This is a genomic window from Flavobacterium sp. ENC, from assembly GCF_020991415.1.
Taxonomy (GTDB): Bacteria; Bacteroidota; Bacteroidia; order Flavobacteriales; family Flavobacteriaceae; genus Flavobacterium.
This window is the reverse complement of the sequence record NZ_JAJMOY010000005.1, coordinates 115145-172815: the sequence shown is the minus strand read 5'-3', so window position 1 is coordinate 172815 and position 57671 is coordinate 115145. Positions and strand designations below refer to the sequence as shown.

Sequence of the window (57671 nt, the reverse complement as noted above, 5' to 3'; positions counted from 1 at the left end):
GGAATTATCTTTTTGATAAAGGAATTTTGAAATCAACTTTGTTTGATTTGCCTGTTATTGCGGTCGGAAATTTAAGTGTAGGCGGAACCGGGAAAACACCTCAAATTGAATATCTCATTCGGTTATTGTCAGATAAATATAAAGTAGCAACGCTGAGTCGCGGCTATAAACGAAAATCAGAAGGTTTCATTTTGGCTGACGCCGGTTCTAATGCTGAAATTTTAGGAGATGAACCCTTTCAGTTTTATCAGAAATTCCCAAATATTCAGGTGGCTGTAGATGCAGACCGAACAAATGGAATCACACAATTGCTTTCGCAAAATGAAAAACCACAAGTTGTCTTATTGGATGATGCTTATCAGCACCGGAAAGTAAAAGCAGGTTTTTATATTCTTCTCACGTCTTTTGGCGATTTGTATGCCGATGACTTTATGCTGCCTACCGGAAATTTAAGAGAAAGCAGGAGCGGAGCCAATCGTGCTCAAATTGTAATAGTCACAAAATGCCCGAAGGATTTGTCTGTTAAACAGCAGGATGAAATCCGTACGAAACTAAACGTAAGCTGCTCCCGGAAAATCTTTTTTACTTTTATCGATTATGATGATTATATCTATAACAAAGAAGAAAAAATAGCTGTAAGTGAGGTTAAAAACGAATCAAAACTGCTTTTGGCCGGAATTGCAAAACCAGTACCGTTTTTCAATTATTTAAAATATGAAAATAACGAATGCCTGACTTTTCCAGATCACCATCATTTCTCTGATTCTGATTTAGAGATGATTCACAACAAAGCACAAAACAGAAAAATTATTACAACAGAGAAAGATTTTGTGCGTTTAAAAGATTCTGAATTGGCTTCACAGTTGTATTATCTTCCTATAAAAAGTACGTTCATCAGTAATCATCAGAATTTTGACGCAACAATTCTGGAATATGTTAAATCAAACTTGGAAAATTAGCAACTAGTTCCTCAGAAGCTTCGTTTTTATTCAAGAAATGTCGCAATAATACTGTAAAATTCGTCAGGAACAAATGGTTTTGTAATCACATCATTCATTCCGAAAGATAATAGCATGTCTCTGTTTTCGTCCAGCGAAATAGCTGTTAAGGCAATGATAGGAGTGATTTTGTCAAATTCCCGAATTTGTTTTGTAGCGGTCGTTCCGTTGATTCCCGGTAAATGAACATCCATTAGAATCATATCGAATTTTCTTATTTTCAATAGCTCAACAGCATCTTCTCCATTATCAATTATTTCGCAGCTAATTGCTTTGTTTTCGAGCATTTTTCGGGTAATCATCTGATTGATTTTGTTGTCTTCAATCAATAAAATAGATTTGTTTTTTAATTGTTCGTCACTGTATGACTTTGCCTCTTCCTTTATTTCAAGAGGTTCTTTATTGATTCTGAAGTCTAATCTGAAGGTGAAAGTAGAGCCTTTGTCCACTTCGCTTTTCAGTTTGATTTCACCACCCAGGAGTTCAATTAATTTTTTGACAATTGTAAGTCCAAGACCGGTTCCGCCGTATTTTCGATTCACCTCTATGGATCCCTGAGAAAAACTTTCGAAAACAGTTTGCAGTTTATCTTCGGGAATTCCAATTCCGGTATCCACAATTTCAAAATAAACCGTTGCGTTATCATTTTCGATAGCATACAATTTGGCAATTACGCTTACATGCCCGTTTTGTGTGAATTTTAAAGCATTGTTAATTAAGTTGAGTATAATCTGGGATAGTTTTGTGGGATCCCCAATTAAGTTGTCCGGAATGCTCTTGTCTATTTCAAGATTAAAATAATTTTTATTGGCAGTAGCTAATTCTTTTAAGGAACTTTGAATATTGAATAATAACTCTTTCAGATTAAAGGAGATGTTTTCAATTTCTACTTTTGTAGAATCAATTTTATTGATCTCGAGAATTTCATTGATGAAAGTGGTCAGGTAATTTCCGGAGAATTTTAAAGATTCAAGGTATTTTAACTGTGTTTTTTTAGGATTGTCTTCCAGAAGTAAATGTGTGATTCCGTTTATCGCATTTAGCGGGGTGCGAAGTTCATGACTTACGGTTGATAAGAATTCGGATCTGGCTTGTGATGCTTTTTCAGCTTTGTTTTTGGCCAGGATAAGTTCCTTGTTTTTCTCCCTCAGAAGTAAATTGTTCTGATTTCGAATAATATTGTTTTTGTACAAAGCCAGACTCAAAAGGGACAAAATCGAAATTAAGGCAATCGCTAAAATGCTGACCAGCTTAGAGTAGCGATAGGTTTTTAACTGAATTTTTTCTTCGTTTTCGCGTTTCAGCGTTTTGTTGATCGATTGATTTTTTTTAAATTTTTCAAACTCGTTTACATCTAATTTAGCATTTTTTATTTTTAAGATATAGTTTTCAATCTGATAATGTTCATCCAGATAAGAATAAGCGAGATCAAAATTCCTTTGTTTTTTGTAATATTGGCTAATGGCCAGAATGATTTTTGATTTTTGGGCTAAATCATTGCTTTTAGCGTTAATTTCTAAAGCATTGTCAAAATAAATGATGGCAGAATCATTTTGTTTCAGCTGGTTTTTAAGCAGGCCCAGTTGATAGTATGAATCTGCTTTTGCTTTTAGAATGGAGTTGTTGTCCTGTTTTTTAATGATTCTCTGAAAAGTTTTTACAGCTAGAGGGAAGTTGTTGTTAGCCTTGAATGCCATTGCTTTCTGATAGCTTAAAATTTCGGCACTATCAGCAATATTTAATTCCTTTAGAAGATTGTCCGCTTTTTTGTAATACAGCTCAGCAATTTGGTAATTTCCCTGTGTAGTATTTGTTATGCCGATGTAATGCAGGGCAAGGGCCTTGGTACAGGTGGGTTTTACCCTGTTGAATAAAGAAACACTTTTATGAAAGTTTTTAAGGGCATCTTCATAATTCCCGAGGTTGTAATAAATTTTCCCAAGTTTAAAAGTCTGATTGGCTAAATTTTCCGGTTTATTATTTAAAGCACAATAGGCAATGGATTTTTGTGTAAAAAAAAGAGCCTGAGTGTATTCTTTATCCTGAAGATTATTGTTTGCCAGCTTGTTATAATAGACAATGCTGTCTGTACTCTGTTTGCCCTGAGAATACAAAAACGGATTGAAAAAACTAATAAGAATTAAAAGGTAGTGTTTCATGTATCGCAATGCTTCTTACAATGAATCTTATGCTTTTTTCATCAGCAGAATCAAATCAATCAATCTTGATGAATAGCCAATTTCATTATCGTACCAGCCTACAACTTTTACCATTTTATCAATAACGGAGGTGAGTTGTGCGTCAAACAGACACGAATTTGTATTGCCAATTACATCAACCGATACGATCGGATCTTCTGTGTAATCTAATATTCCTTTTAAATTTGTATTTGAGGCGTTTTCAAAAGCGGTGTTGATTTCTTCGATAGTGACAGCACGTTTTACATTAAACGTAATATCGGTCAATGAACCGTCCGGAACAGGAACCCGAATTCCGCAACCCCCTATTTTTTCATGCAATTTAGGGAAAATTTTTGTTAAAGCCTTAGCTGCACCTGTAGTTGTCGGAACAATCGACTGACTGGCACCTCTGGCACGGCGTAAATCCTTATGTGGCTGGTCGTGAAGGCTTTGGTCGGTAGTGTAGGAATGTATTGTTGTAATGTACGCCTGCTCAATTCCGCATAATTCGTCGATGATTTTGATCATCGGAGCGGCATTATTTGTGGTACAGCTTGCATTCGAAACTATCGTTTCAGTCCCATCCAAAATGCTGTCATTAACTCCAAGAACAACTGTTTTTATAGTGTCAACTTCAGAAGGGGCGGAAAGGATTACTTTTTTGGCTCCAGCTTCAATATGTGCGTTTAGTTCTTCATGTGTCTTGTACTTTCCGGTACATTCTATCACAAAATCAATTGAATGGCTTTTCCAGTCTAAATTCGGAATACTTTTTTCATGAAAAAATAAAAAATGCTTTCCATCGATACTAATACTGTTTTCATCATGGCCTACTTTAAAAGGTAAAACACCATGAATACTGTCGTATTTTATCAAATGCGACATGGTTTTGTTATCTGCAATATCATTAATAGCAACAACTTCAATTTCAGGATGGTTTAAAAGCAGACGGAATAAATTTCTTCCAATTCTTCCAAAACCGTTTATAGCAATTCTTGTTTTCAATCTTTATGTTTATTTGTTTAATCGTTAATCGGCTAATCGCTTAATTGCAATACGATTAAACAATTAACCGGTTAAACGAATAACCTTATTCTATAAAATATGTTTTTGTGCTTTATAAGAAGAACGAACCAATGGTCCGCTTTCTACATGGCGGAAACCCAGCTCAAGACCAAATTTTTCGTATTTGGCAAACTGATCCGGGGTAATAAATTCTTTTACCGGTAAATGTTTTTTACTAGGCTGAAGGTACTGTCCAATGGTCACCACATCTACATTTGCATTTCTTAAATCGGTCATCGTCTGGAAAACTTCTTCTTCCGTTTCGCCAAGTCCGAGCATAATTCCGGATTTGGTTCTGTTGATTCCTTTTTCTTTTAAGTAACGTAAAACTTCAAGACTACGATCGTATTTGGCCTGAATACGCACTTCACGTGTTAAACGGCGAACCGTTTCGACGTTGTGGGACACTACTTCGGGATTCGCTTCTACGATTCTGTCAATGTTTCTTTCAATGCCCTGAAAGTCCGGAATTAAAGTCTCAAGAGTTGTAGTAGGATTCATTCTGCGAATTGCTTTTACAGTTTCAATCCAGATGATAGAACCACCGTCTTTCAGGTCATCCCTGTCAACACTTGTAATTACAGCGTGTTTAATGTTCATGATTTTGATCGAACGGGCTACTTTTTCCGGTTCGTCCCAATCTACCGTTTCAGGTCTTCCGGTTTTTACACCGCAAAATCCGCAGGAACGGGTACAAACGTTTCCAAGAATCATAAAAGTGGCCGTACCTTCTCCCCAGCATTCTCCCATATTTGGGCAGCTTCCTGAGGTACAAATCGTATTTAAGCTGTATTTGTCCACCAAACCACGAAGTTCAGTATATTTTTGTCCAATTGGAAGTTTTACTTTTAACCATTTAGGTTTTCCGGCTGGTATATTTTCAATGACTGTTTCCATATATCAAAATTCAAAGCACAAAGATACGGAATGTAGTTTATTTGGAGATTTGTTTACAGGTTAATTTGCGAATAGCGCATTTTGATTGTGAGAACGTCCTCGTTGAAGATAATTTATTCTTATTGTTAAAAATTTAATTTAAAAAAGGAAGGTACGCTGATCTGTTTAGGTTTTTATTTATGTATTGATTTAGAAGCGATAATATTGATATGTATTTGAATTTTACTTGTTTAAAATTTATATCTTTATTTGTTATAAAATTAGTCGGAAAGAGATAAAATAGTATTTTGTTAATAGTACATTTGTTGTTAAATAGTAATAAAATAAAAACATGAAAAAGAAATTTATTATATCAGGTGCTTTGTTTGCAGCCTTTAGTTTTACGAGTATAAATGCGCAGATTAATTTTGGCGAAAAAGCCCTCGGTGCTGTTCAGAAAGGGGTTGCAGGTTTTACCCTTAGCAATGCTGATGCTGCGGCATTATCCAAAGAAGCAGTGGTTAAATTAGACGCAGAACATCAGGTTGCACCGGCAACAGATGGATATGCAATGCGATTAAACAGGGTTTTTGGCAAACATAGTGCCGGTGAAGGATATACTTTAAACTACAAAGTGTATAAAGTAAAAGAAGTGAATGCATTTGCTACAGCAGACGGAAGTGTTCGTGTGTATTCAGGCTTGATGGATATTATGGATGATAATGAATTGCTGGCTGTAATCGGACATGAGATTGGTCACGTTGCCAATAATGATTCGAGAGATGCAATGCGTGCAGCTTACCAGAAAGAAGCCTTAATTGATGGCGTTTCTTCACAATCGGCAACGATTACATCAGTAACAGATAGCCAGTTAGGTAAAATAGGAAGTGCTTTAATCGACAGTAAACACAGTAGAAAACAGGAAACCGAGGCCGATTTGTTTGCGTATAATTTCTTAAAGAAAAATGGGTATAACATCAACGCCGAAGAATCTGCTTTCAGGATTTTAGCCAAAATGAGCGAAGGAACTGAAGCTTCCTTTATTGATCAGATGATGAGTTCTCATCCGGATTCAAAAAAGAGGGCTGACGATGCTAAGGCAAGAGCGGAAAAAGATGGTTTATACAAGCCTTATGTGCAGCAAAAAATTGTGAACACCGTTCCTGTACCGGCTAAAAAAGCGAAAGCAACAAAGAAAACTACTAAGAAGAAATAAGGATTCCGGATTATAAAAAGAAAACCCGACAAATAACTTGTCGGGTTTTTAGTTTTTATACTATCCTAAAACATGATATGCTAAAACTTTTTGTACATCGTACACATTCACTGATTTGTTAAATTGTTTTACGATGCTGGGCTGTAATTCACTGGATACCCATATTTTCAATTCAGCGTCAAGTTCAAAAGTACCTGCAGTTTCTACGCTGAAGCGCGTGATACTTTTGTATGCAATTGATTTGTATTCTGTTTTGCTTCCTGTAATTCCTTGTACGTCAATCAGAATTAATCTTTTGTTGGTGAAGATAAAAGTATCGCGGATGAGTTTGAAGCCCATTTCAATTTCTTCACTATCCGTTAAAAGCTGTCCGTATTTTTTAATCAAATCTTCCTGACTTACTGAACCAGCATTACCAAGAATAGCCGAAAATATTCCCATGTTTATTGTTTTTAATTTTTAATACAATTCTTTTTAAGTACTGTAAATGTAATTGATTTTACTGATTTTATGAATTGGTTTTTAATTTTATAATGAAAGGAGTTAAGATGAAAGAAAGTAAAAAAGATGATATTGTTGAATCGAAGTTAAACTTAATGATCTTCATTTTTTAATTGAGGTATTAAAAAACCATAAAAAAAGCAGAACCTAAATTCTGCTTCTTTGTTTTGTTATTCCAGTTCCGTTTTTATTGTAATTGGAAGATTGTATGCGGTGCGAACCGGTTTTCCGTCTAGGATACCAGGGCTCCATTTTGTTTTTAATGATTTCAGAACGCGAATAGCTTCTTTTCCCATTCCGTAACCCGGATCTTTTTTTACAAGGATGTCTGTTAAGGAACCGTCTTTTTCAACTACAAAAGAAACATACACTTGTAAGGTTCTTTCAGCATCCAGTTCTGGTCTTTGGAAATTATTTCCAACGAAAGTGTAAAATTTAGCCATTCCTCCCGGAAATTCAGGTTGTTTGTCTAATGTTGCAGCAAGCAAAGGTTCATTAGTGGACGGAGCTGCTGAAGCAACCTGTCCGCCAGTACCATTTGATGGTAAAACATTAGTAGTAGCAACTCCTGTTCCGCTGGTATTTTCGACTACGGGTGCATTTACTTTATTAGTGGCAATTTCCTGTACAGCCTCTTCAGTTCTGGCAACAACAGGATTTGTAAGCTGAACGACTTCAGTTACCGGTGTCGAAGCGCTTTGCGGTGGTGCAGGAGGAGCGGGCGGTATGTCCTGCTTTAGATCTACTTGTGTAACAACAACAGGATCCGTCATGGGAATATCCGTAGGTATTGGATCAATGACTGCACTTGGTTTAAGTTTGTTTACCAAAACAGAAGCACTGCCTATAGTTGCTATGACTAGCAATCCTGCAAATAAAGCTGTTATTGAATTTTTAGAACTTTCCTGGCGTAATTGGTACGCGCCGTATTCTTTGTTTTTGTTTTCGAAAACAAGATTGGTCCACTTGGTTTCATAGATGCTTAGTTTAGACATAATTAGATTGGATTTTAAGGTTAAGTAAACATTAAATCATAAGCAACAAAATTTTTAAATTTTGATTGGACAATAAAAACAAAAGAACATGTTAAGGGTTTGTGGAAATTTTAATTTTTTAAGAAAAAATACGTGGCTATTTTAATCTTTAACTAAAGATAATAAATTATCTGTTACGTTCGATAATTTCAGCTAACAATTTTTTAGCGCGAAGTAGTTTTACTTTTACGTTGCTCAAAGGCTCATCAATCTTGAGTGCAATTTCCTGATAAGTCATTTCCTGAAAATAACGCAGGTGAATTACTTCCTGATAATGTGGTTTCAATTCTTTGATGCATTGCAGTAAACGGGAAAGGTTTTGCTCTTTGATTAAGGCATCTTCTGCAGAGGGAGTAGTGTCGGCGATATTATAGGCCTGTTGGTCTTCGGTATCGGTGATTTCTATAAAAAGATTGGTTTTCTTTTTACGTAATAAATCAATGTAAACATTTTTCGCGATCGCAATTAACCAGGTGTTGAATTGAAATTCAGGGTTATAAGAGGCGATTTTGTCAAAAGCTTTTGAGAAAGTTTCAATGGTAATATCTTCGGCAGTAGTTTCGTTTTCAGTACGTTTGAGCATAAAACCGTACACTTCATTCCAATAGAAATCCAACAAAAAAGTAAAGGCGACCTGATCGCCTTTTTTTGCTTTTTCTATTTTAGAATTTATTTCCAATGTACAGGTTTTGAAAAGATATTAGTTATAAAGATATTAATTTGCGTGAATATAAGCATGATTTCTACAACAGGAAACCATACTTTTAAATCTTTCTCTTTCAGTTTTCCTGCTGAAAATCCCATTACAATCCAGGCAATGGTGTAGCGTGTGGCTAATAAAGCCAATACAGCAATCCACTGAAATTGAAAAGACAGCAGAAGTATAACTAATAAAAAGAAAAATAATTGTGAGGTATAAAAAAGACCTAACTGAATTTTATCAAAAACTTTGTAATAATTTGCTGTAGAAACATGTCTTCTCTTTTGGGAAAACCATTCTCCGTAGCTTTCTTTTGGTTTCGAATAGGTGAAACTTTCAGGAGTGAAGGAAATGGTAGTGTTGCTTTTATTGGCAGCCTGATTGACGAACAGGTCATCATCACCCGAACGAACCTGAATGTGTTCAATAAAACCATTCACATTAAAAAATTCTTCCTTTTTGTATGCTAAATTTCGCCCAACACCCATGTAGGGAAGTCCTACTTTTGCCCAGGAGAAATATTGTACCGCAGTAAGAACGGTTTCAAATCGAATTAGTTTATTCAATAAAGAACGCTCTCTTTTTTCATAACCTCCATACCCTAACACTATGGTTTTGTTCATGGTAAACTGCGAAGTCATTGCGGTAATCCAGTCTTTTGATGTCGGATAACAATCGGCATCCGTAAACAAAAGGTACTCTTTTTTGGAGGCTTTAATCCCTAGTGTCAACGCATATTTTTTGTTACCCCAAAAGGCTTCATTATTTTCTACTTTTACCAAACGGATATTATCGTATAGTTTTTCAAATTCTTCAAAAACTTCCAGCGTTTCATCACTTGAAGCATCATCAATTAAAACAATTTCAAAATCAGGATAGTTTTGTTCCGCTAGTAAGGGAATGTATTTTTTTACGTTTTCTTCTTCATTTTTAGCACAGACAATCACAGAAACAGGAATGTTTTTTGGCGTAATGCTTTGTGGTTTGCCAAAAGCAAATTTTCCGAAAATACCCAGATAGTAAGAAAGTTGTAGAACAACAATAGCAATAAAAAAGTAAAAAATGAATGTAAGCATCTGATTTTAATGTCTTTTAATTTCTGAATCTTGCGCGTGCAAATGTACTTATGAATTCCTAATTTTCAATGATTAATACCAATTTACTTTCGGCATTTTGACATTTCTTTCGCAACAGCAATAGCCTGAGGGTTTTCAGTCTTTTCCAACTCCGAAATTATGTTTTTATAATTGTGATCGTCCCTGTTTTGTGATAGTTTTTTTGTGGCCTGAATTTCATCGATTTCGATTTCAAAACCAAAAATTCCCCTGGCCTCACGCATGGTTTTGGCTGACAGGTTTTCGAGGCGAACCGGATTCTCTGAACCCGCTTCGTATTTGTCAACCAGTTTCCTGAGGGATTCGATGGTTGCGGTTTCATCCGTTATTTTGATACGGCCGTAAACATGTACGGCTATATAGTTCCATGTCGGGACATTCTCATGATCGTACCACGAAGAAGAAATGTAACTGTGAGCGCCTGAAAATACAGCAAGAACCTGATCGTTTTCTGCAAAACCTTCTGCCTGCGGATTTAATTTTGAAATATGTCCCTGTAAAACTTCTTTTCCGTCAGCATTCGTTTCGAGTTCTATCGGAATGTGGGTAGCGCATAATTTTCCGTGCGTCTGATTGATAAGGATGCCAAAACTGTTCTCTTTTATAAAAGTTCTGATCGATTCCGGATCTTCGTTTTTGTATATCTCAGGTGTGTACATTTTTGGGTCTTGTTTTTTTGCCACGAATTGCACGAATTTCCACTAATTTAGGGGGGTAATTCGTGGCAATATATTTAAATCACATTTACTTCAGCTTCGATATGAATGCCAAACGTTTTAAAAACAGTATTCTGAACTTCTTTTGAAACGGCTAAAATTTCCTGTCCGGTGGCATTTCCGTAATTCACCAAAACCAAAGCCTGGTTTTTATGAACTCCGGCATCTCCAAAACGTTTACCTTTAAAACCGGCTTGTTCAATCAGCCAGCCCGCAGGCACTTTTACCTCGGTTTCTGAAACCTCGTAGTATTTCATTTCCGGAAACTTTTGGTGGATTTTTTCAAAATCAGATTTCAGTAGAATCGGATTTTTAAAGAAGCTTCCGCTGTTTCCTAATTCCTTCGGATCCGGTAATTTGCTTTGTCTGATAGTGATTACGGCATTGCTTACATCTTTCAGAGTAGGCGTTGTAATATTGTTTTTAGCCAGTTCAGCCAGAATATCTCCGTACGAAGTGTTGATTTTATGATTGCGTTTCGTCAGTTTGTAAATCACCGACGTGATGATATATTGGTCTTTAATTTCATTTTTAAAAATGCTCTCTCTGTAACCGAAATTACATTCAGCATTCGTGAACGTTCGCATTTCCTGGGATTCAATATTCATCGCTTCACAGGAAACAAAAGTATCTTTGATCTCAGTTCCGTAGGCACCGATATTCTGAACCGGAGTAGTACCAACATTTCCGGGAATTAAGGACATGTTTTCTAAACCGCCAAAATTGTTCTCAATGGTGTACAGAACGAAATCATGCCAGGTTTCTCCCGCCTGACTTTCGACCCAGACAAAATCATCGTCTTCCTTAATGATTTTTTTGCCTTTTAAATCGATATGAATGACTAAAGCATCAATATCTTTTGTTAAAAGCATGTTGCTGCCGCCGCCCAAAACAAATTTTTTCTGGTTTTTATTTTCCTCTAAAATGGTTTTCAATTCGGCTATTGAATGAATGGCTACAAATTGTTTCGCTTTGGCTTCGATACCAAAAGTGTTGTGTTTTTTTAAAGAAAAATTGGATTGGATTTCCATAAATAAAAGGCTTTAAATCTGAGTTCAAAAGTAAGGATTATAATTTATTTGAGCTGAGTTTTGATAAAATGTATTTTAACTGCAAAGAGCGCAATCCCGAAAGGTGTCTGGATACGCGAAGTTCGCAAAGCTTAACGTTCATCGCGTAAAACTTCGTGAACCTTGCGGTTAAATATTTCGCAAATCCAATAAATCATGATAGTTATCCGCAATAATCTTCATATTGATGTCATAATTCGCATTTTCCTCTACAAACTTTCGATTCTGTAAAACAGCATTGGTCCGGGATTCCATATTTTCAAAAGACCAGATTAACTCTTCTGCCAGCATTTCGACATTATCAATTTCAATCAATTGCCCGTTCTCGCGATGTTTGATCCAGCTTTGATTTCCGGGAATATCAGAAACTACGGGGTAGCAATTGCAGGCCATCGCTTCAAATAAGGAAGCCGAAACACCTTCGGTTATGGGCATGCTGATGTAGATATTTGATTTTTGCAATAATCTCGGAAGGTCGGTATTCGGAATTCTTCCTGTAAAAATGACTTTGTTTTCGATCTGTAAATCTTTGGCTAAATCCTTCAAAAAAGACAAACGGGTTCCGTCGCCGACAATAGTAAGTGAAAAATCAATTCCTTTTTGATTTAAAATCGAGAAAGCTTTTAAAATCGAATCATGACGGTATTCCGGCTGTAAAGAACGTGTTACTATAGCTTCAATTCTGGTAGCATTGGAAAGGGACGGGGTGAAAATTGAAAAGTCAATTCCCTTTGGCAGCACCAGCACCTTACTCATGTCAACGCCTCTTTCTTTCATCGAAATGGTCATTACAGGTCCCCAGGCATGAATCAGGTGTGCTTTTTTGAAAGCATATTTCTGAATGAATTTTTTGAAAGGCAACAGAATGGAACCTTCCGGCCATAAATCTGTTCTTCCCTGCTGCGCAATGGCAATGGTTCTGGCACCGGATAAAGCAGCGAGAAAGCCATAACTGGTCGTTCTTTCGGCAATCACCATATCGGGTTTTTTCTTTCGAATGATTTTTCGGATAGCAAGAGGCGAGAAGAAATATTCTGCAATACGTCTGAATCGGTTTAATTTTGAATTGTTTGGTGTTTGAAGTTCCCAGGTTATAATTTCAAAATCGCCAAATTCTTTCAGGCCTTTCATCCAGGTGATCGCATCAGCGCGATAAGATTCGCCAAGAAAAAGTATTTTTCTTTTCATTCCGTTATATGGTTTTTCCTGCCACGAATTTCACGAATTTCCACTAATTAATTCGTGCTAATTCGTGAAATTCGTGGCTAAAATTTATCTGAATTTAAAATTCATCGGTTTCCAGAGCACGATTAATGAATTCGTTTAACGGTTTTAAAGCAATCAGTTTCTGACTCATCTTTGCCACAAAATCTTTTTGGGTCACCTCTTTGATGTCGTATTTCTGAGTAGCGGTAAAACTTTTCAGTTTTAAAAATTCAATGGCAGGGTGATCCTTTTCATAACCACGCGGCGGGTTTTTAAGTGAATTGTTTTCGTCGAAATCCAGATTTCCAAACTCTTTCTTGAAGTTTTTGTCGGCTATAGCAGCTTCTAAATCCTCATGAAAAAAGGCAATTTCTTTTCGGACCTTTTTTAATTGTTCAGGATCCGGTGAATAAAATCCTCCTGCGATAAAACTGGCGCCTTTTTCAATATGTACATAATATCCCGAACGATTCTGTCCTTTTGCACCGGAAGACATCCAGACGCCTAAATGTGCTTTGTAAGGCGATTTGTCTTTAGAAAACCGAATGTCGCGATTGATTCTGAACGTACAATTTTTAATTTCCAGTAATTCCAGCGAAGGATCCAGTGGCTTCATCGCATTAAGAAAATCACCCACTAACTGATGGTAATCTTTTTTGAAAATCTCGTATCGTTTTTTATTATCCTGAAACCAGTCCCTGTTGTTGTTGGCTTTTAAGTCGTCTAAAAATTGCAATGATTCTTTCGTAAGCATATTGTATAGTTATGACAGTTATTTGTTTTGGCTAATTTAATACTTCTGCATAATAGTGGTTGTAAAGTTCGCCACGAATTTCACGAATTAGCACGAATTTTAAAAGTTTTTTTAGTTGTCAAGCTTTTACAAAGTCTTCAAACCTGTGGCTAATAATTATTGCATATTAGGACAATTAGTGAAAATTTGTGGAATTCGTGGCAAAAAAGCTTCTTACAGATTAAAGATCTTATAACTCTGGTGTGTTGATTTTACAATCGCTTCGGTACGATCCGGATGGGTGTCTGAAATAAAAAGCTGCCCAAACGTATCACTGTTTACCATTTCAATAATTTTTGCCACCCGGCTTTCGTCTAATTTGTCAAAAATATCATCAAAAAGCAGCAGCGGTTTTACGCCGCTTTGTTTTTTCAGAAATTCAAACTGAGCCAGTTTCAGGGCAATCAGAAATGACTTTTGCTGACCCTGCGAACCGAATTTCTTTATCGGATAACCGTCAATTTCAAAAGATAAATCATCCTTGTGAATTCCTGAACTGGTATAATGTAAGGCGCGATCCTTGTTAATCGTTTCCTGTAAAAGCATCAGCAGGTTTTTTTCGAACAGATGACTTTCATAAACCAGCTGCACCGATTCTTCAGAGCCGGTTATAGCCTGATGGTGCTTCTTAAATATAGGGATAAACTGTTCGAGGAAATCTTTTCGTTTTTCAAAAATAGATTTTCCAAAAGCATCCAGCTGTTCATTATATATAGATAAGGTATCGTTGTCAAAAACATGATTCAGGGCAAAATATTTCAGAAGGGCATTTCGCTGTACAATGATTTTCTGATATTGAATGAGCTGATGCAAATACGTATGGTCTAATTGCGAAATCACACTGTCCATAAATTTACGTCTTGTCTCGCTTCCTTCCACAATCAGATCGCGGTCGGCAGGGGAAATAATCACTAATGGAATAAATCCAATGTGATCGGAGAATTTATCGTAAGCTTTGCCGTTTCTTTTTAAGATTTTTTTCTGCCCTTTTTTTAAACTGCAGACAATTTGCTCGGTTCTGTCATTTTTTTCCAGCTCGGCATCAATTACAAAAAACTCTTCGCCATGTTTGATGTTCTGAACGGCCAGCGGATTGAAATAACTTTTTCCATAAGCCAAATGATAAATAGCATCCAGCACGTTAGTTTTTCCTATTCCGTTTTTCCCGACAAAACAATTGATCTTGTGGTCGAAATCAAAACTGGCTTCGGAGAAATTTTTATAATTGAATAAAGAAATTTTGTTTAAATGCATTTTTAAGGATAAAATCTGCTGTTTTGAGCAGGAGTTTTCCCGGAGATTCAATTTTTACGCTACAGATTGAAGAATTTTCAAAGGATTTCTTTAAAAATAGTGCTCTAATCTGTGAGAATCTTTAAAATCTGTGGCTAAAATGATACCCGCAGCTCAGGAAAAGTCATGTTTTGAACAACAAAAATTTGAGGGTGCAAATTATCGAAAATTATCGATATAAAAGGCTTTTGAAGCTTTTCAGGATGAATTATTTTGCCATTGAAAGGAAAGGAGTTAGGATTGTTGAAATTATTTTTTTTAAAATAGTGATAAAATTGATTTTTTTTACCTCAGTTTCAATAAAAATTTTATTTTTGCCGTTCACTAAATTAATTTTAAATGGCTACTTACAATAAAAGAGGATATAAAGCACCAAAAGAAAAGGAAGTTAAAGAAGTAAATGAAGAACAACAGGTAATCATTGACGAAAAAGACAGCACTACAGCTGGTGTTTTTTCAAAATTAGATGAGACTGCTTCTAAAACAGAGGATTGGGTTGCTAAAAATCAAAAAATCATTATTGGTTTAGTTGCTGGTATTGCGGTTGCCACTATTGGATATTTGGCTTACCAAAAATTTATCGAAGCTCCGAAACAAGACGAAGCTGCAAACGAAATGTTTGTTGCACAACAAAATTTCCAAAAGGCGACTGATGGTGTAGCAAGCGATTCTTTATACAAATTAGCTTTGAATGGTTCTGAAGGTAAATTCGGATTCCTTAAAATTGCTGACGAATATTCCGGAACTGATGCCGGAAACCTGGCAAATTACTATGCGGGTATGGCGTATCTGAATACAGGTAAATTTGATGAGGCTATCAAATACCTAGGGGAATTCAAATCTGAAGATTTAATCTTAAGTGCTTTGGCAAAAGGTGCAATCGGAGATGCTTACTCTCAGAAAAACCAACAGAAAGAAGCTTTAGACTATTATGTAAAAGCAGCTGAATCTAACAAAAACGATTTTACAACACCTCGTTTTCTGCTTAAAGCAGGTAAAACAGCTTTGGCTTTAGGTCAGAAAGAGGATGCTTTAAAATACTTTACAGATATTAAAGAAAACTTCGATGCAACTCCGGAAGCTGCTTCTGTTGATGTATTGATTGGATTAGCGCAATAATTTATTGCAGAATTTAGATTTAAGATTGTAGATTTGTATTTCAGAATCTGAAATCTTAAGTCTAAAATTTAAAATCTAAAATATAAAGATGGCTACCGAAAATAAAAATTTATCAGAATACGATAAAAACACGATCCCAAATGCGAAAAACTTTCGATTTGGGATTGTTGTTTCTGAGTGGAATGAAACTATAACTGAGGGACTTTACAATGGTGCATTTGAGGCATTAATTGACAATGAAGTTCCTGCTCAGCAAATTATCCGTTGGAATGTACCGGGAAGCTTTGAGCTTATTTATGGTGCAAAAAAAATGCTGCAGACCCAAAATGTGGATGCCGTTATCGTAATTGGATGTGTCATTCAGGGACAAACGAAACATTTTGATTTTGTATGCGAAGGTGTTACGCAGGGAATTAAGGATTTGAATGTTCAAACGGATATTCCGGTTATTTTTTGTGTTTTAACAGACAATAACATGCAGCAGTCTATTGACAGAAGCGGTGGGATTCACGGAAACAAAGGAACCGAAGCGGCAATTGCAGCTATAAAAATGGCTTACATCCGTCAACAGGCTTCTATGTCACATCCTTTTCACCAGCCTTTATTGGCTTCAGGAGCTATTCAAATCGAAGAGACGCCGATAAAAATCGAGAAAGAATAAAACACAATCGTTTTAAAAATACTAAAACCTGTACTGTGTAAAAATAGTATAGGTTTTTTGTTTTTTTTATGATACCACTTATTTAAAAAGCCAACGGAAATTCATTAAATTTGTACACCTTGGTTTAGATTTTAAATCAAAAATCTTAAATCGTTAATCCACAATCCAAAATTTTAAATGTCAAGTATTATTCAATTACTTCCTGATCACGTTGCTAATCAGATTGCCGCCGGAGAGGTAGTTCAAAGACCTGCTTCGGTTGTAAAAGAGTTATTAGAAAACGCTGTTGACGCCAAAGCAACCGACATTAAATTGATTATTAAAGATGCCGGAAAATCGTTGGTTCAGGTGATTGATAATGGGGCAGGAATGAGTGTGACCGATGCGCGTTTGTGCTTTGCACGTCATGCTACCTCAAAAATACGTCAGGCAGAAGATTTGTTCTCGCTTCATACCAAAGGCTTTCGTGGCGAAGCACTGGCTTCTATCGCTGCAATTGCCCACATGGAAATGAAAACGAAACAGGACCAGGAAGAACTGGGAACGCATATCGTCATTGAAGGCAGTAAATTTATCTCTCAGGAAGTGGCCGTTTTGCCTAAAGGAACTTCATTTGCGGTTAAAAATCTGTTTTTTAATATTCCGGCACGCCGTAACTTCTTAAAATCCGATACGGTGGAATTTCGCCACGTCATGGATGAATTCCAGCGTGTAGCGTTGGCACATCCCAATATTCATTTTACTTTTTATCACAATGGAAGCGAAATGTACAATTTGCCTGCTGCGGGGTACCGTCAGCGAATTGTTGGGATTATGTCCGGAAAAACCAATGAAAAATTAGTTCCCGTAAACGAAGAAACCGAGATCATAAACGTACAGGGATTTGTATGTAAACCTGAATTCGCCAAGAAAAACAGGGGAGAGCAGTTTTTTTTTGTAAACGACCGGTTTATTAAAAGCGGTTATTTGCACCACGCCGTAATGGCGGCTTATGACGGACTTTTAAAAGATGGTTCACAGCCGAGTTATTTTCTTTACCTGCAAGTACCGCCAAATACCATTGATATCAATATTCATCCGACTAAGACGGAAATCAAGTTTGACGACGAACAGGCTTTGTATGCCATTTTAAGAGCTTCGATCAAACATAGTTTAGGACAGTTTAATGTAGCTCCCGTACTTGATTTTGATCGTGATGCCAATTTAGACACACCGTATCATTATAAAGATTTAGAAGGCGAAACGCCAACGATTCAGGTAGATGGAACTTTTAATCCCTTTACGGACGACAAAACCAATCAGCATTATTCTAAATCAGGATCCGGAAGCAGCTCTGGTTCCTATTCAGGCTATTCGAAGAGAGTGGAACCAACAGCCAGTTGGGAAAGTCTGTATGTGGGTTTGGAAACAGAAACAGAAAGTATTGAAAGTTCTCCTTTTACATTCGAAAATGAAGAAGTAACGTCCTCTTTATTTAACGATGAGGATGTAGAGCAGGTCATTCAGAAAACCTATCAGATCCATAAAAAATATATTGTTTCGCCAATAAAATCCGGAATGGTGATTGTGGACCAGCAGCGGGCACATCAGCGTATTTTATACGAGCAGTTTCTGTTGAATATGACTGTCAATCAGGCTTCAAGTCAGCAATTGCTGTTTCCTTTGAATTTGTTCTATTCTTCAGATGAAATGACATTAATTGAAGAACTAAAGCCCTCATTAGAAACAACGGGTTTTGTGTTTGATGAAGCCCAAACCGATCATATTGTGATTTCAGGAATTCCTGTCAATATTACAGAAAGCGAAGTTTCAATGGTAATCGAACAATTAGTAAGTGATCTGCAGGACGGAATTCCGGCGAGCAGTTACAGTCAAAACGATACCATAGCCAAATCGATGGCCAAAAGTTTAGCGGTTAAAACCGGATCTTATTTAACCGAAAAAGAACAGGATAATTTAGTAAACGGATTATTTGCCTGTAAAGATCCTAATATTTCACCTTTTCAAAAACCTACTTTCATCACAATGCGTGTGGAAGATATAGATAAAAAGTTTGCCTTATGATGAACATGACTCCTGTAGTAAAACAATTGCTGATAATCAATATTATCTTTTTTATTGGTTCGCAATTAGTGCCTGTTTCCTATGAATATTTTGCGATGTTTTTTCCGGAAAACCCAAGTTTTAAAGCCTGGCAGCCTATCACACATATGTTTATGCATGGCGGAATCCTGCACATCGCATTTAATATGTTTGCAATGGTATCTTTCGGATCGGCATTAGAGCATTTTTGGGGCGGTAAAAAATTCCTTTTCTTTTATATCTCTTGCGGACTGGGAGCTGCACTACTGCATACTGGTGTAAATTATTATTTTTTTCAGGACAGTATCAATACGCTGACAGCTAATGGTTTCAATAAAACAGAGATTTTGCAACTTCTGAATGAAGGTAAAATCGATACCAGATGGCAGGAATTGCTGACAGTTTCGCAATTTGAAAGTTTTACCGGAGCTTATATGGGGACTGTTGTAGGTGCCTCAGGAGCAATATATGGTTTGTTAACGGCCTTTGCTTTTATGTTTCCTAATGCAGAACTGGCTTTAATGTTTATTCCGGTTCCAATCAAAGCAAAATATTTTGTTCCGGTAATTTTAGCAATTGATTTGTTTTTAGGTTTCAGAGGTAATTCATTATTTGGCAGCGGCGGTACGGGTGTTGCCCATTTTGCCCACTTAGGTGGGGCATTAACGGGTTTTTTAATGATGCTGTACTGGAAAAAGAATCAGTTTAATAGCAATCGTTGGAATTAATTTTTAATTTTAAGATCAATACTAGAAACTTAAAAAAGCTTTTATGAATATTCTCGATGATTTAAAATTACAGTATAAATTAGGAGGCATTGCCATGCGCGTTATTTACTGGAATATTGCCTGCTTTCTGATTTCGTTAGTGTTCTTTTATCAATATTCAATCGGACAGTTTGATTTTCCGGGCTGGCTGGCTTTATCATCAGATCCTGAAGTGTTTTTGTTTAAACCCTGGACATTTCTGACCTATGCCTTTTTTCACGATGGATTTTTGCATCTGTTGTTTAATATGATGGTTTTGAATTTTGCAAGTTCATTGTTTTTAACCTTCTTTACACAAAAACAATATCTGGGATTGTATATTTTAAGTGCTGTTTTTTCCGGAATCGTTTTTATTCTGACCTATTATTTTTTAAATTATTCGGCTTCTATTGTCGGGGCTTCAGCCGCTATTATGGCGATTTTAGTGGCAACAACAACTTATCAGCCGCTGATGAATGTTCGTTTGTTACTGATTGGAAACGTAAAATTATGGCATATTACTGCCGTGATTTTAATTTTAGATTTAATGCAGTTGCGCCTGGGTAATATGGGCGGACACATTTCGCACCTGGCGGGTGCTGTTTTTGGATTTATTTTTATTAAATTGCTTCAAAATGGGACTGACCTGAGCATAGTGATCTCCAGAACATTGGACTTTTTTACCAATTTGTTCAGAAAATCACCTGCAACCCCCTTCAGGACAGTCCATAAGAATTATAAAAAACCTACAGAAAAACCAATTTCAAGAATTGTTGCGAAAGATAAAACGCAACAGCAAATTGATGAAATTTTGGATAAAATCAGCCAGTCCGGCTATGATTGTCTGACCAAAGAAGAAAAAGAATTTTTATTTAAAGCAGGAAAATAATCCTTGTAATAAAGAAAGCATGCAAAACCTGTCTTGGTTTAATAAACTGATGTTCTTTTTGAATATAGTACTTACTGTAGTAACATTTAGTATCTATGTTTTGCCTTTTCTCGCACCCAAGAGCTTTCCGCTTTTGTCGGTGCTGACGCTGTTTATGCCGGCCTTTTTTGTCATGAATGGCCTGTTCTTCATCTATTGGGGGATCCAGTTCAAAAAACGCCTTATTTTGTCTGGTCTGGTCTTGCTGACCGGAATTACCTTTATTAATAAATTTTATAAATTTTCTGCCAAAGAATATGTAGAAGACGAAAAGGACTTTTCTGTAATGAGTTATAATGTCCGTCTTTTTAACGTGTTTAAATGGCTGGACCGCGATGATATCCCATCGAATATTAAGACGTTTATAGACGAAAAAGACCCGGATATCTTATGCATTCAGGAATACTCCAATTCTGCCCATATTGACTTAAAAGTGTATCCGCACCGCTATATTTTCATAGACGGGAATCAGATAAAAACAGGACAGGCTATTTTTTCAAAATTTCCAATCCTGTATCAGGGGAGTATTATTTTTCCTAAGTCGGACAATAATGTAATCTATGCCGATATAAAGCGTGGTAAGGATGTTATAAGGGTGTACAATATGCATTTGCAGTCGATTAAGATTTCCCCGGATGTCAATGATATTTCGGATAATATCGATAATGTAAACCAGCAGAAATCACAATTGATTTATGCCCGCATCAGTAAAGGATTCAGACAGCAGCAGGAGCAGGCAGAAATTTTTAAGGAGAATATCAAACAATGCAAAAGCCCGATTATTATTTGCGGAGACATGAATAACAGTCCTTTTTCCTATGTATACAGAAACATAAAAGGAAAGCTGAAGGATACTTTTGAAGAAGCCGGGGAAGGTTTCGGTGCCACGTATAAATTTCGCTATTATCCGGCCCGAATCGATTATATTTTTACGGACAGTAAGATGAAAGTAAAACAATTTCAGAGTTTTTCTGATTTCGAAAATTCCGATCATTATCCGATCATGGCAAGGCTTTCAATGGAATAAATTTCCAATTTTTTAATTTCCAAATTCCAAAAAAACTCCGTGGAATAGTTAGATTAGTTTTTGGGTTTTTAAATAATCCATGGCAAATTTACCTTCATTAAAAAGTAAATCCAGTACACTCAGATTGTTTATAAAGCCATGCTTGTCATCAAATACCTGGGTGTATTTTTCGAACGAATGAGCGTCTTTTTTTCCGTTTACCAAATACCTGTAATCGGTAATGTTTTCTGCTTCATGAAAGTATTCTATGGTTTTTCCAAACTCCAGTTTCATTCTCAGGCATTTGGTCATGATCTCTAAAACTTCCATATTGAGATCCATTAAAAAGGTATGTTCTTTTTCGAAAACAGGGCGAATGTCATCTTCAAAAAATTCAAAAAAAGGAGAGCTTCTGTAAGCGGCCTCTAAAGATTTGAAGTGTTGCTTTCGCCAGTCAAATTCATTTTCAATTCGTACCTCTTTTGTTTTTTGATGCAGTTCTTTCGAATGTTTAACGGGGATATTCAATAACTGAATTCCGTTTGGGCTATAGATATAAGTACGGTTTCTGTTCGTCTGTTTCTGAAAATTATCTTCCATTTCAAAAGTAATATTTTCAGATTGGGCCATCACTGCGAAGTGACTGATTGACGGAAAATAGGTAGGAAGTAACAAGGAGTTCATGTTTGATTCGTTTTGTGTTAAAAATTTCAGGTTTCAAGTTTCAGGTTCGCGCAGAACTTTAAACTTGAAACCTGAAACTAAAAATACTTTATTTTTATGCTTTATTTTCTTTTCTTTTTCTCCATAAGAATTCTCCAACGAAATAAAGGGCAAGAATAATTAGGAAGTACTTAAAGTAAGACTGAGGCTGTCCTTCACCGTCAACAGTAGTGAATACCCTGCTCCAGCGAATTTTATTCATTCCTTTTCCGTTGGTGTCCCAGCTTAGCCAGATAAAAACAGGTTTCCCTACAATATGGCTCTCCGGAACGTAACCCCAATAACGGCTATCTTCAGAGTTGTGACGGTTGTCTCCCATCATCCAGTAATAGTTTTGCTTAAAAGTATAAGTTGTTGCAGGTTTTCCGTTGATTAAATAATGGGAACCGTCTATTTGCAAAGTATTACCTTCGTAATTCGTGATGATTTCTTTATAAAAAGGTAAAGATACATTGTTTAAAGCAACCGTTTTACCGGCTTCAGGAATGTATATCGGACCAAAATTATCCTGATTCCATTTGTTGATGTGAGGGAAGATCGCATTGTCATTTCCTTTGTCGATTTCTCTTCTTACATCGGTAATTCCGGGAGTATTTTTAAGTCTTTCAGCACTGGCTTCTGTTAAAGCTGCGAAAAATATCGTATCTCTTTTCTCGCTTTTAAAACCGGCGCGATCCGTAATATCCAGCTCTCTTAATAATGTTTCAAAGTCAATAGGTGTTTTTCCGTCCAGTGCAACAGCATAAGAATACTGTGGTTTAGCTCTTTCCGGCAAAACTAATTTTTTTCCGTTGATGAAAACGAAACCATCTTTTATAGACAGGCTGTCTCCGGGAATACCAACACATCTTTTTACGTAATTCGATTTTTTGTCGATTGGTTTTATAACACCGGGTCTTCCTTTTGGCTCATAGAAATAGTGTACGGTATCAACAGGCCAGTTAAAAACCACAATATCCGTTCTTTTTATTTTTTCAAAAGCAGGCAGTCTGAAATAAGGCAATTGCGGCCATTTTAAATACGATTTTCGCTTTAAAAAAGGAATAGAATCATGAACCATTGGTAACGCTACCGTGGTCATCGGAACTCTTGGTCCGTAATTAACTTTACTCACAAACAAAAAGTCACCAATCAATAATGATTTTTCTAAGGAAGAAGTCGGAATTGTATACGGCTGTACGATATAAGTGTGTACTAATGTGGCTACGATGATAGCAAAAAGTAAGGAGCTTACGGTATCAGCAGTTTTGTTTTCAGGCGTTAATTTTCGGTTTGCATTGTATTCTAATTTCTGAGTATAGTTTACATAGTAAATGTAAAATCCGAAAGTAAAAATTCCTAAAAACGTATCCAAAGATGATTTCTTGCCGAACGTTCTTAAAGTTTCTACCCAGACCACCGGAAACATAATCAGGTTAATAATCGGAATGAAAAGCAACAACGTCCACCACGTTGGACGCCCGATGATTTTCATTAAAACAATTGAATTGTATACAGGAACTGCCGCTTCCCAACTTTTTCTTCCTGCTGCCTGATATAATTTCCATGTTCCTAAGAAATGAATAATTTGTACTGCCAGGAAAAAAACAAACCAAAGATATAGTGTCATAGTTTTTTAGTTTTATGTGTCAAGTTTCAGGTTGTTTAAATTTTGGACCTTAAACTTTAAATTAATCTTATTTAGATTCCAGATTCAAAACGTCTTTCATTGTATATATTCCCTTTTTGCCTGCCAGCCATTCTGCTGCTATAACGGCTCCGAGAGCAAAGCCTTCACGGTTGTGAGCGGTATGTTTTAGTTCGATACTGTCCACAATTGAATCGTAAGTCACGGTATGAGTTCCGGGAACATCTCCAATTCTTTTTGCTTCTATATGAATCTCATTCGTTTTTGCCTCTTCTAAAGTCCAGTTGGCATACTTGCTGTTTTCAATAACGCCTTTGGCTAATGAAATAGCGGTTCCGCTTGGTGCATCTAATTTCTGAGTATGGTGAATCTCTTCCATTGTAACTTTGTAGGAGTCGAACTGAGACATGATTTTGGCTAAATATTCATTGAGTTCAAAGAAAATATTTACCCCTAAGCTAAAGTTGGAGCTGGAAATAAATCCGCCCTGTTTTTCGTTGCAAAGGGCTGTCATTTCATCATAATGTTCCAGCCAGCCGGTGGTGCCTGATACTACAGGGACATTGGACTGAAAACAATTTGAAATATTAGCTACGGCAGCGGTCGGAACACTAAAGTCGATAGCAACATCAGCAGTCGAAAGCCCGTCGTAGGTGTTGGATTCATCTTTTTTTAAAACAATTTCATGGCCTCTTTCTAAAGCAATTCTTTCGATTACTTTGCCCATTTTTCCGTATCCTAAAAGCGCAATTTTCATTTGTGTATTTTTTGAATTTAAATAGAAAGCAGCTCTACTTAAAAGTGGTAATTAAAAGTTAGCCCAACATTGGGTCTGAATGTCATATCATCAGGGTAAATTTCCGGACGCAGTGATAGCCTTTCGTTTACGTTGAATTGAATTAAAGCCGCGTCAACATTGGCGTCAATGATATTTAAAACATAAAATCCTACCACAAATAAAGCCGATAAATCCCTGTTTCTCTGGTAGAATTTCTGACCTGCAACAAGTCTGCTGTCATCTAAAAACTGATAGTCGTCAGGAAGACCTTCAAGTCTTTTTTTGTAGGCATCGCGATAATTATTGTATTTTTTATTGTTGTCGAGGTAAAAGTATAAACTGGTTCCGATAGCTCCGTAGACTAATGGAATCTTCCAGTATTTTTTGTTGTAAGCCTGACCAAGACCCGGTAAAATGGCAGAGTAGAATGCTGCTTTTGCCGGTGTAAGCGGATCTATTTCCTCTAACTTAGTAGTGTCTTTAGCGACTAAAACCGTCTCTTCTTTTGCCTGGGCAAAAAGAGAAACGGTTCCTATGAGAAAGAACAATAGACTTATGGGGACAATTTTATTCACTACCCGTTTATTAATTTTATAATTCTGTTAAAGTCGGCTTCAGAATTAAAAGGAATTGTAATTTTTCCTTTACCGTTGCCAGCGACTTTTATATCAACTTTCGCACCAAAATATTCGTTGAAAGTGCTTTTTTTGATTTCTTCAATTTCAAAAGAAGATTCTGGTCTGGCTTTTCCTTCCGCTTTTGGTTTTTCGCCTTCATGATAGTTTTTGACCAAAGCTTCTGTTTCGCGAACTGATAAGTTCTGGCTTACTATTTTCTGGTAGATGTCTGTCTGGACATCCAAGTCTTCAATATTAATGATTGCCCTGCCGTGACCCATGCTGATAAAACCGTCACGAATACCCGTCTGGATAATCGGATCTAATTTTAAAAGACGCAGGTAATTGGCAATGGTAGAGCGTTTTTTACCCACACGCTCGCTCATTTGTTCCTGAGTTAATTGAATTTCATCAATCAGACGCTGGTACGAAAGCGCAATTTCAATTGGATCTAAGTCGTGACGCTGAATGTTTTCCACCAAAGCCATAACCAGTGATTCATTGTCATTGGCAATACGGATATAGGCAGGAACGGTAGTCAATCCTACCAGTGTTGAGGCACGTAAACGACGCTCTCCCGAAATTAACTGGTATTTGTTGAAGTCTAATTTTCGAACAGTAATAGGCTGAATCACGCCCAATTCTTTAATGGAAGTGGCTAATTCGCGTAATGATTCTTCATTAAAATTGCTTCGGGGCTGAAACGGATTTATTTCGATAGCACTTATTTCAAGCTCTATGATATTTCCAACAACCTTGTCAGCATTTTTGTCTTCTACTGAGGTAATGTCGTTTTCCGGATCTTTTAATAATGCTGATAATCCTCTTCCTAAGGCTTGTTTTTTAATTGCTTTTGTCATAAAAACTATTTACTGTTTTTCTTTATAATTTCCTGAGCTAAATTGATGTAATTAACTGCTCCTTTGCTGGTTGCGTCATAATTAATGATGCTTTCGCCAAAACTTGGTGCCTCACTTAATTTTACATTTCGCTGAATAACGGTATCAAAAACCATATCGTTAAAGTGTTTTTGAACCTCTTCCACAACCTGATTGGATAAACGCAATCTCGAATCGTACATGGTTAACAATAATCCTTCGATGTCCAGGTCCGGGTTGTGAATTTTCTGGATACTTTTTATGGTATTCAGTAATTTTCCTAATCCTTCAAGTGCGAAATACTCACACTGAATCGGAATAACTACAGAATCAGCCGCTGTTAAAGCATTCAACGTTAATAATCCCAGAGAAGGTGCACAGTCGATAATGATATAATCATATTCGTCTTTCACACTTTCCAATGCTTTTTTAAGCATATATTCCCTGTTTTCTTTATCAACCAATTCGATTTCGATGGCAACAAGGTCAATGTGAGCAGGTATCACATCAACATTTGGAGCTGAACATTGAACAATAGTTTCTTTTGGGGTGTGGCTATGTTCAAGTATCTGATAAGTACCAATTTCTACAGATTCTACATCAATCCCAAGGCCTGATGTAGCATTCGCCTGAGGATCAGCGTCTATCAGTAATACTTTTTTCTCTAAAACACCTAATGAGGCCGCAAGATTTACTGATGTAGTAGTCTTTCCAACGCCTCCTTTTTGATTAGCAATCGCAATGATTTTGCCCATTTATTTTCTGAATTTTGAACCGTAAAAATACAATTATTTATGGTTTTTGAAAATCTATTTTGTTAACATTTAAGAAACTTAGGTTAACCGTTGTTTGGTGGGTGTTTGATTGGATCTGTTTTTTGTTTTTCAAAGAAAACAGCTATAAAAAAGTCCTGTACATATTGGTTAATTTGACCTTAAAAAGTGTCATAAGTGAAATTTGATTTTAATAAAAACGAATTGGGAAGTTCTTTCGGTATTTTTCAAATTCAGGCTATGAAATTAAAAATAGTTCTTATTTCATAAATTGTTTTGGATAAGCAAAAAATAGTTATATATTTGCACCCGCTTACGGGGTGTAGCGTAGCCCGGTTATCGCGCCTGCTTTGGGAGCAGGAGGCCGCAGGTTCGAATCCTGCCACCCCGACAAAAAGCCGAACAGAAATGTTCGGCTTTTTTTGTGCTCTAAAGTTATCTTTTGAGAAATTCCAAATAAAAAATTCCAAATTCCAATAACGAACTGTACAGTATTGGAATTTGGAATTTTTTATTTGAATTTAAACCTGACGCTCTTTAGAACTATTATATTCTTAAGTAGTAATTATTTTTCTTTTGGTAATTTTTCTAAATATTCGACCTTATCTTTCTCGGCCTGAACCAGGCGTTCGTAAAGTTTTCGGTTTTCATCAACCATTTCCATCATTTTGTCTAACGGGTTAAATATACAGTTGTTATTGTTGTCACGAGTACCAACAACAGTACCTTCGTTATTGCTGAAATCATTATCGGTAAAAGTATTAAAGTAAGTTGTCATATTTTCTTCCGAGAAATTCTTAATCGCCTCTGCGGTAACCCTAATGCTTTTGCAACCTCTGCAAGTTTTTCTTCATCAATTGTTTCACTGTTTTCCATAATAGAAATCGCTTGTTGATTGGTTCTTAAAGCTTGTGCCAAAGCACACTTATTGCCCCAATCCCCCAGTTATTAAATGAATCGTTCTAATTATTACACGAGGGTATCGTTTTGTTTTTTTTAGAAGTAATTTGCTTACAAAATCATAGCAATTGTGTTAGGGTTATAGGGCTTCATTCTTATCAAAAGTGTAAAAAGAATAGCACTGAAAAGAAGGGTGGGCCGAATATTATTAGTTTAAAAAATAGTGTGTTATGAATCGTACTTTTACTTTCTTATTTTCGAAAAAGCCTTTTTGGGTAGTTGTGATCGCTTTTTTGTCGGTTTTTCAAACGATGGCGGCACAGGAGACGCCTACTAGACAAGCTTCTAATCTTGTTTTTACAAATACAACAGCAACTACCACTACTATTAGTTGGCAATACGGGGGTGGAAATTATACTGCAGTTTTTATGCGTAAGGGAACAAATCCTAACCCTAATCCTGCGCCGGAAGATAACGTTAATTATAAACCTAATACTATTTTTGGTTTGGGAGATCAAGTTGGTACGGCAGGCTGGTATTGTGTGGCTGATACTTGGCGTAATATGGTGGTGGTAACCGGTTTGACACCAGGAACTACATATCAGGTACAGGCAATGACGAATAGTAGCAGCCACGGTAAAGGTACATTTTATTTAACGACAACAAGTACCGGTAATCCTGCGGCAGTGACTACGCTTAGTGATGTAGCGACTTTAAGTAATTTAAGTGTTAGCGACGGCACTCTGGACCCGGTTTTTAATTCAGCTACCACAAGTTATCAGATTACGGTGCCTAACGCAACCAGCAGTATTACAATATCTCCGGTGGCGAGTAGTGATAAGGCAACTATTAAAGTAAATAATATAACGGTTGCAAGCAGAAGCGCTTCGCAAGTGGTTGATCTAAAATTGGGGACTAATGTTATTACGACCACAGTTACTGCAGAAGATGGCACGGAAAAGACTTATACAGTAACCATAACCAGACTTGCTTTACCAGCCCCTGTTCTACAGGCAAGTGCTGTCTTTTTTACCAATACTACCGCAACATCAACTACCGTAAACTGGACGAATGGCAACGGAGGCGGAAGAATAGTATTTATGCGTGAAGGAACAAAAGAGGATAATCCTTTACCAGAGAATATTTATTTTAACGACGGTAAAGTTTTTGGTATGGGGGATCAGATTGGCAGTTCAGGCTGGTATGCTATTGTTAAGATTAATACCGATAATAAGGTAGAGGTAACCGGCCTGACCCCCGGAACCACTTATCAGGTAGCGGTCATGGAGTTTAACGGTTTGCCACATAATCCCTCTTATTTAACAACAGCAAGTACCGGAAATCCCGCAACTGTAACTACACTTAGTAATGTAGCGACTTTGAGTAATCTGACTTTAAGTGATGGAGTACTGGATACTGTTTTTTCACCAGAAACCACTGATTATGTTGCCAGAGTACCTAATGGAGTCAGTAGCATAAAGGTAACTCCGGTTACTACTGATAGCAATGCGGGGATAAAAGTAAACGGGGTAACAGTTGCTAGTGGAAATCCTTCGCAAGAGATTAGTAATTTGGTAGTGGGATACGTTCCTAATCTTATTACGATAGAAGTTACAGCTCAAAGCGGTGCGGTAAAAACATACAATATAAAAGTTTACAGACTTTTACCGTCACCGACGATTCAGGCTGCGAATCTTACTTTTATCAATACAACGGCCACCAGTACCACCGTAAACTGGACAAATGGGGATGGAAATGGAAGAATCGTATTTATGCGTAAAGGCACAACTGCTAATAGTCCTGTACCGGATAATATTTATTTTAAAGAAGATAAAAACTTTGGTATGGGCGATCAGATTGGCAGTTCAGGCTGGTATACGATTGTCAAGATTAATACCGATAATAAGATAGAGATAACCGGTTTGACCCCCGGAACGAGTTATCAGGTAATAGTGATGGAATTTGGAGGAGATCCTAATCTTCCCTCTTATTTAAGTACTACAAACACAGGTAATCCGGCAACAGTCACTACCCTTAGCAATTTAGCAACTTTGAGTAGCTTGACATTGAGTGCGGGAAAACTGGATCCGGTTTTCTCTTCAGAAACAACAGACTATGTTGCCAAAGTGCCTAATGCCGTAAGCATTATCGACATAACACCTATTGCGACGGATATCACTGCAGCTATAAAAGTAAACGGAGAAATAGTGTCAAGTGGGAAGGTTTGGCAGTGGGGTGATCTGGGAGATTCTGCGAGTAATAATGTTATTGTAACAGTAACAGCTCAGGATGGCACAGAAAAAACTTATACACTAACCATTGAAAGGGATAAGAGTCTGGCAGTAACCGAAAATAAGCTGGAAAGTTTTTCGGTTTATCCAAATCCTGTAAAAGAGGGGACAATATTTGTGCAAACCCAATCAGCCAGCAGTAAGGATATTAAAATATTTGATATTCTCGGAAAATGTGTTCTTTCTGTTCAAACTCAAAGTAAAGAGCTAAATGTAGAAGGCTTGCAAAAAGGAGTTTATATCCTGAAAGTAAATCAGGACGGGAAAAGCGCAACAAAAAAAATGATTATCGAGTAAATCTCTTTTGTGATTTTTTCAAATTCAAAATTCCAAGTCCCAATACTTTGCAGTTCGTTATTGGAATTTGGAATTTTTTTATTTGAAATTTACGTGGAAAGGATTTTTTATGACCGTTGTAATTTCTGTTTCTCTATCTCGGAATAGCAAAAACTGATGGACAGCACTCTGTTTTCCAACAATAAAAACTTACTTTTGCACCATCAATTATTAATTACAATCATATTATGTCAGATACAATCGAAAAAATTAAATGCCTAATTATAGGTTCTGGTCCTGCGGGCTATACCGCTGCAATTTATGCTGCCAGAGCTAACATGAATCCGGTTTTATATCAGGGAATGCAGCCAGGTGGTCAGTTGACTACCACAAATGAAGTAGAGAATTTTCCGGGTTATGTTGATGGAGTTACAGGACCTGAAATGATGGTTCAGCTGCAGGAACAAGCCAAACGTTTCGGCTCTGATATTCGTGATGGCTGGGCTACCAAAGTTGATTTTTCAGGAGATATTCATAAAGTATGGATTAACGATTCAATCGAATTACACTGTGAAACAGTAATTATTTCTACAGGTGCTTCGGCTAAATATTTAGGATTGCCTTCAGAACAACATTATTTGCAAATGGGCGGCGGAGTTTCTGCCTGTGCCGTTTGTGACGGATTTTTCTACCGCAATCAGGAAGTTGTAATTGTGGGAGCGGGTGATTCTGCCTGTGAAGAAGCTCATTACTTATCTAAACTTTGTAAAAAAGTAACCATGTTGGTGAGAAGCGAAAAATTCAGAGCTTCAAAAATTATGGAAGAAAGAGTTCGCAAAACCGAAAATATCGAAATTTTACTGAATCACGATACGGTTGAAGTAGTAGGGGATGGAAATGTAGTGCACGCCATTAAAGCTTTGAACAAAACTACTGCTGAAGTGGTTGAAATTCCTGCAACTGGGTTTTTCGTTGCCATTGGTCACAAACCAAATACTGATATTTTTAAAGATTACCTGAATTTAGACGAAACCGGATACATCATCAATACTCCGGGAACTTCAAATACCAATATTCCGGGTGTTTTTGTGGCAGGTGATGCTGCAGATCATGTATACCGTCAGGCGATCACGGCCGCAGGTACAGGCTGTATGGCAGCTCTGGATGCAGAAAGATATTTGGCAGCTAAAGAGTAAAAAAAGATTTCAGGTTTTCTTTGTTTCAGGTTTCAAGTTGTTGGAACTGAAATGCGGAGAATTTTCACATAAAAAAATCCCATTCGCAGCTGTGAATGGGATTTTTTATTTTAACGCTCCAATAATCTGAAACAAATAAAACTTGAAACATGAAACATGAAACATGAAACATGAAACTTTTTACTTAATCTTCTTAATCAGCTTCGCTTCTTCAGAAAAACGGGTAAGTTGTATCGTTGGACTTCCAAAAAGGGAAAGTTCTGCTTTGTCGCTAACCGCTATCGAAATGGTGGTTTCTGCCAAAATACTGGCTGTCGCATAATTTTCAACCGTAACATTGGAATCTTTCAAAGTGAATTTTGTTCCGGTAAAAACCGAATTGTTGTCTAAACGAATAGTGGCTTTTTCGGCAATACCTTCAATAGTGGCTGCTGCTTTCTGATACAAATCACATTTGAATTTTATGGCAGAAACCAGTGTTTTGATGGAAGCATTTTTACTTAATTGTAAATTGGCATCTTCTGCTTTTACGTTTAATTCGGTTTTTGATTTATCATCGGCAATCAGGGAGAATTTTTTCGAATTTACATTTAAAAACAATTTTGAGTAATCAAAGCTGTTAAAGGTAATGTCGTCTACCTGAACTTCCTGAATGGCATAAATAGCCGCTTCGTTTTTAGCAATTACATTCTTAAGTGATTTTGTATAAGTAACGCGGACAATCAGTTTTTTAAAAATGGAACTTTGTTTTGAGGTATACAAACGAAGTGTACGATCTCTTAAATCCATTCCGATAATATCGTGGAGATTGTCGTCAGCTTCGATTTTGATTTCGTTTTTCTCTCCTCTTTCCAGATAAACTTCCAGATTATCATCGGCTTCAATACCATCAAATTCTCCAACTTCCTTTATAGAGGTGGTAACGATTTTAGATCCTTTTATTTTTTCGCGCTTTTGGGCAAAAGTGAATGTTGTAATCAATAATAATAGGAGTAGGGCGGTGTTTTTTTTCATTAATGCTTGATTTGATTTTCACAAATATAAAAAAATCATCCACTTTCGATGAATGATTTTTTTATATTTAACAGATAAATATCATTTACTCCTGACTTATACTTCCTCCTGAATTTGAAGTTTTCTCAATTGTTTTTGGCGTACTGTCATAATTGATGCTTCCGCCGCTGCTCGCTTCTGCTTTCAGGCTTACAATAGGATGAATACTTACATGTCCTCCACTTGAAGCTTCTGCTGTAACATCATTTGCGAATAATTTATTTGCACTTATAGTGGATCCGCTTGAGGCTGAAGTAGAAATTTTTAAAGCTTTTCCTTCCACATGTACCGAACTTCCGCTTCCAGTATCTACCGTAATATTATCAGATTCTAACTTAACATCCATGGTCGCAGCGCTTGAAGTTTCCAAATCTATATCTACACCTTCAATGATTCCTGTGCTTAGGACAGAAGAAGCACTTGAAGCTTCTATTTTGTCAATTTTAGGCATCTTTACCGTCACTTTTTTCTTCGTAATATCTCTGAAAGAACTGTATTTGCATTTAATAATCAAGGTACCGTTCTCGACTGTAGTAGTGATTTCTTTTTGTAAATTATCATCAGCTTCCACAACAATTTCAGTAGCATCAGCCTGTTCGATCACTAAATCAATCGCGTTGCTTACTGATATTTTGGTAAAATCTCCCTGAACAATTCTTTTTTCGGTAGTAACATTTCCGCTTCCTTCAATGGCGTTACCGTTAAAGTTACAAGAGGCAAACAATAGTGCTGTAATAGTCGCAACTACGAATTTTGTAATATGAATGATTATTTTTATCATGGCTTAGTTAATTTTGATTATAACTCCGTTTTTGTCAGTGGTTAGCTTTCCTTTGGTTTTTTTTCCGTTTAAAACTTCTTTTCCATTAATTTTAATAGAAACTTCTTTTACCGTATCGTTGTCAATAGTGTTGTTTTCGTCATTGTCATAGTCATAGTCATAGTCTCCGTCATTGCTGTCATTTTCATCAGCAGGGCAATTGAGACATTTAACTTTAGAACCTTCAACTTTATAATTGTAATTGCCGTTAAAGTGTAAGTTGAAAAAATCATTCTCAGAGTCATCATAATCTTGTAATGACGCATCAGGTTTGAATAATTGTCCTTCAGGAAGGTATAAAAACACATCAACTTCCTGTCCTCTGAACTTGTTTTTTACATCCGTAAGAAAATAATTATCCAAAATTAAATGATTTCCTGTAATTTGAAACTTATAATTGATTTTTTCTGCTCTTTGTTTGGCAGAGATAAATGAATTTCCTCTTGCGCTTTTCTCTATTTGAATAAAAGGGGCAGCTTCGTCAGTGTGTAAAACATGCAGGCGAACATCATTTGAATATAATAACTGATGATTGGCCGAATCCTGTACGAACTCAAATTCCCTGTAGTGATTCAAATCTTTTGCATAATAGTCATTGTATTTGAATTTGATGAACAAAGTATCTTTTGGACTAATATTGATTGCTTTTTTCTCTACGGTTTTATTGTCATAGGAGATTTCAGTAGCCTGTTTGATTCCGATGCTGATGGCGATTGCAACCGCAATAATCCAAATGGCTAACAACGTATATTTTGTAATATTCCCGATAGATTTTAAGTTTGGAGATAACAATTTGAAACCTAAAAGGGTCAAAAAGAAAAACGGAATTCCAACGGCAAAGAACATTAATAAACCAAATGACCAGATCGGATAGTCTGTGAAGTTTCCGGCTTCCACGAAGTTTTGCCATGGAAAATCAACAAAAACATTAGTTCCCAGGGTAAACACCCCAATCAGTAACATGATCAGAACAGTGATTCCGGACATGATTAATATTATTCCTAAAAATTTAGCGAAGATTTTAAAAACCGTCATGATAAAGTCTCCAAATGAACTACTTATTCTCTCAGCTCCCGACTTTACGTGGTTTCCCATGGCATCATAATCTGCATTTTTAAATTTATCAGACAAGGACTCAATTTCCTCACGTACTTTTCTTTCAATGTTCGAAATGGTTACAGGCTCACCGGTCATTTCCAGTTTTTCAGAGGTTGTAACCGCTTCCGGAGTTACAACCCATAGTACGAAATAAGCCAAAATTCCAGTTCCGAAACCTGCAAAAACAAATATTAGGAAAATGATTTTTATCCATACGGCGTCAACTCCAAAATAATGTCCTAAACCCGTTGCAACACCGCCGACCATTCCTTTTTCTTTGTCACGGTACAGTTTTTTATGTTTTCTGTTTCCGTAATCATTAAAAGACTGACCTGATTTTTCTTCGTCTTCAATGATATAATCTTCAGGTTGTCCCATAACAGCGATCACCTCATCAATATCTTTCAGTCCCACAACATGTTTTTCGCTTTTTTGTTTTTCCGTCAGTAATTCAGAAAAACGCATTTCGATATCTTTAATAATTTCATCCTGACCGGAAGAATTGTTTAATGATCGTTTTATAGCGTCAAAATAACGGGTTAGTTTCAAATATGCGTCTTCATCAATGTGAAAAGACATACCTCCTAAGTTTATATTTACTGTTTTGTTCATGATTATTGATTTTGATTGGTGATTAGTTTTACGGCGTCAGACAATTCTGTCCAGGTTCCGCTAAGTTCGTTTAAAAATGTTTGTCCTATTTCGGTTAACCCATAATATTTTCTTGGTGGTCCTGAAGTTGATTCTTCCCAGCGATAATTGAGTAAACCGTCGTTTTTCAGTCTGGTTAAAAGGGGGTAAACTGTTCCCTCAACAACTAGTAATTTGGCGTTTTTTAAAGTGTCTAATATTTCTGATGTGTATGCATCTTTTTCTTTTAGTACAGATAGGATACAAAACTCAAGAACACCTTTGCGCATCTGTGCTTTTGTGTTTTCAATGTTCATAATTTCATTTTGTTTTTTTTAGATTGAACAATTCGTCTTTTGATTGATGATTTTGATTGATGATGATTGTTTCGAATTTATTCTTTTGGAATGAGTTCGTATTTCGTATAACTTTTAATCTTTAGCAATTACTTTATAAAAGGAATCGTCATCGGATATTTGTAATATTCTCCGTTTGATGTTTTTATAGAAGCATAAATCACTAAAAAGAATTCCATTACTTTTAACAATCCGAAAAGTAAAACAGCTGTTGCCCCAATACTGATTAATCCAATGTTTCCGTCAAAATGAAAATTTCTGATTACGAAATCTTCGTCGTTAAAAACAGCTTCCATTGGCAGGTTTTGAAAAAACACGATGATAAAAATCGGAATCGCAATTAAAGCCAGAACCAAAGTGTAAAGCAATAAACTCAATTGAAAATTCAGGGTCTGTTTGCCATGGTGATTTACAAATTCTGACTTGTCTTTATAACTCGTCCAGATTAAAATCGGAAAAATATAATTTCCAAAAGGGATGATATACTGGCTTAATGTACTTAAATGTGTGAACGTTGCAGTGTTCTTTTCTGATGTTGTTTCCATGATGAGTGGTGTTGTTGTTTCCATGATTAAAAGTATATAGTATTTTCTTATGCAAATATATGGTCAAAAGACAGTATCTTGTTTTACATAGTACCAAATATTAACAAAATATTAACAAATATAAAGTATGCCTGCTAAATAAAAAAGACTGAAAATCAGTGTGAAGGCTTGATTTTATTACCCTTTCAGGAAAGTAAAAACAATTTATTGTGCGTGCATAGTTTTTTTGTATTTTTACATAAAAAATAAATCACATGGCAGTTTCAGTTTCCAAACTCAACAAATTTGTATTATTCAAATTACCATCGGCCTATATTTGCGGTGTTCGCGTAAAAGCGATCGATAAAGACAGTTGTGTCGTAAGTGTAAAACACCGTTGGATCAATCAGAATCCTTTTAATTCAATGTATTTCGCGGTTCAGGCAATGGCTGCTGAATTAACAACGGGTGCTTTGGTAATTTCCCAAATTCAGGAAAGCGGAAAAAAAATCTCTATGCTGGTCGCCAATAATAAAGGGAACTTTACTAAAAAAGCAACTGGTCGAATTACATTCGTTTGTAAAGACGGACATTTAATTGCTGAAGCTATTGAAAAAACGATAGCCACAGGTGAGGGGCAAACCTTCTGGATGAAATCTATCGGAACAGACGAAAAAGGAATCCAGGTTTCAGAAATGGATTTTGAGTGGAGCGTTCGTATTAAATAGTTTTTTTGCCACGAATTTCACGAATTTTCACGAATTATTTTTCGCAAAATGCATAAGCATTTTTGAATTAGTGCAAATTCGTGAAATTCGTGGCAAAAAGAACCTATAAAAAAAAGACCTCAAATTATTTGAGGTCTTTTTTGTTGCATAAATGTCATCTTATTTTTTAACACAGCAAGCTTTTTTGTCTTTTTTTGCCGCATCTGTTTTGGTACAACAGGATTCCTTTTTAGCCTTTTCTTTTTTTGCTGCCGGTTTCGTTTCCTGAGCTGTTATGCCAATTGAGAATAGGGCCACAGTCATAAAGGTAATTACTTTTGTCATTTCTTTGTTTTTTGGATGTTGATGATTCTGTTTTTGATGCATCAAATATAGTCCGATTTAGGATTCGTGCGAATAAGCGTATAGTTAATGTTTTTGTAAAAGTGCAGACAATTAACTACTCCCAAACTTTATTGACGTGCTTTTGCCACAGCTTTTTGGCATATTCCCTGAATGCCGCTTGGCCATCGTTAAAAGGTTTGTCAAAAGTATATTTTCCGCCTAAGTAGCGTTTTTCATCTACCTTAACTTTGGTTTCGCCGCGCATGGAAAATTTTTCATTTCCCTCGTGCATTATTATTTTCATAGTCGAAGGACTAACATCTCCATGACAAACCGTGGTGTACATCACCCAGATTTCAGCTACGCCATCTTTATTTAAATCGGTAATATTGAACGTGTTTTTTACAAAGTTGGCTTCTATTTCAACCGGACAATCATGTATGAAATCATAAATTTTCCAGTTTAATTTTGAATCTTTACCCGATAAAATATAATGGTAGGCATATAATGCCGCGTCACGCGAATCTTCACTGTCGGAGTTTTTAGTTGTAAATTCGCCTGTTTCGGTTAATACAACAATATTCTCGCCAAGCTTGTCTTTCCAGGAGACTGCATTTTTGACTTTTCCGGTATATTTTATTTCTTTCGGAATTTTATTCAAATCTATTTTTTTGGGAACAATGGCAGTATTCTGGCCAATGAGTTTTACGGAAAGGATGGTAAACAGGACTAGAAAAGTAATTTTGTTTTTCATTTATTAGGCTTTTATTTTTAAGTTAAGATGCGAAATATTCAGGTATTATTTGGTATTGCGATTGTAATGTCTCCTGATAAAATATTGGGCTACTATGGTTACGATTAAAATTATAATAAAAATAAATTCGACTAAAATTAATCCTAACAACGGCATTCCGCAATGGATTTGTCCATTTGAGTTGCTCCTAAGATTGTGTGAAAGGATTTGAAAAGCCAGGCAGGACAATAGTATTTGTGAGAGAAAGCTAATAATACTTACTTTAAAAAAAGATAATTTTATAGTTTCATACCTAAATTTTCTTCCAAATATAATTTGAAAAATCAGCGGCAAAACAAGTAATAAAAAGGGATTGATTCCGTACATGAATGTGAAAGGTTTTGTTGGTGTTGTTCATTTCAAAATCAATGCCAGTTCCTAAAGATCGTTATACTTTTCTAAATTCATTTCCATAAAGAGGAATCATTTACTTATTCTTAGCGAAGACGAAATTTTCTCTTTCGCACGCTGCTTATCGCCCCATTCTTTCAGATGATTGATAAACGGAATCAGTTCCATGCCAATATCTGTGAGTGAATATTCTACTTTTGGCGGAACTTCATGGTATACTTTTCGGGAGACCAATTCATCATCTTCGAGTTCCCTTAAAGTCTGGGTCAGCATTTTGGGAGTGACATCTACAAGTGTTTTTCGTAATTCGCCATATCGAAGGATGTTTTTGTTGCTCAGATTCCACAAAATTCTTCCTTTATACTTACCGCCAATTCTCTTAAAAGCATAGTCAACGGAGCATACTACATCGGAACAATTCTCGTCATATTTATTTTTTCCCATTTTTTTTTATTTTTAAAGCATTGATAATCAATAATAGTATACTTTTGGTGTGTAGCATACAAAAAAGTGCATACTTGTGGCAAAGATACTGATATTATACTTTTGTACTTTAATTTTAAAACAAATTATGATGAAAGCAATTATAGTAAACGAAGCGGGGAGTGTATCCAACTTTAAATATGTTGAGATTCCGAAACCGGAAATCAATGCTGATGAGGTCTTGGTAAAAGTAAGTGCGTTGAGTATCAATCCTGTTGATTACAAAACAAGATCTTCGGAAGGGGGAATTAAACGTTTTTTTGAAGACGAACGTCCGGCCATTCTGGGCTGGGATTTGTCCGGAACCATTGTGGAAGCAGGGGAAAATGTAACAGATTTCAAATTAAATGACGAAGTATTCGGAATGGTAAATTTTCCCGGAAAAGGAAAAGCATATGCAGAATATGTAGCGGTTCCGGCTTCGCATCTGGCTTTAAAACCGGAGAATATTTCTCATGAAGAAGCGGCAGCAGGAACACTTGCCTTGCTTACGGCCTGGCAGGCATTGGTGACTAACGGAAAAATAAAAGAAGGTGATAACGTACTAATTCATGGAGCGTCGGGCGGAGTTGGGCATTATGCCACACAAATTGCCAAACATTTCAAAGCGCATGTCATCGGAACTTCATCCGGAAAAAATAAAGAATTTGTTTTGCAAAACGGAGCGGATCAGCATATTGATTATACAAAAACCGATTTTGAAAAAGAAGTTTCAGATGTGGATCTGGTGTTAAATTCGATTTCAGATGAAATCAACAATCGTTCGGTTGATGTTGTAAAACCGGGCGGAAAAATAATTTACATCTTAGGTGCCATTGCTCCGGAATATGCAGAAAAGGCCAAAAGCAAAAATGTGGATCTGTTTGCTATTCTGGTTGCATCTTCAGGCACAGATATGAAAGCTGTTGCCGATCTTATGCAAAAAGGAATCATCAAATCGCATGTGTCGCAGGTATTTTCATTTGATGAAATGGACAAAGCACATTTGCAATTAGAGACCGGAAGAACGGTGGGTAAAATTGTAGTTAAGCTTTAATACTATTTCATTTCAATAAAAAACATCAGTTCTTAAGAGGCAGGAACTGATGTTTTTTTTTATAAAATTAAAATAAGTAAGAATGTAGTTAGTAATTCAGATTCACTCCGAATCCAACTCCCATATCGCTGTCATAATGTGTAGTAACTCCAAAGTTTCTGGCTACGATATATTTCAGACCCGCCATATATTCTTTATCGGTATTCCACATGAGGTTCATGCGTAAACGTCTTGAAAGCGGAATGTCTTTTCGTTCCAGCTGAAAACGTACATTTCCATCGGTATAAACTTCTACCTGGGCTTTTATAAGCATAGGGAGAGTATATTCAAGACCGGCACTAAAAACAGAACGATTGTCTTTGGTATTAGACTGCCCGAAAAGATTTTGTTCCTGTTCATCCATTCCCATTTTTCGGTAGCGCCAGTCAAAACCGATAAAAGGCATGAGCCATTGATTTTTGCCAATGTAACGACCAATGTGGGTTTCCGTTTCATAACCATGACTATTATTGTAGCCCAGTCTCCATTCTGTTCCTATGCTCCAGCGTGTATTGCTGAACATGGCTTCACCGTCATTTCCATTAGTAGCAAAATCATTTTCTCCCATGAAATGGAACATTCTGTCGTCCATTTTTAGCATTTTATAAGCCATTTTAGGATCATGAATCAGCGGATTCGGTGCTGAGTTTTCATAACTGAAAATACGCCCCATTCCTGCCATCATATGGTACAAAATATGGCAGTGAAAAAACCAGTCGCCATCTGCATTCGCCTGAAATTCGATGGTATCGGTTTCCATCGGCATAATATCAATTACATTTTTCAGCGGTGCGTAATCGCCCTGATCATTCAGGATTCTGAAATCGTGTCCGTGTAAATGCATGGGGTGTCGCATCATAGAGCCGTTGTACAGGACAATGCGCACATTTTCTCCTTTCCTTATTAAGATTTTATCGGTTTCAGAAATGACTTTATTATCTAAACTCCAAACGTAGCGATTCATATTTCCCGACAATTCAAAACGCAATTCCTTAACGGGAGCGTCTTTTGGAAGCGTAGTTTTGACCGTCGATTTCAGCATTGCATAATTTAAGGTGACTATGTCGGCGGTTTCAGTGCTGTCAGTATCCATTTGCATGCCTTCTGCATGTTCGGAATGGTTCATCGGTTTTGAATTTTCATCTTCACCGGTGATTTCAGGATACATGACGGCATTCATATCCATTTTATTCAGGGACATTTGCATGCCCATGTCATTCATTTCGCCGTTCATTTTCATCATGCCGTTCATCATTTTCATTCCTTCAAAATATTTTAATTTCGAAAGAGGTACGAGAGGCTGTTTAATTCCGTCTCCCAGAAATAAAGAAGCTGATCCCGTTCTGTCTTCGGCTGTAGCCAGAAAAGCAAAGAATTTTTTATCTTCCGGAATGGTGACGATAATATCATAAGTTTCAGAAACTGCAATAATGAGGCGATCCACTTCTACAGGGTCAACATCGTTACCGTCACTGGCTACGACGGTTATCTTTCCGCCTCCGTACGTGAGCCAGAAATAACTGGAAGCACCGCCGTTTGCAATTCTGAGCCTGACTTTTTCTCCGGGCTTAAATTGCGAAAGCTGGTCCTGGTTTTTCCCGTTGATTAAAAACTTCTCATAATAGACGTCGCTGACATCCATGGCATTCATTCGTTTCCATTCGTTGGTAATCTTGGTTGAAAAATGGCCTTGTTTCAGGGCTTCGGCATAACTTTGAGTGGTTCCTTTTTTGATCGCAAACCAATCGTTGGCATTATGAAGCATTCGCTGAACGTTTTCCGGTTTTAAGTCGGTCCATTCACTTAAAATAACAGGAACGGTTGGCAAATCATCAATGCCTTTCCTGAAAGTGGGGTCGTCCTTCTTTTTATTGATGATGAAAAGGCCGTACAAGCCTACCTGTTCCTGAAGTCCGGAATGGCTGTGGTACCAGTAGGTTCCGTTTTGAATAATGGGAAAGCTGTATTTATGTGTGGTCTTGGGAGCAATCGGCATTTGGGTCAGATACGGAACACCGTCTTCCTTATTCGGTAAAAATAAACCGTGCCAGTGCAGCGAAGTATTTTCTTTTAATTCGTTATGGACGTAAATTTCTGCAACGTCACCTTCTGTAAAAGTGAGCGTCGGCATCGGAATTTGTCCGTTTACGGCAAAAGCATGTTTTTCCTTTCCCGAAAAATTGACAATTGTGTCCCTTACGTATAAGTCATAACGGACCACCTTTTGCGACAGCATGATTTGTATGCTAAAAAGGAGGAGTAGTGAGGTGAAAAATATTTTTTTATGATTCATTTATAGTAGTGTTGTTAGCATTATTAAGCTCATGATGATCATTAAACCATCTTCTATAATAGTTACGGTGCTCATTGGTAAATTAAAAACAGCTCCCAGACAGGCGCACTGAATTTTCTTTTTGTTCAGGACAGATTGCAGTACACCAATGATGCTGATACTCATGATAATAAATGTCAGTGCATTGGTTAAGAACGGATTAAAATTGATTACATACGAAATCCCTAAACCGAGTTCGAGAAAAGCATATACATATCCCCAGGCCGGGATTTTTTTCGCCAGCACATCGTACATCTGATAACTTTCTGCAAAACCTTTTAAGTTCAGCATTTTGAAAAATGAAAAAACCAAAAAGAATCCGGCCATAAAATGGCGCATGGCCTGCATAAAATCAAACTCAGAATTGGTAAGCTGAATCAATCCTGTAACCAGACTGATGTAAAAGAATATCAGTACAATTGGTTTGTAGGTCTCCAGCCAGGATTTTGTTTCTTCGGCAATTTCATTATGGTGGATTGCTGAAATCTTATATTTACTGTCGAGGACATTTTGCAATTCATTGAGGCCAACATGTTGGCTCATCGTTACGGTTGCGCTGTTTTTATCTTTCGAAACTTCCACTTCGGTTACATGCGCTGCGGATTGAAGTGCTTTTTTTACTTTATCCTCGCAGCTGGTGCAGGTCATTCCGGTAATCTGATAGGTATGTGTCATTGTTTTTATCTTTAAATAGTACAATGCAAATTTCCGAAGCAATAGTGGCTTCGTGTTGTATAATTTTGAGAATGATTTGTAATATTTATAAAAAAAAATTAACCGCAAGGGGCGCAAAGTTTTGTATCTGCCGGGTTTTAGGAAAACGCAACGTTCGCAAGGCTTCGTGCTCTTTGCATATCCCGATAGCTATCGGGATTGCCTTCTTTGCGGTAAAAAAAATTACAAATTCTCAATCTGAATGCGCTTTTTGTTTTTCAGCTGTTTAAAATAAGTAGGTGTAAAACCGGTAATTTTCTTGAACTGATTGCTCAGGTGTGCCACATTACTGTAGTTTAAAATATCAGCAATTTCGCTTAACGAAAGTTCATTGTAAATCAGTAATTCTTTTACCTTTTCTATTTTCTGACTGATGAAATATTTTTCAATAGTAGTATTTTCTGTTTCCGAGAAAAGATTGCTCAATGTGCTGTAATCCTGATGGAGATTTTCTACTAAGTAATCAGACAAATTGATTCTCAGTTCATTGTTTTTATGATGAACTAAATCGATAATAATAGTTTTGATTTTCTCTATTGTCTTGCTTTTTTTGTCATCAAGCAGGTCAAAGCCCAAAGAATGAAGGTTTTGAAGTAAATCTCTTTTCTGATTTTCTGTAAGTTCCTCTTGTAATTCCACTTCACCCAGTTCAACAGAAATAGTGTGAAGTCCGAGTTTTTCAAACTCAGACTTCACTACCATTTTACATCTGCTGCATACCATGTTCTTGATATAGAGCGTCATAATTTATTTGATGGTTTCTACCACATTTCCACAGGTAAGCATTGAAGCACCGTAATATGGATTTTTAACTGCTTTTTCTTTGCTTAACCAGTTTGCATCTGCCATTGGGCAATATTGATAGTAAACAGTTTCTGCGGGATTGGAAGCTTTGATCAGTTCGTAAGTACTTTTAGATAAGGATTTAAAAGTTTCACGTTGTTTTTTCAGATCCTGATTTGATGAAATTGCTTTAGCATCAGCGGTGATTTTTTTCATAACTTTCATCCAGACACCGTGCTCTGCGGTTTTTAACTGATCCATTTTTACCGCACCGATTGCAGTTAAAAGGTCTTTGGCTTTTGCCGAAGTGGTTTTTGCGTCACTTTTGATTAGCGCGTCTTTCATTGCGAAATACTCATCAAAAACAGGTTTCAGTTTGGAGTCCTGAACTTCTTCTGTTGTGATTTGTGCTTTTAGTTCTTTCGCTGAAATTGTATTTACGGATAATACTATTGTAATTGCTGCCAGTACAGCTGTTATTGCATTTTTCATTTTTGTATGTTTTTGAAAAAAGGATTTTTTTAAGTTTCCTTTAAATTAGTTTTTATTCAATATTACTGTTCCTAAGAATAACAAAGGTAAACAAGCAGGAAGCTAATGTCTTTGCCTGTATTTTTTGCCTGTAAAAGGTGCTGAAAAAGCCCAATTATGGCTGTCACAAATAGAATTATTTTATTTTAGGAGGCAGCCAGATTGAAGTGAAGCCATCAGAGATATTGGTTTCATTGTAATAGGAAACAGACTTTTCCATTGAAAAATTGAAAAGCATATTTTGAAAATCAAAATCATTTAAAGCCGGAATGCTAAACTGTAAAGAAGAGGTGGTACAGTTGGTATGATTGCATTTTCCGTCGCAGTCGTGCTTTTCTTTTTTTGGAGAAGCGGTTTTACTGCAACAGTCTTTTTTACAGCAGTCTTTTCCTTTTTTGTTAGTGCTAATTTCTTTTTTGAAAGCGTTTTTGCCTGTGTGATTTTCACATGCAACACCGGAAACCGGAATCAGGAAGAAACCAATGGTGAGTATGAGAAATAATATGAAGGCTTTTTTAGTCAACGAAAATTTATTTTATTAGGACAAATTTAAATAAAAATATTCAGGTGGGCGCTTTTTTAAGATTTCAATAACTAAAGCTTCTTAAAATCGGTAGGTTTCATATTCTTCCTTTTCTTAAAATAATTGGACAAATGGCTTTCATCGGTAAAACCGAATTCATAGGCAATCTGTTTCACCGGCAATTGATTGTTCTGAAAACGTTTTTCGATCAGGGTTGTTCTGAGATTATGAATGTAATCACGGTAGCTGATCGAAAAAGTTCTTTTGAAATAAGCGCTGAAATAGGTTTGGGCAATATTAAAATGGGCTGCAATTACTTTTATCTGCACCAGTTTGGGCTGATAAATATTCTGATGAATGTAAGAAGTAATCTGTTCATTGTCGATAGAATTTCCTTTCACCACAAGATTCAGTCCGCGCATGGTTTCTTTAATTAATCCAAAAATGGAAAGGATCTGATAAAATACAATGGGTGAATTCGAAACATCGGTCTTGCAATTGTAAGCGGAGATGTTTTCAATTGTATTTCGTAAAATCGTTTTGCAAGGGTCATCAAATTTTAAAACCGTTTCTTTTAGCGTTTTATCGCGCATGAAACTTTCGGGTGTGTGGACTAAAAATTCATCACAGGTAAGATTTTGTTTCGAATTGAAATAATTATCCGTGAACTTAATATAGAAAAAACGCGTGCTTTTCCTGATGTCAAAATAATGTTCGTCATCCGGTGAAATCACAAATAAATCACCCGCTTTATAAGGCAGGAGGTTGTTGTTTAAGTGATGAATTCCGTTGCCCTTCTTTATATAGATGATTTCATAATAAGTATGTGTATGCGGCGGAAGGTGAAATTTCTCGTCTTCAAATTCATCTATTAAAAGCGTTTCAAATTGATTTAATTTCGGCATAACTTAAATGTACAAGTTTATATCGCAAATATACAACTATTTCCTTTCAAAGCTGACGTAAATTTGCGTCATAGAAAATCTATTCCTTTCTTGTAAAAAACAAATGAAAAAAAGTCTTATTGCACTGTCATTGGGTGGTCTAACTATCGGAATTACCGAATTTGTTATGATGGGCCTGTTGCCTGATATTGCTTCAGATATGAAAGTTACGATTCCTGTTGCCGGATATTTAATTTCGGCTTATGCACTTGGAGTGGTAATTGGAGCACCTTTATTAGTAATTCTGGGCAGAAATTTTGCTCCTAAAAAAATGCTTTTAATTTTAGCTTTGATGTTAACGGTTTTTAATGCGTTATCTATTATTGCGCCTAACTATAATTTTTTATTCGCTTCCAGATTTCTTTCCGGACTGCCGCACGGGGCTTTCTTTGGAGTAGGAGCGGTGGTGGCAAGCCGTTTGGCGGATAAAGGAAAAGAAGCGCAGGCGATTGCGATCATGTTTTCAGGTTTAACACTGGCGAATCTGATCGGTGTGCCCATTGGAACCTATATCGGGCACCATTTTATCTGGCGTTATACTTTTATACTGATTGCTGTTGTGGGAATGCTTACCTTTTTGTTTATCTATTTATGGATGCCAAATCTGGAACGAAATCAAAATGTAAATATGAGGACACAATTAAAATTTTTCCAGCAAATCGATGCGTGGCTTATTATCGGAATCACGGCAATTGGTTTTGGCGGATTGTTTGCCTGGATCAGTTATATCGCACCGCTTTTGATCAATGTCTCTAAGTTTTCTCCGGAAGATGTTTCGTATATTTTAATTCTGGCCGGTTTCGGAATGGTGGTAGGGAATTTTCTCGGTGGTAAACTGGCGGATAAGTTTTCTCCGGCACCCACTACATTAGCATTGCTTTTTGTGATGTCCATCGATTTGATTTTAGTTTACTTTTTCTCCTACAATCAATATGCTTCCTTGTTCTTTACGTTTTTAACCGGAGCCATTTCATTCTCTGTTATTGCACCTATTCAAATGCTGATGATTCGTACTGCGAAAGATGCAGAAATGATTGCTTCGGCTTCCCTGCAGGGAAGTTTTAATATCGGAAATGCATTAGGTGCTTTCCTTGGCGGTTTGCCGCTTATAGCAGGCTACAGTTATGCTTCTCCGAACCTTATTGGTGTGGGAATGTCAATTATCGGGATGGTTATTACTATTGTGCTGATACAAAGAAGAAGTAGTGCCGTAGAACTTCAGGAAGCAGAAGCGGTTTAATTTTCTTTTCAATACAGAAGTTTAGAATTTATTATCTAACATAAAAGAAGGGTGACAATTACTATATTGTCACCCTTCTTTATATTATCTTCTAAATAAATAAGCTACTACCAGCCTTTTACTGCACCGCCTTTGAATTCTTTTTCGGCCACTTTTGCTACTTCGTCAGATTGAAATGCTTTTAGAAATTTTAAAATCCTTGGGTCTTTTTTATTGTCTTCCCTTGAAACTACCAAATTCACATACGGAGAATCTTTATCTTCAACAAATAAAGCATCTCTGGACGGTACCAGCCCTGCTTGTGAGGAGAACGTGTTGTTGATAATGGCAATCGTTACATTTTGATCGTCTAAGGTTCTTGGAATCTGTGGCGCTTCCAGTTCTAATATTTTTAAATTCTTAGGGTTTTCCGTGATGTCGGTTACTTTTGGTAAAAGGCCTACGTTATCTCTCAGTTTTAAAATACCATTTTTTTGAAGCAGTAATAAGGAACGCCCTCCATTGGTGGGGTCATTTGGAATTACAATGGTACTTTCCGGTTTTAATTCGGCCAGCGTTTTTATTTTTCTGGAATAAGCAGCAATCGGATAAATGAAAGTCTTGCCGATAATCGCCAGTTTGTATCCTCTTTGTTTTGACTGTGCGTCAAGGTAAGGTTTGTGCTGGAAAGCATTAGCGTCAATATCGCCTTGGTTTAAGGCTTCGTTTGGAACTACATAATCATTGAAGGTAATTAACTCCACTTCCAGGCCATATTTTTCTTTGGCTACTTTTTGAGCTTCCTGAGCTACCGTAAATTCGGGTCCCGCAGCAACTCCGACCTTTATGAAATTCGGATCGTTTTTTTTGTCCTTTCCGCAATTTGACAGCAAAAGAGTGGCTAATAGGATTCCCGCCAGTATCGAAAATTTATTTTTTGTATTCATGTTTTTATTTTAAAATTAAAGCTGAGTTTTATCTGTGATCAAAATATTTAGAAAGTTTGTCGCCTGCAAATTGAATAATAAATACAAGGGCGACCAGTAAAATCAGAACAGTATTCATAATTGCTGCATCGTACCCAATATAACCGTATTGATATCCTATTTGTCCAAGTCCGCCGGCACCTACAGCACCACCCATTGCTGAATAGCCGACAAGTGTGATCAGGGTAATTGAAGCAGCATTGATGAGCGAGGGAAGTGCTTCCGGCAATAGTACTTTGTATACAATTTGAAAAGGGGTTGCGCCCAGAGCTCTTGCCGCTTCAATGAGTCCAGAAGGAAGGCTCAGCAAACTGTTTTCTACCAGTCTTGCAATAAAAGGAGCTGCCCCAATGCTTAAGGGTACTAGTGCAGCACTAACACCAATAGAAGTTCCTACCAAAGTTCTGGTGAAAGGAATCATCCATACAATTAAAATGATAAAAGGAATCGATCTGAAAATGTTTACGATTACCGATAGAACGCGGTTGAATACCACGTGCTCTAAAATCTGACCTTTGCGGGTAAGGAATAATAAAATTCCCGATGGAAGTCCTAATAAAAAACCGAAGAATCCGGCCAGGAATGTCATTACAATTGTTTCTAATGTTCCTTGTACTAGTAATGTTATAATGGATTCAGACATAGCCTAATATTTCTGTTTTTACGTGTTTTTCTTTAAAAAATTGAATTGCTTCTTTTTGCTGTATTTCATTACCGGACAATTCGACGATCAGGATTCCAAAATTGGTTTCACCTGCGTATGCGGTCTGTGCCGTTATAATATTGGCGTTCACACCAAACTGAATGGCAGCCTGAGTGAGAATAGGCTCGTTTACCGAATTGCCGTTCAGTTCTAAACGCAATAAAGGATGCAAGCCTTCTTTGTAAACTGCTTCCAGACGTTCCTGATATACATCCGGAATGTCAATGTGTAAAGAAGAGGCGATAAATTCACGCGTTAATTCATGTTGCGGATTGGCGAATATTTCGCCTACAGTTCCCTGTTCGATTAGTTTTCCGTTGCTTATGACGGCAACTTCGTCACAAATTGCCTTAACGACCTCCATTTGATGGGTGATTAGCAGTATTGTGATATTAAGACGTTTGTTGATGTCTTTTAACAGATTTAAAATTGACCTTGTAGTTCCGGGATCCAGTGCGCTGGTCGCTTCGTCACACAAAAGTACTTTTGGATTATTGGCTAAAGTTCTTGCAATAGCGACACGCTGTTTTTGACCGCCGGAGAGACTGGCAGGATAATCATTGACTTTTTCAGTTAGTCCGACAAGTTCTAATAGTTCCTGTACACGTTCTTTAATGATGCTTTTGGAAACACCGGCTAATTCTAAGGAAAACGCGACATTCTCAAAAACAGTTCTGGAGGATAAAAGGTTAAAATGCTGAAAAATCATTCCGATTTGTCTTCTTTCCTGCGCCAGTTGGGAGTTGCTTAAGAGCAGCAATGATTTTCCGTCCACGATTACCTCACCCGAAGTTGGTTTTTCAAGTAAATTAATGCAGCGTATCAAAGTGCTTTTTCCGGCTCCGGAAGTACCGATAACACCGAAAATTTTTCCGGGAGGTACATGAAGTGAAACATCCTGCAACGCATTAATTTCCCGGCCTGTTTTATAAAAGGTTTTTGTAATATTCTTTAATTCTATCATATTTTGTTATTTGCAATCCATTGAAAGCTAAAGAAGAAAAAAGGTTCCTCTCAATTTTGGTGCAAATGTAAGCGATATTTATTTTATAATCAAATCTATCGGCTAAGTCGAATATTGATAAAATGTTAAATTTTCAATCCAATGTCTGATTTTTATTTTATGAAGGCATTGATTTGAATTGCTAATTGATTAAATGCTCAGTTTTTTAGTCTCGGTCTCAGTCTCGGTCTCAGTTTACAGTCTCAGTTTACAGTCTCAGTCTCAGTTTCTGTAGCGACTGTAAACTGAGACTGAGACTGAAAACTTATTCAATTTCCAAATCAAACTTCTGCAGTAAACCGGCGAGTGCAGTATGAGACACTTTCATTCTTTTAATTTTATTTTCGGAGGGGTCAAAAGCATAATTCCTGGACGTTCGGAAATCAGTTTTTTCTAAAATACAATCTACAAAAGTAGCATTCGAAAGATCGCAATTTTTAAAAATGGCCATCGATAAATCAGTATTGGAGAAATCAACCTCTTTAAGGGAGCAATCTGTAAAATAGGTTTTCTTTAATTTTTTATAAATGAAAGTTGAATAATCAAGCATGCAATCCTGGAAATTCATTGAAAACAAAAAACTGTTACTGGCGCTAAAGTCCAGTCCCATTAACTTACAGCCGATAAAATTTATATTTTTCAGTCCGGTATTCTTAAGCACCGCCAGTGAAAGATTGCAGTTTTTAAAAGTACAGTCTAAAAAATCAATAGAACTGAAGTCACTTTTCGAAAAGTTGCAATTGATAAACTCACAATTAATAAATTCGTTATCGGATAGTTTTTGATCCGAATAATCAACAGTGTCAAAGGTTTTGTTTTGATGCAGTGCGGCTTCCATAAATAAAGGCTGGGATTGAAAATGATTGTGGTACTTAAATTTTATTCTAATTCGATACAGTCGAAAACCGTATTTTTCAGAACTAATTCTGTTATTTCGGTTTCACTGTCAATTCTTAGAATGTTATCGCAGTCCTCAAGGTCAAAATTCCATTGAGCATCGGCCAATAATTCGTTAAGCAATTCGGAGGCTAATTTTAATTTCGATTTTGTATCAACAGATGTTTTAAAAACATAAATCATAATTCGCTTTTTTTACACGGCAAATTTCTGTAAATAACAGCCATTACGATAGGATTTCGTAATCAATAATTAGGACTTATCAATCAATTTTCGATATTGAATAGGGGTAATGCCTTCGTGTTTTTTAAAAAAACGGCTAAAGTAAGAATGATCGTCATGGCCTACCTGCATGGCTATTTCGCTTACGGAAAGTGTCGTCTGGAACAGCAGGTATTTGGCTTCCAGTAAAATGGTTTCTACAATCCATTTGTTGGCAGACTTACCGGTAGTAGATTTTACAGATTTGTTTAAATGGTTAGGCGTAATATTAAGCTGGTCCGCATAGTAATTTACCTGATGGTTTGTTTTAATACTTGCATGAATCAGTTCCCTGAACCGCGCAGAAATAACCTGCGCTGCTGCCGTGTTTTTGGAGGCCTTAATGGAGTTTATATTCATTTCACAGAACAAAGCCATCAAATAAGATTGTATGAGCTCTAAATTGATGGTTTCTGTTTTCAGATATTCAGCTTCGAGACGGTGGAGTAAATTGGTTATAAAAGGAAAGTCTTTTTCAGGAACGGTAATTTTTGGATTGCCCTGGATTTTCAGGAAATCAAAATCATTCAGCATTTCACGGTTGCCGTATTTGCTGATCAGAATATCGGGATGAAACTGACAGATATAGCCCTGGTGATTGCTGTTGATATGCTCAATTGAAAAAATCTGGCCGGCCGGAACCACAATAATTTCGCAGGGAGACGTTTTATACTCCTCAAATCCAAGATTCATAATGTGTACGCCTGAAGTGATAAAGAGGAGCGTATGGCAAACGTGTTTGGAAGGCGGAACAGGATATTGTAGCTGCATTATTTCTTCCAGTTTCAGGCAAAAAAAATGATCTGAATTCGATTTGAAAAGCTGGTGTATAGGGTTTTCTGATCCAAGAAATTTTTCGCGAAATCCCTTTGATTCATATGTTTTTACTTTTTCAGCCGTTTTTGTTTTCATTAATTTAATAATACAATCTAAAATCGAGTAGCTGGCAAAGATTGTAATGTTTCCGGAATAATTCCTCTACAACTTCAGTAAGATCGTCATTGTCCTGATATAAACTGAAAAATGCCTTATCGATTGTACTGCAGCTTGCTATTTTGTTATACGAAGAACCATAACCCGAAATGGCACGCGCTCCGGTGATGTCTAAAAAATATTGTGCTTCATCATTCGTTAAGTCCAGGATTTTTTTGTTGGCAAAATGAATTACTTTTCCTTTCATTTTTCCTTCAAAAAGTTCCGCAATTTCCTGAAGACTGTAATAATAATCATGCAGGCAGATATTGCTGGCTTCTCCGGGCATTACCAGATAAATAATTTCATAATCCTTAAAATTATGATCTTCATAAAGTAATACATTCAGGCTTTCCTCTAATCCCTCAATGGTGTCGCAGGTTTTATAGATACTCGCAATACCCTGGTCAAGAGCTATTTCTTCGAGATTTTTGACTACATCAGTAGTAAGGATTGTATCTACATCGGAAACACCTTCAAGGCAGAAAATAAATTTATCATTATCCATACAATTGTATTTACCGGTTTTTTTAGGAGTGCCAATAAGATCACTTTTTCAATGTGACAAATGTATTTTTTATTGGATAAAAACTGTTACAGGATGTAAATTTTAACGCATTTTTTTTGATCATTTAACTTATGTCAACCAGATAAAACATGAAAAGACAATTAGACGAACTCTTAAAAATGGGTTTATGTTGGTATAAATTTGTATGTGGTGACTGAATTTCTTCCTTCTGCTGAAGTATCAGAGGGATATAAAGTAGAAATCTCAGTTTTCAGTTACAGTGTTCATCCCCAAATGAAACCGTAACTGAGACTGAGATTTTTTATATTTTAGTACGCTATGAAGTGTACGCTTAACTATTTATTTTCGAAATGGCCAATACTATTTTAATTATCGCTGTCAGAAATCAGGAGCTTTTGCCACCATTTTTGTTCTGTCTTCGGCAACAGTTGATCAATTAGAATTTCACCGGTTCTTTTGTGCCCGCAGGCTGCGCAAAAGGAAGCTTTTGAAGTTCTGTAGGGCTTGTTGCAATTTTCGCAAGGCGGGCCGTATAATTCAATTCTATGATGCATAATCGCATTCGGTTCCGTTTCTTCAAAACCGGACAGTTCTTTGTAATAGTCAAGCAGTGCTTTAAAACGCTCTTGTCTTGTCATATTGCATTTTCCTGTTTCAAAACCCTGGCGATAAAGTTTAGACGCAATTAAATGTTCCTCTTCGTTCAACATCGGGATTTCCATTTTACAACGCCAGCACCAAAGATTTTCCATAGTTTGGTTTTTTATTGATTCAACTTATGTAATATTTTGTTTTTTATGACACGCGGTCTTTTATTTTGCTAATTTCAGTTATTTTGTTGGTAATTCCTTACGGTTTTCCACATTTGAATACAAAAATCGTTTTTATTATTTAAAAAAAAACGAGTAGAAATACCTGTTTTTGAAAAAATAACTGAAAAAATAACGGCAAAAAAAAAGATCAGTTAGTACTAATCTATTTTTTAATTGTTCAACATGATTTTTTATAATCGTTCCTGACCAGGGAAAGATGAAGACTGATAACTTGTTGATAATAAGGTTATTTAGTGTCAGATCTTATGTGCTGTCTTGTATATGACCAATAAAGTTGAGGTTGTAATAAGGTTAGGTTCTTAAAATTTTCTCCATGGCTTTTCCTTTTGCCAGTTCATCAATCAATTTATCTAAATAACGAATCTTTTGCATGAGTTTATCTTCGATTTCTTCTACACGGTACCCACAAATTACGCCGGCAATTTTTGATGTATGCTCATTCATTTGTGGTGCTTCTGCAAAAAAGGTTTCGAAATCGGTTTTATTATCGATTAGTTTTTGCAATGCTGTTGGGCTGTAACCCGTCAGCCAGTAAATTATTGAATCTACTTCCTCCTTTGTGCGGCCTTTTTTCTCCGCTTTGGTAATATAGTGGGGATAAACACTGGCAAATGATGTTGTAAATATTCTGTGCTTTTCCATCGTTTTTAAAATCTTATTTTACAGTTAGATCTAATCGAAAGGTTCCCAAAGCTGAATTTTGTTTCCTTCCATGTCAATTATATGAACAAACTTTCCGTAGTCATAAGTTTCTATCTGGTCCACAATGGTCACGCCTTCTTTTTTTAATTCCCCGACCAGTGCTTCGAGATCGGCAACCCTGTAATTGATCATGAAGTCTTTTGCTGAAGGTTCAAAATATTTGGTAGCCTCAGGAAACGGACTCCATTGTGTTGAACCGTTTTTGACAGAATCTGTTGCTTCTTTCCATTCGAATGTGGCTCCGTAATCATTGGTGTCTAAGCCCAGATGGGTTTTGTACCAGTCTCTCATTTTTCCAGGGTCGTTACATTTGAAAAAAATGCCGCCAATACCTGTTACTTTTTTCATTTTTTAGCTTTTTAGTTTTTAAAAATTAAATTCAGGCGAAACAAAAATAAGGATATGTGCAGTGCGGTAAATTGATTTTGATCGCTAAGCTAAATTAATAATTTTTATAATAAATAGCCTGTAAATTTAATTTTAGCCTCAATTTCAGGAATTTCCGAATTCAGATTTGTGTATTTGTCAGATGATTTCGCTCTCTTTTTCCTTTGGTAACCGATAATTTTTATAACCATTTTTTTCGCTTAAAATAGATAAACGGTAAGATGGCAGACAGCAGCATGGCGAGTAAAATAAGTGGATATCCATAGGCTGTTTTCAATTCAGGCATTTGTTCAAAGTTCATTCCGTACACTCCGGCAATAAGAGTCGGAAGGGAAATACAAACGGTAACCACGGTAAGCATCTTAAAAATATGGTTCTGCTCCAGGTCAATCTTGTTGGAAATATTCTCTTTTAAATCGTCAAGACGGTCAAAATTGAATTGTATGTAATCAGAAATAGCAACAAGATCATTTAGTTCGGATTTTATACTTTCTTTTAAGTCCATTTTTTCTTCCCACTTACTTTTCATGTATAATCGAAAAACTCTGGTAGTTTCAATAAGGGATTCCTTTATAAGCGAGTTACCGAAATTGTATTCCGTAATGGTGTCCATTTCTCTTTTAGAAAAGTTTTTTTCGATTAGAATGGCATTGGTAAGGGTTTTTATTCTACGGCTTAAATTTTCGGTTATGTCAGCAAAGTAGTCAGAAATAAACGCGAACTGAAACTCCAGGACGGACTTTATATCCTCTGTTTCCTGTAAGGCACTAAATCTGTCGGAATAAATTTTATTGAAAAAATTATCCAGTCGCGAGCTGCAGAACAAAAATAAGCTTGATTGCTTTATGATGATAAACAGCGGTTCTTCGATCATTTTGTTCTCCTTGTTATAGTATGGTATCGAAAAGTGAAAGGAGACCTGTTTTGTATTTTCCAGAAAATGTGAACTGATTTCAAAATCTTCATAATTCTTCATGATAGAGAAATCAAGATTCAGATTTTCTTTGAGCCAGTTTATTTCAGAATCCCTGTAATCAATAAATTGCATGACATGGAAATCCAGATTTGAGATGGAAAGCTCTTCAATAGTTTGTGCTTTGACTATTTGTTTGTTTTTTAATAAAATCTCGATCATAGTTTTCGCTTTAAAGTATGGCTTGTAGGCAAATCTTTTGTTGATGCAGTTTCCATACTTAGCTGATCTACTAATGTACAATAAATTTTTGGCAGGTTGCAAATCAAGTTATGTGAGCTGCCTGACCAGATGTATGAACTATAAAAGAGTTAGTCTGTAAACTATGACCGATAACGTATTTATTTTTCCGGTTCTAAATTATCAACAGCTGAGATCTGATCCAGTATATTGGTTTGGTTGGGCGAAATGTAGTTTTTTGTTTCGGCCGGAGTTTCTTTCTTAAAAAGCATATCCAGTGCATTGTATAGTCTTAATAAAACATCTCTGTCTTCTTTTTCAATTTCCAAAGCGGTATTGAAATTAAAAACATAATTATTCGAATTGCGTACTTCTACTTTTATCGTTTTTGATGTGATTTTAAATTTGACTATATCCATGTTGTTTGTAAATTACTTTAATGAGAGTACAAAGTTATTGTATTATAATTAATTTATATAAAATAGATTTCCCGAAAATTTGGAATAACGGTCTTATGTTAATTTTGAAATTGTCATAGTGTGATTTTTTCAAACGGAACAAATTTATAGTACTGTTCTGTGTATTGGCATAAAAAAACAACTTTATATCGGCAGGTCACCCCGTAAAAACACCTGATTTTGAGAAGTCAGGGAAACGAAAAGGCATAAAAAAAGCGGATCAGTTTATACTAATCCGCTCGTTTTGAATAATTTCCTATTTGTAGCGAGGACGGGAGTTGAACCCGTGACCTCAGGGTTATGAATCCTGCGCTCTAACCAACTGAGCTACCTCGCCAAGACTGCTATCAGGAATGAGTTCCTCATTGCGGGTGCAAATATAAAAATTATATTAAAGCGAACAAGCATAAATCGAAGAAAAAAAAATATTTTTAAAAACGCATTGTTTTCGGACATATATTCTTATATTTCGAAAAAATTAAAAGTAGCACATGGATCCAAAAATACGTTACGAAATCGAGTTTCCCATAAATTCATCGCCTCAATTATTATATCAATATATTTCAACTCCGTCGGGTTTATCAGAATGGTTCGCTGATAATGTAAACTCAAGAGGGGAATTTTTCACTTTTATTTGGAATGACTCGCAGGAAAAAGCACGTCTGGCTTCTAAAAAAACCGGTGAAAAAGTAAAGTTTAAATGGGTTGATGAAAGCAGTAAGGATACGGAATACTTTTTTGAACTTCATATTTTAGTCGATGAACTGACTAAAGATGTGTCATTAATGGTTGTCGATTTTGCTGAAAAAGAAGAAGTTGGCGAAGCTAAACAATTGTGGGAGAATCAGATCTCAGACCTGAAACATCTTATAGGATCTGTTTAGTAAAAGTCTATTTTATGCCTTATATTTGCCCTGAACAAAATTCAGGGTTTTTTTATGATCAATTTTAATGGAAACATAGTAGGGCAGGAAGAGAATATATTAACTCAAAATCGTGCTTTTTTGTATGGAGATGGCGTTTTTGAAACGCTAAAAATAATCAACAGCAAAATATTGTTTCTTGAAGATCACTATTTTAGGCTAATGGCTTCCATGCGTGTGGTTCGAATGGAAATTCCAATGGATTTTACCATGGAATATTTTGAAGAGCAGGTTTTAAAAGTAGTGGAAAAAAATGGATTGTCGGCCTCTGCAAGAGCGAGAATCACCGTTTTTAGAAATGATGGCGGATTATATTTGCCGAAAACAAATGAGGTTTCGTTTTTAATTCACGCAATTGGACTTCAGAATACGTCATATGCTTTAAATACAGCTCATTATGAAGTCGATTTGTATAAAGATTTCTATGTAACCAAACAATTATTATCGTCCATTAAAACGACTAATAAACTGATTAATGTTACCGGAAGTATTTTTGCCCATGAAAATGGCTTGGACAATTGCATTTTAGTGAATGATGCTAAAAATGTTGTTGAGGTATTACAGGGGAATTTATTTATGGTTATGGGCAAAAAGCTCATTACCCCTCCAATTTCAGAAGGTTGCCTGAATGGGGTTATGCGTAAGCAGGTTTTGGCTCTTGCGAAGAAAATAGAAGGCATAGAAGTAACCGAAGAAATAATCTCGCCATTTGATCTTCAAAAAGCAGACGAATTATTTCTGACCAATGTAATCACAGGGATACAACCGATAAGCAAATATCGAAAAAAAGAGTTTACAAACAGTCTGGCTCATTTATTAGTACAAAAACTGAATGAATCTATATCTGAAAATTAATTCAGATATGGATTCTCAGGTGCATTTGACCAAATAAGATAATCTCCGCCCAGCTCAATTATTTGTTCTTTCCAAAAATGGGTGGTTGATTTTCCGATAATTTTGTTTTTGTAATTATTATCGGCAATGATCCAGGAGTTTCCCTGCATTTCACTTTCAAGCTGATTTTCATCCCAACCGGTGTATCCTAGGAAAAAACGAATATTATTTTTGCTAATAGATCCGTCGTTAATCAGGTCTTTGGTTGATTCGAAATCACCTCCCCAATAAATTCCGTTAGAAATCTCGACACTATTCGGGATTAATTCCGGGATATTGTGAATGAAATAAAGATTGTCCTGTTCAACAGGGCCTCCGTTATATA

At 36.4% G+C, this 57671-nt stretch carries 60 protein-coding genes, 2 tRNA genes and 1 pseudogene (2 of these 63 running past the window's edge); 16 read left to right on the top strand and 47 right to left on the bottom strand.

The annotated features are described in order from the left end of the window. Window positions 1–959, top strand: the 3' portion of a protein-coding gene (gene lpxK, locus LPB89_RS14825) for a tetraacyldisaccharide 4'-kinase (protein ID WP_230702518.1). 64 nt of this gene lie to the left of the window's left edge; 959 of the gene's 1023 nt are visible here — the last part of the coding sequence; the start codon falls outside the window, past its left edge; its stop codon occupies window positions 957–959. 26 nt (window positions 960–985) lie between these two features. Here lpxK and LPB89_RS14820 read toward each other — a convergent pair whose 3' ends face one another. The 3 genes from LPB89_RS14820 to lipA all read right to left on the bottom strand — a co-directional run bounded on the left by LPB89_RS14820 (window position 986) and on the right by lipA (window position 5140). Beyond that, window positions 986–3157 carry an ATP-binding protein gene (locus LPB89_RS14820; RefSeq protein WP_230702517.1) on the bottom strand — a complete coding sequence of 724 codons (2172 nt, stop codon included), beginning with the start codon at window positions 3155–3157 and terminating at the stop codon, window positions 986–988. A gap of 27 nt (window positions 3158–3184) precedes the next feature. After that, window positions 3185–4183, bottom strand: coding sequence for a type I glyceraldehyde-3-phosphate dehydrogenase (gap, locus tag LPB89_RS14815; protein ID WP_230702516.1), 999 nt, complete (start codon window positions 4181–4183; stop codon window positions 3185–3187). A 90-nt stretch (window positions 4184–4273) separates the two neighbouring features. Then, entirely contained in the window at window positions 4274–5140 is an 867-nt protein-coding gene (gene lipA / locus LPB89_RS14810) for a lipoyl synthase (RefSeq protein ID WP_230702515.1), read from the bottom strand. A 331-nt stretch (window positions 5141–5471) separates the two neighbouring features. Here lipA and LPB89_RS14805 point away from each other — a divergent pair, with 331 nt between their 5' ends. Continuing rightward, window positions 5472–6335 carry a M48 family metalloprotease gene (locus LPB89_RS14805; RefSeq protein WP_230702514.1) on the top strand — a complete coding sequence of 288 codons (864 nt, stop codon included), beginning with the start codon at window positions 5472–5474 and terminating at the stop codon, window positions 6333–6335. A 60-nt stretch (window positions 6336–6395) separates the two neighbouring features. On the opposite strand, the gene LPB89_RS14800 is transcribed toward LPB89_RS14805, so the two are convergent. From LPB89_RS14800 to LPB89_RS14760, 9 genes are all read right to left on the bottom strand, one after another. Beyond that, window positions 6396–6776, bottom strand: a complete 381-nt coding sequence (locus LPB89_RS14800; protein ID WP_230702513.1) for a PH domain-containing protein — start codon at window positions 6774–6776, stop codon at window positions 6396–6398. Between the two features lie 230 nt (window positions 6777–7006). Further along, window positions 7007–7831, bottom strand: coding sequence for an energy transducer TonB (locus LPB89_RS14795; RefSeq protein WP_230702512.1), 825 nt, complete (start codon window positions 7829–7831; stop codon window positions 7007–7009). Between the two features lie 166 nt (window positions 7832–7997). Beyond that, a complete protein-coding gene (locus LPB89_RS14790; RefSeq protein ID WP_230702511.1) occupies window positions 7998–8549 on the bottom strand; it encodes an RNA polymerase sigma factor in 552 nt (183 codons plus the stop codon). Next, on the bottom strand, window positions 8540–9646 hold the full coding sequence (locus LPB89_RS14785) for a glycosyltransferase (protein ID WP_230702510.1): 1107 nt from the start codon (window positions 9644–9646) through the stop codon (window positions 8540–8542). The genes LPB89_RS14790 and LPB89_RS14785 overlap by 10 nt, the downstream gene beginning before the upstream one ends. 83 nt (window positions 9647–9729) lie before the next feature. Further along, window positions 9730–10344 (bottom strand): FMN-binding negative transcriptional regulator, encoded by a 615-nt coding sequence (locus LPB89_RS14780; protein ID WP_230702509.1) that lies wholly within the window; start codon window positions 10342–10344, stop codon window positions 9730–9732. A gap of 74 nt (window positions 10345–10418) precedes the next feature. After that, complete coding sequence (murB, locus tag LPB89_RS14775; RefSeq protein ID WP_230702508.1) at window positions 10419–11432, bottom strand: UDP-N-acetylmuramate dehydrogenase; 1014 nt, start codon at window positions 11430–11432, stop codon at window positions 10419–10421. A gap of 168 nt (window positions 11433–11600) precedes the next feature. Then, on the bottom strand, window positions 11601–12659 hold the full coding sequence (locus LPB89_RS14770; RefSeq protein WP_230702507.1) for a glycosyltransferase: 1059 nt from the start codon (window positions 12657–12659) through the stop codon (window positions 11601–11603). A gap of 94 nt (window positions 12660–12753) precedes the next feature. Beyond that, on the bottom strand, window positions 12754–13431 hold the full coding sequence (locus LPB89_RS14765) for a DUF2461 domain-containing protein (protein WP_230702506.1): 678 nt from the start codon (window positions 13429–13431) through the stop codon (window positions 12754–12756). Window positions 13432–13644: 213 nt separating this feature from the next. Further along, window positions 13645–14724, bottom strand: a complete 1080-nt coding sequence (locus LPB89_RS14760; protein WP_230702505.1) for a DNA replication/repair protein RecF — start codon at window positions 14722–14724, stop codon at window positions 13645–13647. Between the two features lie 378 nt (window positions 14725–15102). Between LPB89_RS14760 and LPB89_RS14755 the strand changes: the two genes are divergently transcribed. The 6 genes from LPB89_RS14755 to LPB89_RS14730 all read left to right on the top strand — a co-directional run bounded on the left by LPB89_RS14755 (window position 15103) and on the right by LPB89_RS14730 (window position 21326). Then, window positions 15103–15882 (top strand): tol-pal system YbgF family protein, encoded by a 780-nt coding sequence (locus LPB89_RS14755; RefSeq protein ID WP_230702504.1) that lies wholly within the window; start codon window positions 15103–15105, stop codon window positions 15880–15882. Between the two features lie 88 nt (window positions 15883–15970). Further along, window positions 15971–16543: a 6,7-dimethyl-8-ribityllumazine synthase gene (gene ribH, locus LPB89_RS14750; protein WP_230702503.1), complete on the top strand. Its 573-nt coding sequence runs from the start codon at window positions 15971–15973 to the stop codon at window positions 16541–16543. A gap of 177 nt (window positions 16544–16720) precedes the next feature. Beyond that, window positions 16721–18607, top strand: coding sequence for a DNA mismatch repair endonuclease MutL (mutL, locus tag LPB89_RS14745; protein WP_230702502.1), 1887 nt, complete (start codon window positions 16721–16723; stop codon window positions 18605–18607). Then, the gene (locus tag LPB89_RS14740) at window positions 18604–19353 is read left to right on the top strand and encodes a rhomboid family intramembrane serine protease (protein WP_230702501.1); all 750 of its coding nucleotides are present in this window, start codon (window positions 18604–18606) and stop codon (window positions 19351–19353) included. Before mutL ends, LPB89_RS14740 begins: the two co-directional genes overlap by 4 nt. 43 nt (window positions 19354–19396) lie before the next feature. Beyond that, window positions 19397–20260, top strand: a complete 864-nt coding sequence (locus LPB89_RS14735; protein ID WP_230702500.1) for a rhomboid family intramembrane serine protease — start codon at window positions 19397–19399, stop codon at window positions 20258–20260. A gap of 49 nt (window positions 20261–20309) precedes the next feature. Then, on the top strand, window positions 20310–21326 hold the full coding sequence (locus LPB89_RS14730; RefSeq protein ID WP_230702724.1) for an endonuclease/exonuclease/phosphatase family protein: 1017 nt from the start codon (window positions 20310–20312) through the stop codon (window positions 21324–21326). A 48-nt stretch (window positions 21327–21374) separates the two neighbouring features. On the opposite strand, the gene LPB89_RS14725 is transcribed toward LPB89_RS14730, so the two are convergent. The 6 genes from LPB89_RS14725 to LPB89_RS14700 form a co-directional block, all read right to left on the bottom strand. Further along, the gene (locus LPB89_RS14725; protein WP_230702499.1) at window positions 21375–21989 is read right to left on the bottom strand and encodes a WbqC family protein; all 615 of its coding nucleotides are present in this window, start codon (window positions 21987–21989) and stop codon (window positions 21375–21377) included. Window positions 21990–22083: 94 nt separating this feature from the next. After that, window positions 22084–23637 carry a signal peptidase I gene (gene lepB / locus LPB89_RS14720; protein WP_230702498.1) on the bottom strand — a complete coding sequence of 518 codons (1554 nt, stop codon included), beginning with the start codon at window positions 23635–23637 and terminating at the stop codon, window positions 22084–22086. A gap of 67 nt (window positions 23638–23704) precedes the next feature. Beyond that, window positions 23705–24412, bottom strand: a complete 708-nt coding sequence (gene dapB / locus LPB89_RS14715) for a 4-hydroxy-tetrahydrodipicolinate reductase (RefSeq protein ID WP_230702497.1) — start codon at window positions 24410–24412, stop codon at window positions 23705–23707. 38 nt (window positions 24413–24450) lie between these two features. Next, window positions 24451–25008, bottom strand: coding sequence for a DUF5683 domain-containing protein (locus LPB89_RS14710; protein WP_230702496.1), 558 nt, complete (start codon window positions 25006–25008; stop codon window positions 24451–24453). Further along, window positions 25008–25910, bottom strand: coding sequence for a ParB/RepB/Spo0J family partition protein (locus LPB89_RS14705; protein ID WP_230702495.1), 903 nt, complete (start codon window positions 25908–25910; stop codon window positions 25008–25010). The genes LPB89_RS14710 and LPB89_RS14705 overlap by 1 nt, the downstream gene beginning before the upstream one ends. A 5-nt stretch (window positions 25911–25915) precedes the next feature. Further along, a complete protein-coding gene (locus tag LPB89_RS14700; protein WP_029272236.1) occupies window positions 25916–26683 on the bottom strand; it encodes a ParA family protein in 768 nt (255 codons plus the stop codon). 334 nt (window positions 26684–27017) lie between these two features. Here LPB89_RS14700 and LPB89_RS14695 point away from each other — a divergent pair. After that, window positions 27018–27092, top strand: a tRNA-Pro gene (locus tag LPB89_RS14695). Between the two features lie 174 nt (window positions 27093–27266). Here LPB89_RS14695 and LPB89_RS14690 read toward each other — a convergent pair. Further along, a pseudogene (locus tag LPB89_RS14690) lies at window positions 27267–27622 on the bottom strand (transcriptional regulator); the annotation flags it as partial. Between the two features lie 209 nt (window positions 27623–27831). Here LPB89_RS14690 and LPB89_RS14685 point away from each other — a divergent pair. Together LPB89_RS14685 and trxB are read left to right on the top strand one after the other, a co-directional pair. Beyond that, entirely contained in the window at window positions 27832–30189 is a 2358-nt protein-coding gene (locus LPB89_RS14685) for a cadherin-like beta sandwich domain-containing protein (protein ID WP_230702494.1), read from the top strand. 227 nt (window positions 30190–30416) lie between these two features. Further along, window positions 30417–31364, top strand: a complete 948-nt coding sequence (trxB, locus tag LPB89_RS14680) for a thioredoxin-disulfide reductase (protein WP_230702493.1) — start codon at window positions 30417–30419, stop codon at window positions 31362–31364. A 180-nt stretch (window positions 31365–31544) separates the two neighbouring features. Here the strand turns inward: trxB and LPB89_RS14675 are convergent, their stop codons facing one another. From LPB89_RS14675 to LPB89_RS14655, 5 genes are all read right to left on the bottom strand, one after another. Continuing rightward, window positions 31545–32378 carry a GIN domain-containing protein gene (locus LPB89_RS14675; RefSeq protein ID WP_230702492.1) on the bottom strand — a complete coding sequence of 278 codons (834 nt, stop codon included), beginning with the start codon at window positions 32376–32378 and terminating at the stop codon, window positions 31545–31547. A gap of 85 nt (window positions 32379–32463) precedes the next feature. Then, window positions 32464–33198 carry a head GIN domain-containing protein gene (locus tag LPB89_RS14670; RefSeq protein WP_230702491.1) on the bottom strand — a complete coding sequence of 245 codons (735 nt, stop codon included), beginning with the start codon at window positions 33196–33198 and terminating at the stop codon, window positions 32464–32466. Window positions 33199–33201: 3 nt separating this feature from the next. Continuing rightward, the gene (locus LPB89_RS14665) at window positions 33202–34947 is read right to left on the bottom strand and encodes a PspC domain-containing protein (RefSeq protein ID WP_230702490.1); all 1746 of its coding nucleotides are present in this window, start codon (window positions 34945–34947) and stop codon (window positions 33202–33204) included. 2 nt (window positions 34948–34949) lie between these two features. Continuing rightward, window positions 34950–35282, bottom strand: coding sequence for a PadR family transcriptional regulator (locus LPB89_RS14660; protein WP_017498072.1), 333 nt, complete (start codon window positions 35280–35282; stop codon window positions 34950–34952). A 128-nt stretch (window positions 35283–35410) separates the two neighbouring features. Then, a complete protein-coding gene (locus tag LPB89_RS14655) occupies window positions 35411–35890 on the bottom strand; it encodes a DUF4870 domain-containing protein (RefSeq protein ID WP_230702489.1) in 480 nt (159 codons plus the stop codon). Between the two features lie 230 nt (window positions 35891–36120). On the opposite strand from LPB89_RS14655, the gene LPB89_RS14650 reads away from it, so the two are divergent. Beyond that, a complete protein-coding gene (locus tag LPB89_RS14650) occupies window positions 36121–36573 on the top strand; it encodes a DUF4442 domain-containing protein (protein ID WP_230702488.1) in 453 nt (150 codons plus the stop codon). 159 nt (window positions 36574–36732) lie between these two features. On the opposite strand, the gene LPB89_RS14645 is transcribed toward LPB89_RS14650, so the two are convergent. From LPB89_RS14645 to LPB89_RS14635, 3 genes are all read right to left on the bottom strand, one after another. Beyond that, on the bottom strand, window positions 36733–36897 hold the full coding sequence (locus tag LPB89_RS14645) for a hypothetical protein (protein ID WP_230702487.1): 165 nt from the start codon (window positions 36895–36897) through the stop codon (window positions 36733–36735). Between the two features lie 115 nt (window positions 36898–37012). Continuing rightward, complete coding sequence (locus LPB89_RS14640; RefSeq protein WP_230702486.1) at window positions 37013–37651, bottom strand: M949_RS01915 family surface polysaccharide biosynthesis protein; 639 nt, start codon at window positions 37649–37651, stop codon at window positions 37013–37015. A gap of 462 nt (window positions 37652–38113) precedes the next feature. Then, window positions 38114–38485 carry a helix-turn-helix domain-containing protein gene (locus LPB89_RS14635; RefSeq protein ID WP_230702485.1) on the bottom strand — a complete coding sequence of 124 codons (372 nt, stop codon included), beginning with the start codon at window positions 38483–38485 and terminating at the stop codon, window positions 38114–38116. 130 nt (window positions 38486–38615) lie between these two features. Here LPB89_RS14635 and LPB89_RS14630 point away from each other — a divergent pair, with 130 nt between their 5' ends. After that, window positions 38616–39560, top strand: a complete 945-nt coding sequence (locus tag LPB89_RS14630; protein WP_230702484.1) for an NADP-dependent oxidoreductase — start codon at window positions 38616–38618, stop codon at window positions 39558–39560. 88 nt (window positions 39561–39648) lie between these two features. Here the strand turns inward: LPB89_RS14630 and LPB89_RS14625 are convergent, their stop codons facing one another. From LPB89_RS14625 to LPB89_RS14600, 6 genes are all read right to left on the bottom strand, one after another. After that, window positions 39649–41892, bottom strand: coding sequence for a multicopper oxidase domain-containing protein (locus LPB89_RS14625; RefSeq protein ID WP_230702483.1), 2244 nt, complete (start codon window positions 41890–41892; stop codon window positions 39649–39651). Further along, window positions 41893–42606 (bottom strand): heavy-metal-associated domain-containing protein, encoded by a 714-nt coding sequence (locus LPB89_RS14620; RefSeq protein ID WP_230702482.1) that lies wholly within the window; start codon window positions 42604–42606, stop codon window positions 41893–41895. Between the two features lie 222 nt (window positions 42607–42828). Beyond that, entirely contained in the window at window positions 42829–43389 is a 561-nt protein-coding gene (locus tag LPB89_RS14615; protein WP_230702481.1) for an AraC family transcriptional regulator, read from the bottom strand. Window positions 43390–43392: 3 nt separating this feature from the next. Next, window positions 43393–43920, bottom strand: a complete 528-nt coding sequence (locus LPB89_RS14610; protein WP_230702480.1) for a DUF3347 domain-containing protein — start codon at window positions 43918–43920, stop codon at window positions 43393–43395. A gap of 175 nt (window positions 43921–44095) precedes the next feature. Then, window positions 44096–44482, bottom strand: a complete 387-nt coding sequence (locus LPB89_RS14605; RefSeq protein WP_230702479.1) for a hypothetical protein — start codon at window positions 44480–44482, stop codon at window positions 44096–44098. Window positions 44483–44553: 71 nt separating this feature from the next. After that, complete coding sequence (locus LPB89_RS14600; protein WP_230702478.1) at window positions 44554–45387, bottom strand: AraC family transcriptional regulator; 834 nt, start codon at window positions 45385–45387, stop codon at window positions 44554–44556. Window positions 45388–45490: 103 nt separating this feature from the next. Between LPB89_RS14600 and LPB89_RS14595 the strand changes: the two genes are divergently transcribed. After that, complete coding sequence (locus tag LPB89_RS14595; protein WP_230702477.1) at window positions 45491–46666, top strand: MFS transporter; 1176 nt, start codon at window positions 45491–45493, stop codon at window positions 46664–46666. Window positions 46667–46773: 107 nt separating this feature from the next. Here the strand turns inward: LPB89_RS14595 and metQ are convergent, their stop codons facing one another. The 13 genes from metQ to LPB89_RS14530 form a co-directional block, all read right to left on the bottom strand. After that, the gene (metQ, locus tag LPB89_RS14590) at window positions 46774–47592 is read right to left on the bottom strand and encodes a methionine ABC transporter substrate-binding lipoprotein MetQ (protein ID WP_230702476.1); all 819 of its coding nucleotides are present in this window, start codon (window positions 47590–47592) and stop codon (window positions 46774–46776) included. A 28-nt stretch (window positions 47593–47620) separates the two neighbouring features. Further along, a complete protein-coding gene (metI, locus tag LPB89_RS14585) occupies window positions 47621–48274 on the bottom strand; it encodes a methionine ABC transporter permease MetI (RefSeq protein ID WP_230702475.1) in 654 nt (217 codons plus the stop codon). Continuing rightward, window positions 48267–49298, bottom strand: a complete 1032-nt coding sequence (gene metN, locus LPB89_RS14580; RefSeq protein WP_230702474.1) for a methionine ABC transporter ATP-binding protein MetN — start codon at window positions 49296–49298, stop codon at window positions 48267–48269. The genes metI and metN overlap by 8 nt, the downstream gene beginning before the upstream one ends. 304 nt (window positions 49299–49602) lie before the next feature. Beyond that, window positions 49603–50175, bottom strand: coding sequence for a pentapeptide repeat-containing protein (locus LPB89_RS14575; protein ID WP_230702473.1), 573 nt, complete (start codon window positions 50173–50175; stop codon window positions 49603–49605). Between the two features lie 41 nt (window positions 50176–50216). Next, entirely contained in the window at window positions 50217–50417 is a 201-nt protein-coding gene (locus LPB89_RS14570) for a hypothetical protein (RefSeq protein WP_230702472.1), read from the bottom strand. A 69-nt stretch (window positions 50418–50486) separates the two neighbouring features. Further along, the gene (locus LPB89_RS14565; protein WP_230702471.1) at window positions 50487–51407 is read right to left on the bottom strand and encodes an AraC family transcriptional regulator; all 921 of its coding nucleotides are present in this window, start codon (window positions 51405–51407) and stop codon (window positions 50487–50489) included. Between the two features lie 4 nt (window positions 51408–51411). Further along, window positions 51412–51975 (bottom strand): DUF6642 family protein, encoded by a 564-nt coding sequence (locus LPB89_RS14560; RefSeq protein WP_230702470.1) that lies wholly within the window; start codon window positions 51973–51975, stop codon window positions 51412–51414. A 386-nt stretch (window positions 51976–52361) separates the two neighbouring features. Further along, window positions 52362–52748 carry a hypothetical protein gene (locus LPB89_RS14555; RefSeq protein WP_230702469.1) on the bottom strand — a complete coding sequence of 129 codons (387 nt, stop codon included), beginning with the start codon at window positions 52746–52748 and terminating at the stop codon, window positions 52362–52364. Window positions 52749–53120: 372 nt separating this feature from the next. After that, window positions 53121–53471, bottom strand: a complete 351-nt coding sequence (locus LPB89_RS14550; protein WP_230702468.1) for a DUF2200 domain-containing protein — start codon at window positions 53469–53471, stop codon at window positions 53121–53123. A gap of 30 nt (window positions 53472–53501) precedes the next feature. After that, entirely contained in the window at window positions 53502–53879 is a 378-nt protein-coding gene (locus LPB89_RS14545; RefSeq protein ID WP_230702467.1) for a VOC family protein, read from the bottom strand. 220 nt (window positions 53880–54099) lie between these two features. Beyond that, the gene (locus LPB89_RS14540) at window positions 54100–55053 is read right to left on the bottom strand and encodes a CorA family divalent cation transporter (RefSeq protein WP_230702466.1); all 954 of its coding nucleotides are present in this window, start codon (window positions 55051–55053) and stop codon (window positions 54100–54102) included. 179 nt (window positions 55054–55232) lie between these two features. Further along, on the bottom strand, window positions 55233–55490 hold the full coding sequence (locus tag LPB89_RS14535; protein ID WP_127339860.1) for a hypothetical protein: 258 nt from the start codon (window positions 55488–55490) through the stop codon (window positions 55233–55235). A gap of 302 nt (window positions 55491–55792) precedes the next feature. After that, window positions 55793–55866, bottom strand: a tRNA-Met gene (locus tag LPB89_RS14530). A gap of 154 nt (window positions 55867–56020) precedes the next feature. On the opposite strand from LPB89_RS14530, the gene LPB89_RS14525 reads away from it, so the two are divergent. Together LPB89_RS14525 and LPB89_RS14520 are read left to right on the top strand one after the other, a co-directional pair. After that, window positions 56021–56413 (top strand): START-like domain-containing protein, encoded by a 393-nt coding sequence (locus LPB89_RS14525; protein WP_026984135.1) that lies wholly within the window; start codon window positions 56021–56023, stop codon window positions 56411–56413. Between the two features lie 54 nt (window positions 56414–56467). Continuing rightward, complete coding sequence (locus tag LPB89_RS14520; protein WP_230702465.1) at window positions 56468–57307, top strand: aminotransferase class IV; 840 nt, start codon at window positions 56468–56470, stop codon at window positions 57305–57307. Here LPB89_RS14520 and LPB89_RS14515 read toward each other — a convergent pair. Continuing rightward, window positions 57304–57671 carry the 3' portion of a YqgE/AlgH family protein gene (locus tag LPB89_RS14515; protein ID WP_029272278.1) on the bottom strand. It continues 193 nt past the right edge of the window, so only the last 368 of its 561 coding nucleotides appear in the window; its start codon lies beyond the right edge, outside the window; its stop codon occupies window positions 57304–57306. The genes LPB89_RS14520 and LPB89_RS14515 overlap by 4 nt on opposite strands.

Bases quoted from the DNA above. Each gene is read 5' to 3' on its own strand.
- LPB89_RS14700 (WP_029272236.1), bottom strand. From the start codon at position 26,683: ATGGGCAAAATCATTGCGATTGCTAATCAAAAAGGAGGCGTTGGAAAG.
- LPB89_RS14620 (WP_230702482.1), bottom strand. From the start codon at position 42,606: ATGACACATACCTATCAGATTACCGGAATGACCTGCACCAGCTGCGAG.
- LPB89_RS14740 (WP_230702501.1), top strand. From the start codon at position 18,604: ATGATGAACATGACTCCTGTAGTAAAACAATTGCTGATAATCAATATT.
- mutL (WP_230702502.1), top strand. From the start codon at position 16,721: ATGTCAAGTATTATTCAATTACTTCCTGATCACGTTGCTAATCAGATT.
- metI (WP_230702475.1), bottom strand. From the start codon at position 48,274: ATGTCTGAATCCATTATAACATTACTAGTACAAGGAACATTAGAAACA.
- metQ (WP_230702476.1), bottom strand. From the start codon at position 47,592: ATGAATACAAAAAATAAATTTTCGATACTGGCGGGAATCCTATTAGCC.
- LPB89_RS14570 (WP_230702472.1), bottom strand. From the start codon at position 50,417: ATGATTTATGTTTTTAAAACATCTGTTGATACAAAATCGAAATTAAAA.
- LPB89_RS14555 (WP_230702469.1), bottom strand. From the start codon at position 52,748: ATGGAAAATCTTTGGTGCTGGCGTTGTAAAATGGAAATCCCGATGTTG.
- LPB89_RS14525 (WP_026984135.1), top strand. From the start codon at position 56,021: ATGGATCCAAAAATACGTTACGAAATCGAGTTTCCCATAAATTCATCG.
- LPB89_RS14675 (WP_230702492.1), bottom strand. From the start codon at position 32,378: ATGAAAAAAAACACCGCCCTACTCCTATTATTATTGATTACAACATTC.
- metN (WP_230702474.1), bottom strand. From the start codon at position 49,298: ATGATAGAATTAAAGAATATTACAAAAACCTTTTATAAAACAGGCCGG.
- LPB89_RS14650 (WP_230702488.1), top strand. From the start codon at position 36,121: ATGGCAGTTTCAGTTTCCAAACTCAACAAATTTGTATTATTCAAATTA.
- trxB (WP_230702493.1), top strand. From the start codon at position 30,417: ATGTCAGATACAATCGAAAAAATTAAATGCCTAATTATAGGTTCTGGT.
- LPB89_RS14625 (WP_230702483.1), bottom strand. From the start codon at position 41,892: ATGAATCATAAAAAAATATTTTTCACCTCACTACTCCTCCTTTTTAGC.
- LPB89_RS14660 (WP_017498072.1), bottom strand. From the start codon at position 35,282: ATGAACATTGAAAACACAAAAGCACAGATGCGCAAAGGTGTTCTTGAG.
- dapB (WP_230702497.1), bottom strand. From the start codon at position 24,412: ATGAAAATTGCGCTTTTAGGATACGGAAAAATGGGCAAAGTAATCGAA.
- LPB89_RS14540 (WP_230702466.1), bottom strand. From the start codon at position 55,053: ATGATCGAGATTTTATTAAAAAACAAACAAATAGTCAAAGCACAAACT.
- LPB89_RS14795 (WP_230702512.1), bottom strand. From the start codon at position 7,831: ATGTCTAAACTAAGCATCTATGAAACCAAGTGGACCAATCTTGTTTTC.
- LPB89_RS14630 (WP_230702484.1), top strand. From the start codon at position 38,616: ATGAAAGCAATTATAGTAAACGAAGCGGGGAGTGTATCCAACTTTAAA.
- LPB89_RS14575 (WP_230702473.1), bottom strand. From the start codon at position 50,175: ATGGAAGCCGCACTGCATCAAAACAAAACCTTTGACACTGTTGATTAT.
- LPB89_RS14610 (WP_230702480.1), bottom strand. From the start codon at position 43,920: ATGAAAAATGCAATAACAGCTGTACTGGCAGCAATTACAATAGTATTA.
- LPB89_RS14645 (WP_230702487.1), bottom strand. From the start codon at position 36,897: ATGACAAAAGTAATTACCTTTATGACTGTGGCCCTATTCTCAATTGGC.
- LPB89_RS14670 (WP_230702491.1), bottom strand. From the start codon at position 33,198: ATGATAAAAATAATCATTCATATTACAAAATTCGTAGTTGCGACTATT.
- LPB89_RS14550 (WP_230702468.1), bottom strand. From the start codon at position 53,471: ATGGAAAAGCACAGAATATTTACAACATCATTTGCCAGTGTTTATCCC.
- LPB89_RS14770 (WP_230702507.1), bottom strand. From the start codon at position 12,659: ATGAAAAGAAAAATACTTTTTCTTGGCGAATCTTATCGCGCTGATGCG.
- LPB89_RS14615 (WP_230702481.1), bottom strand. From the start codon at position 43,389: ATGACGCTCTATATCAAGAACATGGTATGCAGCAGATGTAAAATGGTA.
- LPB89_RS14765 (WP_230702506.1), bottom strand. From the start codon at position 13,431: ATGCTTACGAAAGAATCATTGCAATTTTTAGACGACTTAAAAGCCAAC.
- LPB89_RS14560 (WP_230702470.1), bottom strand. From the start codon at position 51,975: ATGGATAATGATAAATTTATTTTCTGCCTTGAAGGTGTTTCCGATGTA.
- LPB89_RS14665 (WP_230702490.1), bottom strand. From the start codon at position 34,947: ATGAACAAAACAGTAAATATAAACTTAGGAGGTATGTCTTTTCACATT.
- murB (WP_230702508.1), bottom strand. From the start codon at position 11,432: ATGGAAATCCAATCCAATTTTTCTTTAAAAAAACACAACACTTTTGGT.
- LPB89_RS14760 (WP_230702505.1), bottom strand. From the start codon at position 14,724: ATGCATTTAAACAAAATTTCTTTATTCAATTATAAAAATTTCTCCGAA.
- LPB89_RS14800 (WP_230702513.1), bottom strand. From the start codon at position 6,776: ATGGGAATATTTTCGGCTATTCTTGGTAATGCTGGTTCAGTAAGTCAG.
- ribH (WP_230702503.1), top strand. From the start codon at position 15,971: ATGGCTACCGAAAATAAAAATTTATCAGAATACGATAAAAACACGATC.
- LPB89_RS14545 (WP_230702467.1), bottom strand. From the start codon at position 53,879: ATGAAAAAAGTAACAGGTATTGGCGGCATTTTTTTCAAATGTAACGAC.
- LPB89_RS14705 (WP_230702495.1), bottom strand. From the start codon at position 25,910: ATGACAAAAGCAATTAAAAAACAAGCCTTAGGAAGAGGATTATCAGCA.
- LPB89_RS14730 (WP_230702724.1), top strand. From the start codon at position 20,310: ATGTTCTTTTTGAATATAGTACTTACTGTAGTAACATTTAGTATCTAT.
- lipA (WP_230702515.1), bottom strand. From the start codon at position 5,140: ATGGAAACAGTCATTGAAAATATACCAGCCGGAAAACCTAAATGGTTA.
- LPB89_RS14565 (WP_230702471.1), bottom strand. From the start codon at position 51,407: ATGAAAACAAAAACGGCTGAAAAAGTAAAAACATATGAATCAAAGGGA.
- LPB89_RS14805 (WP_230702514.1), top strand. From the start codon at position 5,472: ATGAAAAAGAAATTTATTATATCAGGTGCTTTGTTTGCAGCCTTTAGT.
- LPB89_RS14635 (WP_230702485.1), bottom strand. From the start codon at position 38,485: ATGGGAAAAAATAAATATGACGAGAATTGTTCCGATGTAGTATGCTCC.
- LPB89_RS14735 (WP_230702500.1), top strand. From the start codon at position 19,397: ATGAATATTCTCGATGATTTAAAATTACAGTATAAATTAGGAGGCATT.
- LPB89_RS14655 (WP_230702489.1), bottom strand. From the start codon at position 35,890: ATGGAAACAACAACACCACTCATCATGGAAACAACATCAGAAAAGAAC.
- LPB89_RS14820 (WP_230702517.1), bottom strand. From the start codon at position 3,157: ATGAAACACTACCTTTTAATTCTTATTAGTTTTTTCAATCCGTTTTTG.
- LPB89_RS14780 (WP_230702509.1), bottom strand. From the start codon at position 10,344: ATGTACACACCTGAGATATACAAAAACGAAGATCCGGAATCGATCAGA.
- LPB89_RS14640 (WP_230702486.1), bottom strand. From the start codon at position 37,651: ATGAAAAACAAAATTACTTTTCTAGTCCTGTTTACCATCCTTTCCGTA.
- LPB89_RS14600 (WP_230702478.1), bottom strand. From the start codon at position 45,387: ATGCCGAAATTAAATCAATTTGAAACGCTTTTAATAGATGAATTTGAA.
- LPB89_RS14535 (WP_127339860.1), bottom strand. From the start codon at position 55,490: ATGGATATAGTCAAATTTAAAATCACATCAAAAACGATAAAAGTAGAA.
- lepB (WP_230702498.1), bottom strand. From the start codon at position 23,637: ATGACACTATATCTTTGGTTTGTTTTTTTCCTGGCAGTACAAATTATT.
- LPB89_RS14755 (WP_230702504.1), top strand. From the start codon at position 15,103: ATGGCTACTTACAATAAAAGAGGATATAAAGCACCAAAAGAAAAGGAA.
- LPB89_RS14725 (WP_230702499.1), bottom strand. From the start codon at position 21,989: ATGAACTCCTTGTTACTTCCTACCTATTTTCCGTCAATCAGTCACTTC.
- LPB89_RS14685 (WP_230702494.1), top strand. From the start codon at position 27,832: ATGAATCGTACTTTTACTTTCTTATTTTCGAAAAAGCCTTTTTGGGTA.
- LPB89_RS14520 (WP_230702465.1), top strand. From the start codon at position 56,468: ATGATCAATTTTAATGGAAACATAGTAGGGCAGGAAGAGAATATATTA.
- LPB89_RS14595 (WP_230702477.1), top strand. From the start codon at position 45,491: ATGAAAAAAAGTCTTATTGCACTGTCATTGGGTGGTCTAACTATCGGA.
- LPB89_RS14785 (WP_230702510.1), bottom strand. From the start codon at position 9,646: ATGCTTACATTCATTTTTTACTTTTTTATTGCTATTGTTGTTCTACAA.